A 57,671-nucleotide genomic window follows, 5' to 3' on the forward strand; every position below is an offset into this window, starting at 1 on the left:
GCGTATCGTGCCGCCCATCCCGCCGCGCCTGCCCGGCGGCCGGTGATCAGGCCGGTGCCGGTCGACGACAGCGGCTTCACCGTCGAACAAGATCCCGAACACCCTGGTGCGTTCGTCGTCCGCGGCGCCCGGCCCGAGCGCTGGGTGAACCAGACCGACTTCGACAACGACGAGGCCGTCGGCTACCTCGGTGACCGGCTGGCCCGGCTCGGCGTCGAGGACGAGCTGCTGCGGCTGGGCGCCACCCCGGGTTGCGAGGTGACAATCGGCGACGTGACGTTCGACTGGGAACCGCAGACCCCGGCCGGCGTCGACGTGACGCCCTCCGGACGCGGCACCGACGCCCGACTGGACAGGCCCGAGCGCATCTCGGCCGCCGAACGCAAAGCCGCGCGGCGTGAGCGCCGGCAGGGCGAGCCGTCGTGAGTGCCCGCGAGGCGGTGCGCACGGCACGCCGCGTCGTCGTCAAGGTCGGCACCACGGCACTGACCACGCCCACCGGGATGTTCGACGTGGCGCGGTTGGACCGGCTCGCCGACGCGATCGAAACGCGGATGAAGGCCGGCTCCGACGTCGTCATCGTGTCCTCGGGCGCCATCGCCGCCGGCCTGGAGCCGCTCGGATTGACCAGGCGGCCAACGGATTTGGCGACCAAGCAGGCGGCGGCCAGTGTCGGTCAGGTGGCGCTGGTGAACTCGTGGAGCGCTGCGTTCGCCCGCTACAACCGCACCGTGGGCCAAGTGCTGCTCACCGCGCACGACATCGCACAGCGGGTACAACACACCAACGCCCAGCGCACGCTGGACAGGCTGCGGGCGTTGCACGCGGTGGCGATCGTCAACGAGAACGACACCGTCGCCACGAACGAGATCCGCTTCGGCGACAACGACCGGCTGTCAGCGCTCGTCGCGCACCTGGTGGGGGCCGACGCGCTGGTGCTGCTGTCCGATGTCGACGGCTTGTACGACTCGGACCCCCGCAAAGGCAACGCGCGGTTCATCCCGGAAGTCACCGGGCCGGGCGACCTCCACGGCGTGGTGGCCGGCCGCGGCCACCACTTCGGCACCGGTGGCATGGCGTCCAAACTGTCCTCGGCGCTGTTGGCGTCGGACGCCGGGGTGCCGGTGCTGCTGGCCGCCGCCGAGGACGCCAGCACGGCGCTCACCGACGCGTCGGTGGGCACGGTGTTCGCGCCGCGCGGGTCGCGGATGTCAGCCCGCCGGTTCTGGGTGCGCTACGCCGCCGAGACCACGGGCGCGCTCACCCTGGACCACGGGGCGGTGCGGGCCGTGGTCCAACAGCGCCGCTCATTGCTGCCGGCGGGCATCACCGCGGTGGCGGGCCGGTTCTTCGGTGGCGACGTGGTGGAGCTGCAGGACCCTGACGGAACGGTGGTGGGGCGCGGCGTCGTGGCCTACGACGCCACCGAGCTGGCCACGATGATCGGGCGCTCCACCTCGGAGCTGGCGCCTGAGCTGCGCCGCCCGGTGGTGCACGCCGACGACTTGGTCGCCCTTCAGCCTCGTTAATAAGGGGCTCTTCGTAATTCACAGTGCATTGACCAGTGCGTGGAGGGCGCCGCTGTGCAGGAGTGAGCGCCAGCGGTAGTGGGCGAGGTTGCGGAATCCCAGCGCGTTGCGGCGTAGCGCTTCCAGGCGGCCGTTGATGGCCTCGGTGGGGCCGTTGGAGGTGTGGTGGTCGAAGAAGGCCAGCACGTCGGCGCGGCGCCGTTGCAGGGTGCGACCCAGCTGAGCGAGTTCTTCGAGGACCGCAGTACACCGCGGCGTAGGGAGTCGATGATCGCGGTCATCATGGTCTTGCCGCGGCGCCGGTCGGGGTGGCCGTAGGCGGCGATGATGCGCTGGTAGACGCCCCAGGTCACCTGGACGGCGAGATGGTTGTCGTCGGCGAACACCGCTTCCAGCCGCGCCTGTTGTCGGCTGGTCAGCAGCGGAAAGCGGGTGCGCAGGGTGCGTCGCACGCCGTAGAGCGGATCCCCGGTACGGCCGCGGCGACCACACGTGGCTTGTTGGATGCGTTGGCGGATCAGATCCAGCTTGGCGCCGGCCAACGCGACGACATGGAAGGGGTCCATCACCGCAGTGGCCTCGGGCAGCTCGTCGGCCGCGGCGGTCTTGTAGCCGCCGAAGCCGTCCATGGCGATCACCTCGACCTGCTCGCGCAACGTCGGTGGCTGATCGGCCAGCCAGGTCGACAACGCGGCCGCCGAGCGGCCCGCCACGAGGTCGAGCAGCCGCGCGGGCCCGGTGCCGTCGTGGACGGGTGTGAGGTCGATGATCAGCGTGACGAAGCCTTCGGTGCCGCGGCGGCGTGGTGCCCAGCGGTGTTCGTCGACTCCGATGACCCGCACGCCGTCGAGCCGATCAGGGCCGGTCGCGGTGATCAGACTGGCGACGGTGCGCATGGCGATCGTGCTCACGGTGTGCCAGGACAGGCCGAGTTCGCCCGCGATGGCCGAGATGGTGGTGCGGTCAATCATCAACCGCCGCAACACATACCGGGCGCAGCGCCGGGTGGTCGATGATCTCGGCGCGGCCAGCTTGCCGAGGTCCTGGTTGAACACCGTCCGTCCACACTCGGCTGTAGTGCAGCAGTAGCGGGGCACAGCGACCTGCAGCACCAACGGGTACCCAGCCACCGGAAGATCGGTCAACGGCCGGGTCACGGTGTCGCGATACTTGCCGTCGCGCCCGCAGTCCGGACAACGCGGATTCCGAGCCACCGGTGTGCAGAAGATCGTCGTGTGCTTCTCATCGACCGCGGCGTCGGTGATCGTCACCCCCAACTCGATGGTGCGCATGATCGTGTCGGCAACAACAGCAGGCGGGCAGGCAGTAACCTCAGGCACGGGTCCCCTCGGTGCGGTGGTAGTGCAGGTGTAGGAACCCGCATCGTCACCCACCGAGGGCCCGCCTCAGTTCACCGACACGACAACTTCCCTGTTGTTCGGCTCACCACCGATGCACTCTCGTTCACGAAGAGCCTAATAAGGGTCTTTTTTCCCTACCCGCCGCGACCGCCGGACGGCAGCCTATGAGCAGGTCCAAGGGCGAGAGCAGGGAGTCGATGAGCGCGCAGTTCCCCGACACCGGGGCGATCCGTTCGGTGATGGAGCTTGCCACCCGCGCGCCTTCGGTGCACAACTCGCAGCCGTGGCGCTGGCAGGTGGGGCACCGCAGTCTGCACCTGTACGCCGACCCGAGTCGGCATCTGCCGAAGACGGACCCGGACCGCCGCGATTTGATGCTGTCCTGCGGCGCATCGCTGCATCACTGCGTGGTCGCTCTGGGGGCTCTGGGCTGGCAAGCCAAGGTGCAGCGGCTGCCGAACCCGGCTGACCCGAACCACCTCGCCGCGATCCATGTCTGGCGGCAGCCCGCTAACGAGCTGGACATCATGCTGGCTGCCGCCATCCCGCGGCGCCGGACCGACCGGCGCCACTACAGTTCTTGGCCCGTGCCGATCGCCGACATCGGTCTGATGGGTGCGCGAGCCGCGCGGGTGGGCGTGATGCTGCGTCAGGTGGAATCACTGCCGAAGCTGCAAAGCGTTGTGGCCCAAGCGGTTAGCGAGCACGCCACCGACCGTGAGTACCTGACCGAATTGACGGCCTGGAGCGGGCGTTACGGGTCGGTGGCCGGTGTGCCGGCCCGCAGTACGCCGCCGTCGGATCCGGCTGCCGTGATCCCGGGCCGCTTCTTCGCCGGGCCGGGGCTGGCTCAGCCCGACGGCGTGGCGCCCGCCGAGGACAACGCCGTGGTGCTGGCGCTGGGCACCAGGGACGACAGCCAGCTGTCGCGCCTGCGTGCGGGCGAGGCCACCAGCTTGGTGCTGCTGACGGCCACTGCACAGGGCCTGGCGAGTTGCCCGGTCACCGAACCGCTGGAGATTCCGGAGACCCGGGCTGCGGTGCAGGAGGACGTCTTCGGCGACAGCGGCTATCCCCAGATGTTGCTTCGCGTCGGCTGGGCGGCGGTCAACGCCGAACCGCTGCCCGCGACGCCGCGCCGCCCGCTGTCTGAGGTGGTCGAGTGGCTGGACAGCGAGGCGCCGGCGGTATGACGTGACCGGCGTGAACCTAAACGGGATCGTGGTCGGAGTCGACGGGTCAGACGCCGCAAGAGTCGCCGTGTATTGGGCGGCCCAGTCAGCGGCGATGCGAAAGGTCGCGCTGACGCTGGTGAGCGTCGTGCCCCCGGTGGTGGCCGGCTGGCAGCCGGTTCCGGTGCCGGTCGACATCGGACACTGGCAGGAGGAGGAGGTTCGCGGTTATCTCGACGAGGCCGCCAAGGTCGTCGAGCTGAACACCAACCGGCAGGTACGGGTCAACACCAAGGTGGTGTTCGCTTCCATTGTCCCGGCGCTGGTGAACCTTTCTAAAGAGGCCGACATGATCGTCGTCGGCAGCCGGGGCCGGGGCGCGCTGGCCCGAGTGCTTCTGGGATCGGTGAGCACGGGGGTGGTGCATCATGCGCACTGCCCAGTCGCGGTGATTCGTGACGAGGACCCGTTGATCCCGCATCCCGACCGGGCGCCGGTTCTTGTCGGCATCGACGGCTCGCCTGCCGCGGAGGCGGCGACGGCGATTGCGTTCGATGAAGCGTCGCGCCGCGGGGTGGAGTTGGTAGCGCTGCACGCGTGGAGCGATACCGCAGTGGTCGAACTACCAGGCCTGGATTGGTCGGTGTTAAAGGTCCAGGAGGAGCAGATCCTGGCTGAGCGGCTGGCCGGCTGGCAGGAGCGCTACCCCGATGTCACCGTGAACCGGGTCGTGGTTTGTGATGAGCCGGCGCGCCAACTCATCGAGCGCTCGGAATCGGTACAGCTGGTGGTCGTCGGCAGCCATGGCCGTGGTGGTTTCGCCGGCATGGCGCTGGGGTCGGTCAGTACCGCTGTGGTGCACGGGGTCCGGATGCCCGTGATTGTCGCCCGCCACCGTTAGCACCGCTCACTCGAGCGGCGCCGTCCACCGCACGACCGTGCCGCCGTTTGAATTCGGCGCCAGCGAGAAGCTACCGCCGACATCGGCGGCGCGTCTAGCCATGTTGGTGACACCGCTACCGGTGATATCGTCCGAAATCCCGCAGCCGTCGTCGACGACTTCAATGGCCAAGTCGTCGTCTACGGTGACGCACACCGTCACCGCGGACGCGTCAGCATGCCGCACGGCATTGGAAACAGCTTCGCGAACAACCGCTTCGGTGTGTTCGGCGAGAGTAGGTGTGATGACAGACAGTGGGCCCGCGATCTTTATCGAGGTGCGCACCTGTGTTGTTGAGAACTGTGCGACAGCCTCTTCGAGCCGCTGTCGCAGCCGGGTGATTCCCGCCGACGCACCGTGCAGGTCGAAGATCGCGGTCCTGATCTCTTGGATCACTGCTTGCAGATCGTCGACGCAATTGGTCAGCCGCTGCTGCACCTCGGCTGAGCGTGCCCGCGGAATGGTGCCCTGCAGCGACAGCCCGACGGCAAAGAGCCGCTGGATCACATGGTCGTGCAAATCGCGGGCGATGCGGTCACGGTCAGTCACTATGTCAAGTTCTCGCAGATGGCGTTGGGTGGTGGCGAGCTGCCACGCCAATGCGGCTTGGTCGGCGAACGCGGCGAGCATGTCGAGTTGCCGGCTGTCGAACCGACGCCCGGCCTTGCCCCGCAAGGCCACCAGCACGCCGGCCACGGTGTCCGTGGTGCGCAGCGGCAGCACCAGCGCCGGACCTTCGGTGCCGTTGATCTTCAGGTTGTCCAGCCGGGAGGGGACGCGCTGCGTGAAAACGCTGCCGATCTGAGTGCTGGCGACTGGAATCGTCTGCCACACATTGAATTCCGCTTCTCCGGCCGTCTCCACCACCAACAGCTCGGACACCTCGGTGACCGAAGATTCGGGATCGGCCGGAACCGCGACCAGCGTGGCTGTGGCTTCGGACAGTGTCAGCGCCTCATCGGCGATGAGCCGGAACACCCGCGCAGGGTCGGTTCCGGAAAGCAGCTCAGTGGCGATATCTCGAGTTGCCTCGATCCACGCCTGCCGCGCTCGCGACTGTTCGTAGAGGCGTGCATTGTCGATCGCGATGCCAGCCGCGGCTGCCAGTGCCTGCGCCAGCACCTCGTCGTCTTCGCTGAACGGCTGCCCGTCGGCCTTCTCGGTGAGGTACAAATTCCCGTAGACCTCGTCGCGGATCCGTACTGGCACACCAAGGAAGGTGCGCATCGGCGGATGGTTCGGCGGAAACCCGACTGAGGCCGGATGGTGCGTGATGTCGTCCAGTCGAATGGGTTTGGGGTCGTCGATCAACACGCCGAGTACGCCGCGTCCCTCCGGCAGCGGCCCGATCCGCCTGCGGGTCGCTTCGTCGATGCCTTCGTAGACGAACTCGACGAGTTCGTGGTCGTGGCCTCGCACACCCAGCGCCCCGTAGTGGGCGTCAACCAGGTTGATCGCGGTGTGCACGATCCTGCGGAGCGTGTCGTCGAGCTCGAGGTTGGACGTCACCACAAGCATGGCCTCGAGCAAACCGTCGAGGCGATCCCGGCCGTCCACGATCTGCTCGACGCGGTCTTGAACTTCTTTGAGCAACTCCCGCAGCCGCAGCTGAGAAAGCGTGTCACGCAACGGAGTCATACCGCGCTGTATGCCGTCGGGCACACACTTATGTTGGCATCGATCTTGCTGAGTTCGGGATGGCTTTTGGTTATTCGGTGATCCGCTGGCTAGGGCCGAGCTTGCTGGCGAACACTGCCGCCTGTGTGCGCCGTTCCATTCCCAGCTTGGCCAGTAACCGTGACACATAATTCTTGACGGTCTTTTCGGCCAGAAACATCCGCGCCGCGATCTGCTTGTTGGTCAGGCCCTCGCCCAGTAGTCCGAGCAGCGTGCGCTCTTGTACGGTCAGCCCCGACAACGGGTCAGCGCGTTCGGCCGCACCCCGCAGCTTGGCCATAAGTGCGGCCGCGGCGCGGTTGTCGAGCAGGGACTTACCTGCGCCGACGTCCTTGATCGCCTTAGCGAGTTCCATGCCCTTGATGTCTTTGACCACATATCCGCTGGCGCCGGCCAGGATCGCGTCGAGCATCGCTTCGTCAGAGGTGTACGACGTGAGCATCAGGCAGTGCAGGTCCGGCATGTCCGACAGCAACTCCCGGCACAGCTCGATGCCATTGCCGTCGGGTAGCCGGACGTCGAGCACCGCAACGTCCGGCGCGACGGCCGGGATCTTGGCCAGCGCCTCGCCCACGGACGCGGCTTCACCGACCACTTCCAGTTCAGGGTCGGCGTCGAGCAGGTCGAACAGCCCGCGCCGCACGACTTCATGGTCGTCGACCAGAAAAACCCTCACCACGGCCAATCCCTTCCTGGTGGTCCCACGTCACAAGTGTTGATGATCGACGACGAGCACGGAGCAGTTCGTGTGGCGCAGCGTCGCATTCCCCGACGGGCTGAGGAGTTGCGCGACGTTGTGCCGGTCGCGCGCGCCGACAACCACCAGCTGAACGGATGCGGCGTTGTGGCGCAGATAATCGAGGAGACTGCCGTGCATGGCTACCGATTGCACGTCCAGATCGGGGTGACGGCGGGTCCATCGGGCCAGCTGGCGGTCGAGATCGCCTTGCAGTTGCCGGTTGGCCTCGGCGACGCTGCGGGCGCCATGAGCGCCGGCGGCATTGGACCGCCAGCACGTCACGATTCGCAGCGGCGCGGCGCGCAGCTGCGCTTCCTCGACGGCCGCTTCGAGCAGCACGCCGGTGTGCGGTGCGTTGTCGGCTTGGACCACTATCCACCCCGGCTCATGGCGTGGCTGGGCGCGGTCGACGGAGTGAATGATCGCAACGGGGCAGTGCGCCGCGGTGGCGACCGCCGCGGCAGTGGAGCCGACGCGGCCTGGCTGGAAATGCCTGTAGCCGAAGGCCCCGACGCACAGCATCACCGCGGGGCGCGACGCGCGCACCAGCGCGCTGACGGGGCGGTCCTGGTCGATCTCGACCTCGATCTTGACAGGCTTGCCGGTCGCTTCGATCGCCATGACGGCTTCGCGCGTGGCGATTTCGGCGATGGCGAGATCGTGCGCGGACTGTTCGGGGAATTGGGCGGGTTCCGCAGGGTCGACGGCGTAGACCAGACGAAGCGGGACGCCACGGGCGAGGGCTTCGTCGACAGCCCACAGCGCCGCGTGCACAGCAGACCTTGAGCCGTCGACTCCGACGACTACCGACCGAGGTGCAGACCGCTCCGGCATCGTCTCTACCGTAGTGGAATATAGCTGTTTCGCTCACGGGCATAACCCTTCGGAGGGCCGTCGCCGCGCCGACCGGCTAGGTAACGTCCACCGGTTCGGCGGCCTTCTCGAAAAGCCGCTCGGCGTCGTCGCGGTGGCACGGCGCCGTGCCGGGAGTCATCAGCATTGCGCTCCCGGTCGCGATGCCGAACCGCACGGCCTTGCTCAGTGGCCAACCTCTCGCGACGCCGACCGTGATGGCCGCCACCATCGCATCCCCGGCGCCCACGCCGCTTACCGCCTTGACCGGCACCGGCGAAAACCGTTGGCTGCCTTGCGGTGTGGCCAGCAGTGCGCCGGCGGCGCCTAGAGACACCACCACGGCCTGGGTGACACCAGAGGTGATGAGTTCATGAGCGGCAGCCACCTGGTCGGCCTCGGTGGCCAGCTCGCGGCCGCAGTGCTCCCGAAGTTCGCGGACACTGGGCTTGACCAGAAAAACGCCCGATGTGATGTGTCGTAGTCCACCACCGGACGTATCGAGCACCAGCAGCGCGCCAAGGTCTCGGCACATGTCGGCGACCCGCTGATAGAAGTCGTCCGGCACGCCCGGTGGAAGAGAGCCGCTAGCCACCACGATCTCGGCTGAGCGAGCCCTATCAGCAAGCGCCTCAAGACATTTCGCTTGTTCGACGAACGACAGCCGCGGCCCCGGCAACACGAACCGGTACTGTTGGCCGCTGCTTTGTTCGTCGATCGTGAAGCTCTCCCGCGTCGAGCCCCGGATGTCGACGCGGTGGTACGCGACCTGCTCTTGGCGAAGCAACCTCGTCACCATGTCGCCGGTGTAGCCGCCCGCGGGGAATACCGCCGACACCGATCCGCCGAGCACGTTGGCCACCCTGGCGACATTGATGCCGCCACCGCCGGCGTCGTATCGCATCCCACTGCACCTGATTTTGCTCGTCGGGCGAACGTCGTCGGCGCTCGTCGTGATGTCGAGCGCCGGGTTCATCGTGAGCGTGACGATCGTGGCTCCCACTTCGGCTCCCATCCAGCTACAGCTCCAGCTACAGCTCCGTCTGCTATGTCTTCGGTGTCTCTTCGCGTAGCTGGCGCTTGAGCACCACGACGGCGCCGATTTTCTGCATGCTAACGATGTCGGCGCCAACCACATTCAGCCTTTCAGGAGTCCAGGCAGCCTTACAGCCCAGTTCCGGTATTGAACTGCTGCGCGACGGCGGTCGTCACTGCTGCTGGCTGAACGCCGGCTCCGACACCCAGCTGTTCGGCCGTTCGCCACTTCGAGGGCCTCGGCCTAAACGCTGCTCGAGTTCGAGGATCTGCTTGGTGGTCTTGACGACCGTGTCGGGATTGAGGCTGACCGAGTCGATTCCAATCTGGACGAGGAACTCGGCCATCTCTGGGTAGTCCGACGGCGCCTGTCCGCAAAGCCCGGAGTGCACGCCATTTCGACGGCAACCCTGCACTGCCATCCGGATGATTTCTTTGACACCGTCATCGCGCTCGTCGTAATCGAACGCGACGATCTCGCTGTCACGGTCCACACCCAAGGTGAGTTGAGTCAAGTCATTGGATCCGATCGAAAACCCGTCGAACAGCTTGGCGAATTGGTCGATGAGCACCACATTGTTCGGGATCTCGCACATCGCATAGATCTTCAACCCATTCTCGCCGCGCCGCAGGCCCAGCTCGGCCATGCGGTCGAGGACCTGCTGTGCTTCGGCGACGCGGCGGACAAACGGCAGCATGAGGATGACGTTGGACAGACCAATCTGCTCGCGAACCCGTCGCATCGCCTTGCACTCGAGCGAAAATCCCTCAGCATAGGCTGGGTGGGCGTATCGGGACGCCCCGCGAAAACCGAGCATCGGATTGTTCTCCAGTGGCTCGAAGTCGGCTCCGCCGAGCAGGCTGGCATATTCATTGGTCTTGAAGTCCGACATCCGCACCACCACCGGTTTTGGCCAGAATGCAGCGGCGATCGTGGCGATGCCCTCAGACAGCCGCTCCACGAAAAAGCTCGCTCCGTCGGGGTAGCCCCGGGTCAGGCGCGCCAGCTGCGCACGTACCGAGTGATCGGCCACCTTCTCCGGGTGCAGCAGCGCAAGCGGATGGCCCTTGATGGACTCGCTGATGATGAACTCCATGCGAGCAAGGCCTACGCCGTCGTTGGGCAGGAATGAGGTTTTGAAGGCCAGGTCGGGGTTGCCGAGGTTGATCATCACCTCGGTGCTCGGTCGGGATAATTCGATTGCCGTTTCAAATTCGACATCGAACGCAATCTCGCCTTCGTAGACCCGGCCGGTGTCGCCCTCAGCGCACGACACGGTGACTACTTGACCGCTGGGCACCGAGATGGTCGCCTCACCGGCACCTACCACTGCGGGAATCCCGAGTTCGCGGGCGATGATCGCGGCATGGCAGGTCCGTCCGCCGCGATTGGTCACCAGCGCGGCCGCGGTCTTCATCACCGGTTCCCAGTCCGGTGTAGTGATGTCGGCAACCAGCACCTCACCCGGCTGAAACTCGTGCAGGTGGCTCAAATTCTCGATGAGACGGGCCCTGCCGCAAGCGATTTTCTCGCCTACCGAGCGGCCTTCGACCAGCAGCCGCCCGGAACCGCGGAGATGATAGCTCTGCACCGTGGTCATTTCCCGTTGGGAGGCAACGGTTTCCGGACGGGCCTGGACAATGTAAAGCTGGCCGTCAATGCCGTCCTTCGCCCATTCCATGTCCATGGGCCTGCCGTAATGGTCTTCGATTTTCATCGCGTAATCAGCCAGCTGCAGCACGTCATCATCTGCAATGCAGAAGTGCTCGCGATCGGCCTTCGGCGTCGGGATGTTTCGGGTGGTGTGCCTGGTCGAGCCCTCGACGTACACCATCTTCACGGCCTTGTCTCCGAGCATCCGACGCAGCACCGCGCGGTACCCACGAGCGAAAGTCGGTTTGTGGACATAGAATTCGTCCGGATCGACCGCACCCTGGACGACGTTCTCGCCGAGCCCGTAGGCGCCAGTGATGAATACGACGTCGCGGAAGCCGGATTCGGTATCGAGGGAGAACATCACACCCGACGCCGCCAGATCGGATCGCACCATCTTCATCACGCACACTGACAGCGCCACCTTGAAGTGGTCGAAGCCCTGGTCGATCCGGTAATGAATGGCTCGGTCGGTGAACAGACTGGCGTAGCAGCGGCGGCAAGCGTCGAGCAGACTTTGCGCGCCGTGGATGTTGAGGAAGGTGTCTTGTTGGCCGGCGAAGCTGGCGGTCGGCAGATCCTCGGCCGTAGCGGAGCTGCGTACCGCCAAACTCACGTCTTCGCCGTACTGATGTTGCAGTATGCGGTAGCCGGCCAAGATCTGGGCGGCTACGTCGTCGGGCAATCCAGCGCCGTAGACGATTTCACGGGCTCGCCTGCCACGGTGTTCTAGGTCGGTGACGTTGTCCGGAATGAGGCCAGCAAGGGTCTCGCGAAGTTCCTGCCACGCCCCGGCGACGTCGAGGGTGTGGCGGTAAGCGTCAGCGGTGGTGGCGAAGCCGTTGGGTATCAGCACACCTGCTGAAGACAATTTGCGATGCATCTCGCCCAACGAGGCATTCTTGCCGCCGACGATTGCGACGTCCTCGATGCCGAACTCGTCGAAGAACAGGACATAGGTGCTGTCAGTCATGGTGGTTCCTTCGGGGACCCGAGCCGCAGCCGTGCCTGCGCTGTGGTCACGGCTTCATCCTGCGCTCCCTCTGGGGTAGGGACGTAGCGTCCGAATACCACTTCACTTCTGCTGAAGGTCACTGCTCGGGAGGGTAATAAGTCCCACTTGTGACGTCAGGAATTGGCTGTCGCGCCCGCAGGGTGTGATCTTCCCGCTCGTCTGTCGACGTCGCGTCAGGCATCGAGTCATTTGCTTCGATGGCGGGGCAAGGACTTCGTCCCCTATCGCCCGCCACACGCCAAGCGCTCAGATTGGGTGGCCGACTGATAGAACCAAATCCGAAGCAAGGAACTGCGTGATGACAAATGCGGCGACGATCGACCCGCGCCTGCACGATGCCGTTGTCTTCTGCGTGCAGTCATCAGGTGCCGCAATGCCGCCGCCCGACTCCATGCTCGCGCTGATGCGCAAGCTGGCCGATGCGGGAGTAGCCGCCGCCGCGCCCATAACAAGTGGGAGCGTCGACCGTTCGACCGGCAGCCCTGTGGGCGAAGCGGTTTCAGAAGGTGTCCGCGAAGTAGGGGCTGCCGCCGAGCGGTGCGTTCTGGTAACCGACTCGGAAGAGGGTATCGAGGCCGGCCGCAACAGCGGCTTCTCGCTCGTCATCGGAGTCGATCCGGGCGAATGCACTGACAGACTGCTCAGCAGCGGAGCGGACGTCGTGGTCACCGACATAGCCGACATCACAGTGCGCACCGGTGACCGACTCATTTCGGCGCTTCCCGATGCGCTGGACTCCTACGGTCAGCTGGCAGGAGTTATCGCCGGCCGAAAACCGTTCATGTGCATCGACTTCGACGGGACGCTTGCCGAGATCGTCACCGATCTAAGCGCCGCCACGCTCGTCGAGGGAGCAGCCGACGCGCTACAGCGACTCTCTGAACAATGCCCTGTCGCGATACTGAGCGGGCGCGACCTAGCGGACATCCGGGAACGCGTCGGCATAGCGGGGCTCTGGTACGCCGGCAGCCACGGCTTCGAACTCATCGGTCCAGACGGAAGCAGCCATCACAACGACGCTGCTTTGGCAGCGGTTTCCGCGCTCGAGTCCGCGGCAGAAGGACTCCGCAAGAATCTCGACGACATCCCCGGTGCGTTCGTCGAGCAAAAACGCTTCGCCGTGGCGGTGCACTACCGCAACGCTGCCCCCGATCACGTCGGCGAGATCATTTCAGCCACGCACTGGCACGGGCGCCAATACGGATTGCGCGTGACCAGCGGCCGCAAAGTCGTCGAACTGCGGCCCGACATCGACTGGGACAAGGGCACCGCGCTGGCCTGGATCCAGCACCGCACGCAGCAAAGCGGTCGGGTGCTGCCTATCTACATCGGTGACGACCTCACCGACGAAGACGCGTTCGACGCGGTCCGATCCAGCGGTGTGGGCGTGGTGGTGCGCCACGATGAGGACAGCGGTCGTCGGACGGCCGCGCAGTTCGCCCTGAACGATCCCAGTGCGGTTTGCGAATTTCTGCGGCGTGGCGGCAACTGGCTCGCCTATCGGCAGCAGACGTCTGAACTGGCCTGGAGCCTGACGTTTGACGGCTACGATCCGCCCAACGAGAAGTTGCGCGAGGCCTTGTGCACCGTCGGCAACGGCTATTTCGCCACCAGGGGAGCAGCACCAGAAGCCAAGGCAGGCCAGGTTCATTACCCCGGAACGTACGCGGGCGGCATCTACAACCGGCTCGAGGACGTCATGGGAGGCACCACAATCGACCATGAAAGCTTGGTCAACCTACCGAACTGGCTCCCGTTGACCTTCCGCATCGACGGCGGAGTCTGGTTCGACGTCGACGCCGTCGAACTCTTGTCTTACCGCCAAACGCTGGATCTGCGCAGCGCCGTGTTGAGCCGTGAGCTTCGGTTCTGTGACGACGCGGGCCGAATCACCAGCATTGCCCAGCGTCGATTTGTGGTGATGCATATGGCTCATGTCGCCGCGCTGGAAACCACGATTAATGCCGAAAACTGGTCTGGCACAGTCGAAGTTCGTTCAACTTTGGACGGCAATGTGCGCAACGGAGGTGTAGAGCGCTACCGGCTCTTGGCGAGCAACCACTTGACCGCGCTGAAAACGTTTGAAGTATCCGAGAATTCGGTCCTGCTGACCGTACAGGCGCGGCAGTCTCTGATCCCGATTGCCATGGCAGCGCGAACGACGCTGTGGCGCGGCGACATTCCGATCGCAGGAACACGTCGCCTCATCGCCGACGAGTTCGAAATCGGCCATCTGATCTTCACCCAGCTGTCAGAAGGTCAATCGCTGACTGTGGAAAAGGTGGTCACGGTGGTAACCGGCCGCGATGTCGCTACCTCGGAACCGGCGGCTGGCGCCGAGCGCGGATTGGCCCGCCAGGGCAGATTCGAGGAGATCCGCCGTGCGCACGCGCTCACCTGGTCGCATTTGTGGGAGCGGCTGTCCATTGACTTCGAAGACCACACGGAGGAGTTGCGGATTCTGCGCTTGCACCTCCTGCACCTGCTCCAGACGGTGTATAACAGTGACGATCTCGACGTCGGCGTGCCGGCTCGCGGTCTACACGGTGAGGCTTATCGCGGCCATGTGTTCTGGGATGAGCTGTTCATATTCCCTGTGTTGAATCTGCGGCTGCCCGCCATCACCCGGTCACTGCTGCGGTACCGGTATCGGCGGCTGCTCGAAGCGCGCCGCGCAGCGAGGTTGGCCGGATACGCCGGTGCGATGTTTCCCTGGCAGTCAGGCAGCGACGGCCGCGAGGAAAGCCCACGGCTGCATTTGAATCCCCGTTCGGGCCGGTGGAATCCCGACCCCAGCCATCTGGCCCACCACATCGGTATTGCGGTCGCCTACAACGTGTGGCACTTCTACGAAGCGACCGGTGATCTCGCGTATCTGATCGACTACGGCGCCGAGATGCTGATCGAGATCGCCAGATTCTGGGTCAGCCGAACGACATATGACCAGCAGCGCGATCGCTACCTTATCCACGGCGTGATCGGACCCGACGAGTTCCACTCCGGCTATCCGGATCGCCCCTACGAGGGCGTTGACAACAACGCCTACACCAACGTGATGGCAGTCTGGGTGATCCTGCGCGCGATCGACGCGCTCGGGTTGATGCCGCTGCCGAATCGGCTCGACATCCGCGAGAAGCTGGGACTCACGGACGCTGAACTGGCGCAGTGGGACCACGTCAGCCGACGCATGGTCGTGCCGTTTCACGACGGGGTCATCAGCCAGTTCGACGGGTACGGGGACCTCGCAGAGTTCGACTGGGACGGCTACCGGCGCCGATATGGCAACATCCAGCGGCTCGATCGCATCCTCGAGGCCGAGAATGACGACGTCAACCGGTACAAGGCATCCAAACAAGCCGACGCGCTGATGCTTCTGTATCTGCTCTCCGCAGACGAACTGCGGGAACTGCTCCAACGGCTCGGCTACCGCTTTCCGCCCGACCGGATCCCGAAGATGGTGGACTACTACCTGGCGCGCACTTCGCACGGTTCGACTCTCAGCGCAGTTGTGCACTCATGGGTGCTGGCACGCGCCAATCGCGATCGTGCCTTGGCTTTCTTCCAGCAAGTGCTCAAGTCAGACGTCGCCGACATCCAGGGCGGCACCACGTCAGAAGGCATCCATTTAGCCGCGATGGCAGGCAGCGTCGACCTCGTGCAGCGCTGCTTCGCCGGCATGGAGATTCGTGGCAACCGTATGGTCCTTGCTCCGCACTGGCCGGAACCGCTTGGCGCACTGGGCTTCCCGCTTCACTACCGCGGCCACCACCTCTATGTGCGAATCAGTGGCCGGGGCGCGGAAGTCAGCGTGGACCCGCGCGAGTTGCCGCCGGTCGCCATCGAATGCCACGGCCGTGTCGAGATGCTCGAGCCCGGACGTACCATCCGCTTCTCCGAAACGGCCGATGGGCAATAGCAGGCGGCTACGGCCGAGATGGGCTGCGCAGCTCGGCGAGTACCGCCTCGATGAGTACGGGTACCGCGGCGGCCACTGCGGGAGTCAACCCGATCCCTTGGCCGACGTCAGCGGCGTCCACGGTGAAAACCACCAGCCTCTTCGGTGTGCGCCCCAACACCACGCCGAGCGCGTAAGTTTGGTCCAGCCCCCACGCATGCGAGCTGACCAACGATTGCTGCGGCGCATTCCCGGGCTCCCAGCGGCGGATGCGGCCGGCCACCGCGCCGGCGCCGAACGACGTATCCACGACCACCGCCAGTTCTGCGCCGGTCCACGCCTCCAGAATGGCGCCGGGTTCTCCTGTCGCGGTCAGCACCCGCGCCCACCCCGCGCATCTGCCGGCGATTTCGTCGGCCACCACGATGCCCATGGCGTCGTCGCGACGAAATCTATTGCCGATGCCTACGACCGCGATATCGGTGCTCACTGCCTGTCGACAGTCAGCTGGAGGAAGTGCGCCGAACAGGAAATGCACGGGTCGTGGTTGCGAATCCCCTTCTCACACAAGTGAGTCAACGAGGTATCGTCGAGCGAAAGGTTGGCACCGACAAGTTCTGCCATCTCGTATTCGATGGCCGCTTGGTTTTGCGCAGTAGGCGGCACGATCTCCGCTTCCCGGATCAACCCCTCGGCGTCGATCTGGTAGCGGTGATAGAGCAGTCCACGCGGCGCCTCACTGACACCGTGCCCGACACCGGCCCGCGCCGGCACCTCAACGAACGGCCGCAGCGGCTGCTCATAATCGGCGATGATGGCCAGCGCCTCCTCGATCGCGTACACCACTTCGACGGCTCGCACCACGATGCTGCGGAACGGATTCCGGCATTCTAAACCGAGCCCGGCCTCGGTCGCCGCCTGACGGGCGATCGGCCCGAGCAGACCGGAATTCAGCGAGTACCTTGCCAAGGGGCCGGTCAGGTAACGCGCGCCGTCGAGGGTGGCATGCAGGGCCGTGGAATGACGGACCTGCGACTCAGCGACGTGCTCGCTGAAGTCGCGTATGGCAAAGGCGGCCCCGCCGCTGCGTCGGATTGTGCCGTTTTCGATCGGGTACCGGTCCGGTGTGGTGAGCGCCAAGAACTCGTGATCAAATTCGATTTCCGGGAAGTCGAATTCGGCCACCGATCGGACTGTGAACAGCGCGTCGTCCAGCGCACGGCGGAGGCTTTCGGCAACCGGTTTGAAATCGTTGCCGGACGGCACCGAGTAGAAGCCGCCCAGCCGAACATTGATGGGGTGAACGGAACGGCCGCCGATTAAATCCATCAGCCGGTTGCCGGCCTTCTTGAGGGAGAGTCCGCGCTCGAAGAACTCTGAGTGGTCCCTGGCGAAGGCGATGGCGTCGGGATAGCCCAAAAAGTCCGGTGCGTGCAGGAGGTAGATGTGCAATGCGTGGCTGTGGATCCATTCCCCGCAGTACAGCAACCGTCTCAGCGCTATCAGTGGTGGATCGACCGTCACCCCGCAGGCATCCTCGAGCGCGTTGCATGCGCTCACCTGATACGCCACCGGGCAGATACCGCAGACGCGTGCCGTGATGTCGGGCGGTTCGGTGTACGCACGCCCGCGCAGGAACGCCTCGAAGAACCGGGGCGGTTCATAGATGTTCAGCTGGACGCGGTCGACCGCTCCGTCTGTCGCCGTGACATATAGCGCGCCTTCGCCTTCGACGCGGGTGAGGGCACCAACGGACAGCGTGCGGACCTCGGGGGTCACCGGTCATTCCGTTCGGCTGCGAAGTTTGCGACATTGAACGTCGAAAAGACCCGGTCGACGTCCTCGTCTGACAATCCGTCGCGGCGCAACACGGGTAGCAGCGCAGCGGTATTCGGCGTCGCGGCGGGACCGAAACACCCGTAGCAGCCTCGGTGATACGACGGGCACAGCGCGCCGCATCCGGCGTGGGTCACCGGTCCCAAACATGGAATGCCTTCTGCCACAAGCACACACGTCACCCCGCGCAACTTGCACTCGGTACAAACAGTCTTGGCGGGCAGCCGTGGTTGACGTCCAACCAGCAGTGCGGTCAGGGTGTCGAGCAGCTGACCGCGGTCGATCGGGCATCCTTGCAATTGGTAATCGACCTTCACATGCGCGGCGGCGGGGGTCGAGGTCGCCAGGGTGTCGATGTAGTCAGGTCGCGCGTACACCACCGACGCGAACTCGTCGACGTCGGCGAAGTTGCGCAGCGCCTGCACGCCGCCGGCCGTCGCGCAGGCGCCGATTGTCACCAGTACGTGCGACTGCTCCCGGATCTCTCTGATGCGCCGTTCGTCGGCGGCGGTGGTGATCGAGCCCTCGACCAGCGACACGTCGTAGGGGCCGCCGACCACCGCGCTCGAGGCCTCGAGGAAGGTCGCGATACGTACTTGTTGGGCGAGTGTGAGCAATTCGTCCTCGCAGTCCAGCAAGGTCAACTGGCAGCCGTCGCACGATGCGAATTTCCAGACGCCTAACGTTGGTGCGCTCATCTACAACTCCCTGACTGCCAGCACGGGTTCGGCGACGTCGTAGCCAACAACCGGGCCGTCCCGGCACAACAGCAGCGGGCCGAGCTGACAATGCCCGCACCATCCGATGCCGCACTGCATGTTGCGTTCGAGGGAGACGCGTATGTCGTTGGGGTGCATGCCCTTTTTGAGCAGTTCATTGGCGCCGTTGCGCATCATCGGTTCCGGGCCGCACAAGAACGCGGCCGTTCGGTCCGGCCGCACCCGCATGCGGCGCAGTGGTTCGGTGACAAAGCCGACCTCGCCGGGCCAGCCCTGCACCGGCACATCAACAGTCATGTGCACATCGATGATCCCGCTATGCAGCCAGTCGTCGAGCTCCCCGGCGAACAGGAAGTCGTCGCGCGCGCGGGCTCCGGCAATCAGAGCGACGCTTGCGAACCGATCCCGCTCGGCCATGACGGCGAGCACCACGGGACGAAGCGGAGCCAGTCCCACCCCGCCGGCCACGATCACGATGTCGCGACCGACCGGGTGCGGAAGCGCCCACTCGGTTCCGAACGGGCCACGCATCCCGATCACCGTGCCCGGCTGCGCGTCACTCAGCGCCCGGCTCACCGCCCCGACAGCGCGAATCGTGTGAGTGATGGTGGGGTCGGCGAGCGTCGGCACCCCGCTGACCGAGATCGCGATCTCCCCGATCCCGAACGCGTACATCATCATGAACTGTCCCGGCTTCGCCGCCGGCAGCGCATCCCTTACCGGCGCCAGCTGCAGCGTCACCGAATCACGGTTCTCGGTGACCCGGCGCAGCACGCGGTACGGTACCGGAGCCATCGCCGAGGATGCCGAGGGCCACGTCGCGGTCTCAGTCATCGATGTCGTCTTCGGCAGCGAGCGAGTTCAGCGCCTGCATCTCCTCGGTGATGTCGATGCCAGTGGGACACCACGCAATGCACCTGCCGCATCCCACACACCCCGAGCTGCCGAACTGATCATGCCAAGTCCCGAGCTTGTGGGTGAGCCAGTGCCGATAGCGCGCCTGTCCCGACCGCCGCACGCTTCCTTCGTGGATGAACGTGAAATCGAATTCGAAGCAGGACGCCCAGTGCATCCACCGTTCGGCGTGCTCGCCGGTGAGGTCGCTGACATCCTCGACGCTTGTACAGAAACATGTCGGACATACCATCGTGCAGTTGCCACAGGTCAGGCACCGGCTGGACACCTCGTCCCACCGCGGTGACTCCCGCGAGTGCATCAATAATTCGCGGTGGTCGACCGGGGGCATCTGACGGCCCATGCGATTCGCCGCGTCGGCGACATCTGTTCGTGCCGAACCGACTTCATCTACTTCGGCGTCGCGGTGCGGGAGTGAATTGAGAATGGCTGCCCCGTCGTCGCTGCCGATGTCCACAAGGTAGCGGCGGCCGTGATCGTCGATGCGTTCGGTGAGCGCGAGGTCGTATCCGGGACCCACTTCGGGTCCGGTGCCCATCGAGGCGCAGAAACACAGGCCGCCCGGCTCGGTGCAGTTGACGGCGACCACGAAGACCTGCCGCCGACGAGCTACGAAGCCCTCGTCGGGATGGGGCGCCTCGCCGAGCACACCGTTGAGGACCCTGATCGCCGCCAGGTCGCAAGCTCTGACCCCAATGAAGGCATAGCGCGGAATCCGCTGCGGCTCATCACCGTCGGACACCCAGAGCTTTTGCCGGGGTGGATGCAGGAATTGCTTCCAAGACTGAGGTCCTGCCGAATGGCCGAACAGCGCATCGTCGTCTCGCCGGCGAAGCTGATAGCGGCCTGGAGAAACGTCGACACCCCAACCGCGCGCCAGGTCGTCGGCAGAGCCCAACTCGCCAAGCTCGATCGCATTGTTCGACAGCGTCGGGCCGATCACTCGGTATCCCCGGTCAATCAGCGTCGACACCAGTTGCGCTAAGCCCGCGGCGTCGATCACCGCGCTATCCATGCTCTCATCGTGCCGCCAACCCGGGCGCAATGCAGGCGCTTTCGGCCCGAGTTTGAGATCTGAAGGCCACGAATGTGGCGAGCGACGGATTGCTCTACATGTTGAGGCCTTCCGCCTCTGTCCCGGCCACCGTGGGTGAGCAGGATGGTGCCATGGACCAGGCGCAGGCTGTTCACCAGGATCACGAGCTTGTCTTGCTGGCCGGCTATCACCATCTGGATACCGCGCGCCGCGATTTCAGCAGACTCAGCGAAGATGCGGAACACAAACGGTTCCTGGTCAAAGGGGCGGCGCTTCTAACCCGGGACGATCAGGGACATCCCACCGTCGTCGAACTGACAAACCACCTCGGCTTCAAGGGGGCCGGCTTCGGCGCCAGCGTTGGCATCCTGGTCGGGCTGTTGGCGCCTCCGCTGATCGGCTCGCTGCTTCTCGGGGCGGCCGCGGGCGCTCTCTTGGCGCTATTCGCCAACCACGAAATCAAAATCGGCCTGCGCCATGAAGTCGCTCGAGTGTTGGAGGCTGGAACGGGCGCTGTTGTAGCGCTGGTGCCGCCGAGTAGCTTGGTGTTTGCCGAGCGTGACCTGACCGGTGCCGAAACCAAGTCGATTCTGCGCATGGACAAGTCGACGGTCACGAGCCTGGAGGCGGAGATCGAGCGGGTCTTGAAAGCGCACAGCGCAGGACCCGGCGACGCACCGACGCCCGTCGGCAGTAACGGCTCAAGTATGTAAGCAGATCGCCGGGGAATCAGAGGTCCTGCCTGCCGGTGCACCCGATGATAGTTGGTCGTGAAGAAAGGTGCCGCTGATGCGTGACGGCTGGCTCGTGATGGACGACCCGAACAGCTGCACTCATGAGCCATACCGGGCCCGGCTCGCCGCTGCGGGGCGGCATCTGCCCGCTACCCGCCTCACCACCGATGAGCTGATGCGAACCACTCGCCACCACACACACATTGATCTGGAACGGTTGACCGGAATCCACGAACGCAGAGTGTCGACGGGAGACGAAGATTCCTACAGTCTGGCGACCGCCGCGGCCCAGGACTGTCTGAGTCGGGCGCACGCCGACCCGTCGTCGCTGGACGTCGTGATCAACTGCAGCATCACCAAGTTCAACCATGGCCTGACCCAGTGGCTGGAGCCGACGATGTCCAGCGCTGTGGCCAGAGCGATCGGCGCGCAGCGCGCGATCACTTTCGACGTGTCCAACGCCTGCGCCGGGATGCTGACCGGCCTCACGATTCTCAACAATTGGATCCGGCAGGGCACCGTCGAGCGGGGTCTGGTTGTCAGCGGCGAATACATTTCGCAACTCAGCACCAACGCTGCGCGCCATATCCGGACCATCATGAGCAAGGAACTGGCCTGCTTGACCCTCGGCGATGCCGGTGCGGCATTGCTGCTCGAGCGGGCCGGCGCTGGGCTCGGCGGCATCAGCATCGCCGGATTCACCACGATCGCCGATCACAGCCGGTTGTGCCTGGCCTTTCCGAAGGGCCGTGATCCTGGGGCGCGGATGTTCACCGACTCCAGAGCGATTCAGCGTGCGGCGATTTCGGACACTCCCGTGGTGCTGCAAGAAGCGCTCGACGCCGCCGGTATCGCGGTTCACGACATCGACCACGTGATCACTCACCAGACCTCTGCCCGCGCCATCCGCAAGGGCATGGAGCGGATGACCGAGGTTTTCGGTGATTCGCCTCGGCACGACGCGGTCATCACGGTTGACCGGTACGGCAACACGGCGTCCACGACCCACACCGTCGCGCTCGTGGAGGAACTAGAAGCCGGCCGCATCCAGCCCGGCGAGACGGTTGCGCTGATCGCTCTGGCCTCCGGGCTGGAGATCGGTGTGGTTCTGATGACCGTCGACGAGGATCTGGTGAAGCGCTATGGGCACTGTGATTGACCACGTGGAGATCAGTGCAGCGGGTTGGCGGGGGCGGCACAGCGCCCTTCACCTCGCCGTCACCGCCGCGAAGTCATGTCTGACGGCTGCGCGTCGCGATCCCGACGACGTCGACCTGCTGATCAACGCCGGAATCTACCGTGACCGCAACCTCGGCGAACCGGCCCTGGCCGCGCTGATCCAAGAGGACATCGGCGCCAATCCCGAGGATCCGCACCGCGGTGCGCACGGTACCTTCTCGTTCGACATCACCAACGGCGCATGCGGTGTTCTGACCGCCATGCAGATCGCGGACGGATTCCTCCGATCGCACACGATCGACTGTGCCTTGATCACTGCCAGTGACGCCAATCCCGGCAGAGGAATGAGCGAGCGCTTCCCGTATTCCCCCGTTGGGGCGGCGGTCTTGTGCGGTTGGCTCGACGACGATTACGGTCTCGGTGAGGTTCACTGGGTGAGTGATCCGGATGGCGCCGAATTGTATTCTGCGACAGTCGGTTTGCGCGACTCCCGCAATGTTCTACGGTTTCATGAGTGGCCGGAGCTCGACGACCGGCTCGCGGTGGCTGTCGCACGAGCGGCATGCGGATGCCTCAGTGCGGCCGGATTGAACGCCTCAGATATCGACGTGCTCGTCGTCGCGCCACCACGGGGCGGCTTTCGGACGGCGCTAGCGGCATCGCTGGACATGCCCGTCGAACGAATCATCGTCGGACAGCACGACCGCGCTTACACAGCCGCACTGCCGGACGCGATGCGTCATGCGCTCAATCATGTGCCGATCGACGCGCGGATCCTCATCGTCGCTGCAGGCGCCGGAATCACGGCCGGCGCTGCGCTTTATCGCGAACCGCTCATGCCGATCCACCTCACCCCATAGCTTTAGACAGTGCTGCCATTTCGAATCAACCAAAGTGCTGGGGCGAAGACTAGGTGACGACCGGCTGCCGGCCCGTAACACTGTGCGAAGCATTTCAACGTACGGCGGCGGTTGACCCTTCCGCGGTCGCAATCCGTACACACGCAAGTGCGCGCAGCATGACGTGGGCCGGGTACGCCGCGCAGGTACGCCGCGCTGCGGCAGGTCTCTTCGCGCTCGGCCTGCGTCGCGGCGACGCGGTCGCGTTCATGATGGCGAACCGCTTGGAGTTCTATCCCCTCGAAGTCGGCGCCCAACACCTCGGTGCTACGTCCTTCTCCCTCTACAACAACCTAAGCAGTGAGCAGGTGGTCGACCTGCTGAACACGGCGCAGGCGGTCGTCGTGATCTGCGAACAGGTCCATGTCGACAAGGTGAGGCAAAGTGCGTCCGTGGAGCACATCGTGTGTATCGACGCCGCGCCAGCGGGCTGTCTGACCGTCTCGGAGATGCTGGCACGCGGCGATGCAGACTTCCACTTCGACTCTGCGTGGCGGGCCGTGCGCTCCTCCGACGTCGTCACGCTCATCTACACGTCCGGTACCACCGGTGCGCCCAAGTGTGTCGAAATTACCCACGCGAATTTGTTGTTCGAGGCATTCGCACTCGATTCGGTGCTCGGCTTCGACTTCGGCGACCGCACCGTTTCATTTCTTCCTTCGGCCCACGTTGCCGACCGCATGTCGGCGCTCTACGCCCAAGAGGTGTTCGGTGCGCAGATCACCGTGGTGCCCAATGCCAGCGAAATTGCGGTCGCACTGCAAGAGGTGCGGCCCACAATCTTCGGCGCGGTGTCGGCGGTTTGGGAAAGCCTGAAGGCCAAGATCGAGCACTCGATATCCAGCGAATCGAAGGACCGCACGCACAACGAAGAATCGGCGCTCCATCACCTACGCGCACAGTTCGGCTTAGACGCGCTGCGTTGGGCAGTGTCAGGCGACGCACCGATACCCCCGGACACCCTCGCATTCTTCGTCGGGTTAGGAGTGCCGGTCACCGAGGCGTGGGGCATGTCGGAGCTGACCTGCATCGCTGCGGTAAGCCCTCCCCACGAAGCACGGCTCGGGAGCGTCGGCAAATTGCTACCGGGTATGCAAGGCCGAATCGCCGACGACGGTGAGTTCTTTGTGCGTGGACCACTGGTCATGAAGGGCTACCGCAATGACCCCTCGAGAACCGCAAATACCATCGATCGCAACGGGTGGCTGAACACCGGCGACATTGTGCGGCGCGACCCCGATGGCTATCTATACGTCATCGACCGCAAGAGCGACGTGTTCATCAACACGGCAGGAACCACCATGTTTCCTGCGCAGATCGAGAACACGATCAAAGCGGCCTGTAGGCTCATCGGCACGATCGTGGTCATCGGTGATGGTCGGCCCTACAACACCGCATTGGTCGTTCCCAACCGCGAGGTCGTCAAGGTCGACCGCGGCGAGGCTTCAGCCGCCGACTCGAGATGGATCGCAGACATCAGCGCCGGTATTGCGTCCGGCAACAAGAAGCTCTCGCCGGCCGAGCAAGTGAAACGATTCGCCGTTCTGCCCACCATGTGGGCGCCGGGTGGTGACGAACTGACGTTGACCGGCAAGGTGAAACGCCGCTCTGTAGCGCAGAAGTACGCCACCGAAATTGCTCAGCTGTACAGCCCTGACGGGGCAATCACCGTCACGAGCGAAGCAGCGGTGGTGGATCTGAACTCAAACCGTTGAAACAAACTGCAGCACCTCGCTGACGGGACGCCGCGGCGTCAGTGGAAGCACGTCGGCCATCGCGACGTTGCCCACGCGGACGAGGACCTGGGGGACCAGGTCGTCGTCGCCGTCGATGCAATTGGCGATGATCCGTCGGCCTGCTTCCAGCTCGGTGATGTGCGTTACTGGGCAAGTCGCCAGCCCGGCCATCGTGCACTCGAGAAGAATGGCGGACAAGGCCTCACCGGCTGCCAGGGCGTCGCGCGCAGTGGATCCGAAAGTGGACACGACGAGGATGGTGGAGCGGTCCCGTGACATCTCGGGGCGCCGGTGCTGGTGACCGATCGCGGGAAACCGCCTTTCGACGTCGACGCGGGAACTTTCTTCTTCCGACGTGAGCGCACTTTCCGGGATGCCGTCGCTGACTGTGAAAGGCACTGCCCACCAGTCCAGTTCGGCTTGGTATCCAGTGTTGTACATGCGTAGCGATTCGGCGAAACGCGACGCCTTGACCACCTCATGGCGCATCTCATCGGCAATGACGTCCAGACGAGCGTCGTCGCACTCGACCGCGGTGCGCAACACCGGCTCGAACGAATCCCAGTCCCGCGGCGGGTCGAACGGAAGCCGATCAGTCCGACGCAGCCTGATCGCGTGCGCGCGTCGGCGGTGACGGTTAGTGACGTGATCCATCGGCGTGAGGTCGATCGACCCTAAATGCGTGGTGTCATCTGGGTTCGGAAACCGCTGGATGTGGCATGCCCAGCCCTGCGCGGCCATCGCTACGCGGAGGTGATCGAGCGCGGCTCCGCAACTGATCACCGCCTCTCGCTTCGACGGGTCGGTCGACCACAGCACCCTGGTTTGGTCGAGGAACAGTTGCACACTGGAGTCGTCGGCGATCCAGCGCCATGGCTGACTGTTATGAATCGACGGGGCTCGGCAAGCCAGTTCGACGCTGGCACGGATGATTTCGTGGTCGACATTGGGCATTTGGCCTCCCGCATTCCTCATTCCACTGTGTTCGAAATCGCTGACGAATAACAGGGTCTTTGGACTCGGCCGTGCTGGGCCACTCTCTCTGCGAGAGCGAAAGGCCGTCAGACCGTCTCCTGCGTGACCTATGACCCCTGACCGGCGAGCCGGTCCGGGTCTTAGAGTCGGTGCAGAGCGCCCATCACGGGAGGAGCGGCACATGAGCCCGGCAAACCTGGGAATTCTCGTTGCTGTCGACGGATCAGCGCCCTCCAATGCGGCGGTGCGGTGGGCCACGCAGCGGGCACTCATGCGCAACTCGCCGATGACGCTCGTACATGTCCGAACCGTGCCGCTGGCGGGGCCGGCGGGCCTTGCGTGGCCCGCGGCGCCAGTCCCTGAGGAAGTGGAGCAGTGGCAGGCCGAAGAAGCCCGCCAGGTCATGGCGGACGCGGTCAAGGTCGTAGAAAGCCATCAGAGCGGCGACCGGTTGCAGGTGAATACCAGGATTGTGTTCGCCTCGCCGGTCCCCGTACTTGTCGAGCTGTCTGCGGACGCCGACATGGTGGTCGCCGGTTGTCGTGGTCAGGGTGGTCTGCTCAGAACACTTCTCGGCTCCGTCAGCACTGGCTTGATCCACCATGCCTACTGCCCGGTGGCAGTGATTCACGACGAAACCCGTGCGCGGTCGGAGTGGCCGGTGTTGGTTGGGATTGACGGTTCGCCCGCGTCAGAACGCGCCACAGGCATCGCTTTCGACGAAGCATCATGGCGCGGCGCGGATCTGGTGGCCCTGCATGCATGGAACGACGCCGACGCGTCGAACTTGTCGAGCCTCGAATGGTCGGCTCTCGAGTCACTCGCCGACAAGACCCTCGCTGAGCGCCTGGCCGGCTGGGAGGAACGCTATCCGGACGTCGCGGTCCGGCGTGTGGTGGTCTGGGACCACCCGGCGCGTCACCTCATCGAGCGCTCGGAGACGGCGCAACTTGTGGTGCTCGGCAGCCGCGGCCGCGGCGGCTTCGCCGGGATGCTGCTAGGTTCGGTCAGCACAGCCGTGGTGACTGCCGCTCACACGCCGGTGATCGTCGCGCGTAGAAGCAGCTGAGACACAACGTTATTCGCCTCGCACCACGATCACCGGTGCGGCGGCGGCCTGTGCCACCGTCGAGCTCACAGATCCCAGCAGCAGGCCGCGGAACCCGCCGCGGCCGCGGCTACCGAGTATCACCAACTGAGCGTGCTCGGATTCGTCGATCAGCCACCGCGCGGGCCGGTCGCAGACCAGGCGGCGTTGCACTGCGACGTCAGGATACTGCTCCTGCCAGCCCGCCAGCCGCTCACCGAGCACTTCGCGGCCCTCGCTCTCGTATTCGCGCCAGTCCATGCCCAAGATGGGAAACACCCCCACGTCGCTCCAAGCGTGCAACGCAATCAGGCCGACGCCGCGCCGTGACGCCTCGTCGAATGCCATCGCGGTGGCTGCTTCCGAAGCGGGGGAGCCGTCGATGCCGAGCAGCACCGGCGCGCTCGCGTCAGGTTTCTGGTTGGCGCGGATCACCGCGACCGGACAGCGCGCGTGATGCAACAGGCCAGTGCTGACCGAACCGAGCAACACCCGGCCGAACGCACCCGCGCCGTGGCTGCCGACTACAACCATCTGTTTGCCAACAGACGCTTCGGCAAGCGCGGGCACGATGGCCGAGCGCAGAATCTCCGTGCGGACCTCCGGCGCTTCCGATTGGGCGGCCCACGACTGCACGGTTTGGACAGCGTCGACGAGCACCCTCTGGGCGGTGTCTTCCTGCCATTCGGTAATGCTGGCTTGGACGGGTCCGACCGGCCAGCTGGCCACCGTAGGAGCCAGTACATGCACCAGGGTCAAAGCGGCGCGGCGCATCACCGCCTCCGCGGTCGCCCACCGGATGGCGGCGTCCGAATCCGCCGATCCGTCGACACCGACAAGAATCGTTGCGTCGCCCGTCGATCGTGTCATTTCATTCTCCTGATCGCGCGAGCCATGATGTTGCGCAGCCAGTCGACCCCGGTGTGTACGGCAGCGGCACGCTGACCCCGTCGGCCACCTGATCGGCACCCACCGGTGCGGTGTAACCCTTGCCGGCACGCCGGTCGCTATGCCGAATCACGCTGGCATAGCAGTGATTCCGCCGTGCCACGTGGGGCATCAGCGGGTTCAGCGCTTGCTTGTTGAAGACCGGGATTGCGCCGCGTACCAATGTCATCGGTGCGACCGCGCCCGCTCGTCGGCGGCCTGCTGCTCCTCTGGTGTCAGGATCAGCGCGTCAGAACCCGGAAAGACCGTCGCCACATGGTCATTGCTGACCCAGCGCACCACATAGGGCGGCGAGCCGTCGTCGCTGTGCACTTCTTCGATGCGCCCGCGTTGGTCGGGTTTGTCGACAGTGGTGCCCTTGATCACCAGCCAGTCACCAACTCGCGCCTTCATGAGTACCTCCCGACATCAGCGGCGAATTTGCATGACTTCGCTCAATGGGCGCCTCGGCGTGGGCGCCGGAATCTCTTCGAGCGCCGGCACCATGCCGACGCGGATCAACACCTGTGGAAAGCCGGTACCGCCGATAAGGCCGGTGATGATCTCGCGGCTCTCCGGTACTTCGGTGATGTGGGTCAATGTGCAGGTGGCCAATCCGGCCATGGTGGCCTCCAGCAGCACCGTGGACAGCACCTCGCCGCAGTTGAGCGCGTCGGCGCGGGTGTTCTCGGGGGTGGACAGCACGAGGATCTTGGCCTGGTCCACGGCCAGGTCTGAGCGCCGGTCACCGTGTCCGGTGGCCGGGAAGTGCCGGTTCACCTCCACCCGGGCGTTTTCCTCCTCCGACACCAACGCGCTGTGCGGGATACCCTCGAAAAGCCTGAATGACTCTGTCCACCAGTGTAATTCGTCATGGTAGTACTGGTCGTAGCGGCGCAGCGAATCCGTCAGCCGCGAAGCCTCGGCCAGTGCGGGCCGGGCCTCGTCGGGCAGCACGTCGAGTTTGGCCATCGTGGGATCGACCGTGGGTCGCAACAGTTCCTCGAACGCGTCCCAACTCTCGGGCGCCGCGAACGGCAGCCGGTCCGTGCGGCGACGCAGTATCGCGTCGGCGCGGTCACGTTGGGCCGCGGTGACGAACTGCGCGGGCGAGAAGGTGATTGCCGCCAGGTGATCCAGGTCGTTCGGGTTGGGGAAGCGGTCGACGTGCGTATTCCATCCGGCAGCGGCCATCGCGACTCGGAAGTGTCCGAGTGCGGCACCGCAACTGAGGACCGCCTCCCGTCCGGAGCTGTCAGACGACCGGACGACGCGCGTGGGGTCCTCGAACAGGTCGACCCTGTCGGACCCAACGAGCCAGCGCCAGGGCTGGGTGTTGTGCAGAGACGGAGCCCGGCACGCCAGCAGGATCGCCTTGGTGATCACCTTAGTGTCCACGCTTTCGACCCTAGGGGAAATCGGCTCGCGCGCCAGAGTCCTTGGTCCCTGGGCGGGTCTGGAGCTTGGCCGGACAATGGGCGGCATGGGGCACATCTTCACGCCGTTCGCGCAGCTCCACGAAACGCACACCGGCGTGGTGATCCTGGTCGGCGACAAGGCGTTTAAGGCCAAGAAGCCGGTCACCACTGACTTCCTCGACTTCTCCACGCACGAAGCCCGCGAGCAGGCTTGTGCGCGTGAAGTAGAGCTCAATCGTCGACTCGCGCCGGATAGCTACCTGGGTGTGGCGCACCTGAGCGACCCTTCGGGTGGTCCGGCCGAACCTCTTGTGGTCATGCGCCGCTACCCCGACTCCTGGCGTCTTTCCACGCTGATGCGTGCCGGTGACTCGGTGTCGGCGCCGCTACATCGAGTGGCCTCGGAACTCGTGCGGTTCCATCGGTCGGCCGAGCGGGGCGGCGCGATCAGCGAACAAGGCACAGTGGCTTCGGTCCGCGCTCGGTGGCAGGAGAACATCACCGAGCTCAAGCGATCCACCGGGAAGGTGGTGACCGCCGAAAAGGTGGATGAAGTCGACGCTCTGGCTGGGCGATACGCTGCCGGTCGGTCCGAGTTGTTCACCGCCCGCGTCGACGACGGTTGCATTGTCGACGGCCACGGCGACCTGCTGGCCGACGACATCTTCTGTCTGCCCGCCGGCGACGTGCAAATCCTTGACTGCCTGGAGTTCGACGACCTGCTGCGCTACGTCGACGTCGTGGACGATATCGCTTTTCTGGCAATGGATTTGGAATTCCTCGGTGCGGCAGCGCTTGCGGACTATTTTGTCGACACCTACCGTCGGCTCAGCAATGATTCGGCACCGATGTCGCTGACCCACTTCTATATCGCGTATCGCGCGGTCGTGCGCGCGAAGGTGGACTGCATCCGACTGGCGCAGAACCACCCGGAGGCCGCGCGCGACGCGGTGCGTCATCTCGACATCGCGATCCAGCACTTGCGAACCGGGGCGGTGCGGCTGGTGCTGGTCGGCGGCGGCCCAGGCACCGGCAAGACGGCGGTGGCACGCGGGTTGGCGGAGCGGGTCGGTGCGAAGGTGATCTCCACCGACGAGGTGCGTCGGAGCCTGCAGGCGGCGGGTACGGTCAGCGGAACCGCCGGGGTTCTCGACCAGGGCTTGTACTCCCGCCAGCACGTCGACGAGGTGTATCAGGCGGTGCTGCGACATGCGCAGGCGCTGCTCGCCGGCGGTCAATCGGTGATTCTGGACGGCACGTGGCGTGATTCTCGGCACCGCGCGGCGGCACGGCAGCTGGCGTCAGACACCCATGCCGCACTGTCGGAGATCCTGTGCGTCGCATCGACGGAGACGGCGGCGGCCAGGGTCGCGGCCCGGCCGGCGGGCGGTTTGTCCGACGCCACCCCGGCGATCGCGGAGGCGCTCAACCGCATCGGCGCCGATTGGCGTGGCGCTTATCGGCTCAATACCGACAAGCCGCTGGCAGACTCGATCCGTGACGCTGAGTCGTTCTGGCGAGACGCGGTGTGAGTTGGCAGCCGTCGCCGCTTTGTCGCCGGATGACGTGGCGTCGGCTCAACTCGGCGACGTGCTGGCACGCCTGGGCACTTCCGAAGACGGGTTGTCCACCGAGCAGGCACTGGCCCGCCGTCATCGATTCGGGCCGAATTCCGTACGGACACACCGGGTCAGCGCGGTCGCGGTGCTGGGCCGCCAACTGCGCAACGCGGTCTTGTGGCTGCTCGCCGCAACGGCCGCGGTCTCGTTCTTCCTCGGCGACAGCACCCAAGCAGTCATCATCGGTGTGATTCTCGCGGCGAGCATCGGGCTCGGTTTCGCCAACGAATACCGTGCTGAACGCACCGCGGCGGCCCTTCATTCGGGCGTTCGGCACATTGCCGTGGTGCGCCGTGACGGAAGCTTCGTCAAGCTCGATGTCACCGAGCTGGTGCCCGGCGACGTGATCCAGTTGACGCTGGGTGAGCTGGTCCCAGCGGACGTGCGCCTGATCGAGGCGATCGGGCTCGAGTGTGACGAAAGCATTCTGTCGGGGGAGTCGATCGCCCGCGAGAAGTCGCCCACACCGGTTCCCGCCGGGCAAAGCCTCACCGACATGGCAGATCTGGCATTCATGGGCACAATAGTCAGTGCCGGCGAAGGCAGTGCGGTGGTCTACGCCACCGGTGCCCAGGCCCAATTCGGCCGCCTCGCAGTCGGACTGGGGCAGCGCCAACCCGAAACCGAATTCCAGATCGGCTTGCGTCGGTTCTCCTATCTCTTGCTGAGGGTCGCGCTTGCCTTGACCGTGCTCATTCTGATCACCAATCTGCTGCTGCGGCGGCCGATCATCGACTCGGTGCTGTTCTCGTTGGCCATTGCGGTCGGCATCACGCCGCAACTGCTGCCGGCGGTCGTCAGCACCAGCCTGGCCACCGGCTCTCGCCGGCTCGCGCGGTACAAGGTGCTCGTCAAGCGGCTGGTGTGCATCGAGGACCTCGGCGACATCGACGTATTGATAACGGACAAGACCGGCACGCTCACCGAGGGGCGAATAACGCTGGTCGACGCTGTCGATGCGACCGGCGCCCACGACGACTCGGTGCAACGGTTGGGACTGCTGGCAAGCGACGTCGACCCGGCCGTCGGCGGTGCCACCGCGAACTCGCTTGATGAGGCATTGTGGGAATCGTCTGTCTCGCAACACCTCTCCGTCGCATCGACCCGTCGCGTCGCGCTGCGACCGTTCGACCACGTCCGGCGCTCCACCGCCAGCGTCGTCGACGACGGGGACCGCCGATGGTTGATCGTCAAGGGTGCGCCTGAGCAGGTGCTGGACTTGTGCGTCGCCGCCCCGGCGGCTGCGCAGCGCACTTTGGCGGCGTTGTTCGCCGACGGCCGGCGGGTGGTCGCGGTGGCCAGCAAACCGGCTGCCGGGCTGGCCGCGATCACGCCGGAGGCCGAGACCGGACTGTCGTTGAACGGATTCCTGGTGTTCGCTGACGAACCAAAAGCCGCGGCGCGGGAGTCGCTAACACAATTGGCCTCACTGGGCATCGATGTGAAGATTGCAACCGGCGACAATCCCCAAGTCGCCGAAAAGGTCTGTGCCGAGCTCGGATTGACGTCCAACGGCACGATCACCGGCGTCGAGATGGAACGCTTCGCCGACGACGACTTCGCGCAGGCAGTGGGTGAGAACACGATCTTCGCCCGGATCACCCCCGAGCAGAAGGGCCGGCTGGTGTCGGCAGCGCGGCGTGAAGGCCGATCGGTCGGATTCCTCGGCGACGGGGTGAACGATGCGCTGGCCCTGCATTCCGCCGACGTCGGCATTTCGGTCGACACCGCCACAGACGTCGCCAAGGATGCTGCGGACGTGGTGCTGCTGCAGAAGGACCTGGGCGTGCTGGCCACGGGTGTCGCCGAAGGCCGGCGCATCTTCGCCAACACCATCAAGTACGTGCTGATGGGCACATCCAGCAACTTCGGCAACATGTTCAGCGCGGCGGCCGCTTCCGCGGTGTTGCCGTTTCTGCCGATGTTGCCCAGTCAAATATTGCTGAACAACATGTTGTATGACACGTCGCAGCTGGCCATACCCAGCGACCGCGTCGACGAGGAACAGCTGCACGCGCCCTCGCACTGGAACATCGCATTCATCAGGCGGTTCATGTTGACGTTCGGACCGATCAGCTCGCTGTTCGATTTCATGACGTTCGGACTGTTGCTCGGCGTACTGCACGCCGGCGCCGTCGAATTCCGCACCGGGTGGTTCGTCGAGTCGTTGGCCACGCAAACGTTGATCATTTTCGCCATCCGCACCCGCAGAGTGCCGTTCCTGCGCAGCAGCCCCGGTGCGCTGCTAACCATCAGCACGCTGTCGGTGGTCGCCGCCGGGGTGGGCGTGACGCTGTCCCCATGGGGCGGCCACTTGGGGTTCACGCCGCTGCCGTGGCAGTTCTTCGCGGCGCTGGTGGCGCTGACCGCCGCCTACCTCGTGTTGGTCGAGCTCACCAAATCGGTCTTCTATCTGGAGCCGATGCGGCTACCCGGAACACCGCACCGCACGCGTGGTTACGGACACCGGATCCACCGCCGTGCCGCTCGGTTCAGCCACGCCGGCAGGATCGGATGAACCGCCGAATTGCCGTCGGCATCCTGCTCGCCGTCACCGTCGCGGCGCTGATCGCGGGTGGCGTCGCGTGGCTGCTCGGCACTGCCGACGTCGCCGAGATATCCTGGGCCGCTGGAGCATTGGTGGCCTTGGGGCCTGCCGTGTGGTGGGTGGCCGCCGCACTGCGGCGCGGTCGGCTGGGGGCGGACGTGATCGCGGTGCTGTCGTTGGTGGGCACCCTGCTCGTAGGGGAGTATCTGGCGGGTGCGCTGATCGGTGTCATGCTGGCCACCGGTCAGGCGCTGGAATCTGCCGCCGAGCGGCGGGCTGCCAAAGATCTCCGATCGCTGCTCGAGCGGGCACCCCGGGTGGCGCGTCGCCGCACCGGCGATAGGCTGGAGACCGTACCGCTCGACGACGTGTCGGCAGGCGACATCTTGATCGTCGGGCCCGGCGAAATGGTGCCCGTTGATGCACGCATCGTGTCGGAATGGGTGGTTGTCGACGAATCTGTACTGACCGGCGAATCGGTTCAGGTCGAGTATCGCAAGGGCCAGGCAGTGCGCAGCGGAGCGGTCAACGCCGGCGCGGCCGCGGAGATCTGCGCGACCGCTCGGGCGGCGGAAAGCACCTACGCCGGGATCGTTCGGCTGGCGCAGCAGGCGGCTGCCGAAAGTTCGCCTGTGGTGCGGCTCGCCGACCGCGTCGCCGCCTGGTTCTTGCCGTTGGCGGTCACGGTAGCGGGGTTGGCTTGGCTGATCAGTGGATCAGCGGAGCGGGCGGTAGCGGTGCTTGTGGTCGCTACGCCGTGTCCGCTGCTGCTAGCGGCGCCGGTGGCGATCGTGTCGGGCCTGTCACGGGCATCGCGCATCGGTGTCGTCGTGCGGGACGGAGCGGCTCTGGAAACGCTCGGCAGGGCAACGACATTGGTGCTGGACAAGACCGGCACGGTCACCGCAGGGCGGCCACGCGGCACCGACGTGGTGGCCGCAGCGGGCTGGACTCCGTCTGAGGTGTTGCGGCTGGCCGCCTCGGCGGATCAGGTTTCGCCACACGTGATAGCGAGAGCCATCGTGGACGAGGCGGCTGGACAAGGTCTCTCGCTGAGCATGCCCTCGGACGTCGCCGAGGAGGCGGGAAGGGGAGTTGTCGCTACCGTCGACGGCAGGCGCGTCGCCGTGGGAACACGGCATTTGCCGACGGACTCACCGCAGTGGGCGAGCGCAGCCGAAACCCGTGCCTCGTTCGACGGGGCCGTGATCGCGTGGGTAACAGTCGACGAAACCCTTGTCGGGGCAATAGTTTTCGTGGATCCACTGCGACAGGACGCCCCGCTGACCATCCGTCGGCTGCGGGCTGCGGGGATCACACGTGTGGTCATGCTGACCGGCGACCGTCCGGCGCCAGCGCAGCAGATCGGCGCGGTTCTGGGTCTCGATGAGGTGCGCGCACAGCAGACGCCCGAAGACAAGGTAGCCGGGGTGCGTGCCGAGTGCGAGAAGTCCGTGACTGTCATGGTGGGCGACGGGGTCAACGACGCACCCGCGCTGGCAGCCGCGCACGTCGGGGTCGCAATCGGGGCGCACGGCTCCACGGCCAGTTCCGAAGCCGCGGACATTGTGCTCACCGCCGACCGGATCGACCGGCTCGCCGACGCGATGATGATCGCTCGCCGGTCCCGACGAATCGCCGTGCAGAGTGCCGTTGTGGGGATGGCGTTGTCGCTGGTGGCGATGGGGTTCGCGGCGTTCGGGTACCTGCCGCCGACGGTGGGCGCGCTGTTGCAGGAAGCCATCGACGTGGCCGTGATCCTCAATGCGCTGCGTGCGTTGCGGCGCCGCGACCCCACCGTGCCGAATATCGACGTGACCACCAGGGGCCTGATTCGGCGGTTCTCCTCTGAACACGACACGATGCGACAGGACTTGTCGGTGCTGCGTGACATAGGGCATTTGCTGACCAGTGGCGAGGGGGCGCAGGCGTGGAAGTTGCTGGACCGGGCCGACGACTTCGTGCGCGACACGCTGCTTCCCCACGAGCATGCCGAGGACCGCACGCTATATCCGGCACTGGCCCGGCCGTTGGGCGGGGTAGGGGCCACCGCCACGATGAGCCGGATGCACGGCGAGATCGACCGGTTGGCCGGACGTCTGCATGCGCATCGACAAGCGGCCGACGCGGCCGGTGGAATCCGTGAGGACCAAGTCGACGATCTGCTGGCCTGCCTGTACGGACTGTACGCTTTGCTGTCGCTGCACTTCTCCGTGGAGGAGGAGAGCTACTTCGCGCTGATACCCCCAGCGGGCGCATAGGCTCTCAGGCGCTGTGCCGGCGACGAGTCCGTGTTGATGACGTTCGACCCTATCTCATGCTTGCGTAGCGGCGGAGGATTGGTTTCCGACGGTCCTCAGCGAAGGGGTCATGACTATGAACAGCACTGCGCAGAGCGGCTGGTGGTTTCGGCTGTTTGGTCCGGCCGCGATCAATGACCTCCATCAACAGTCCGACAAACGCCGGAGGTGAGGCTCATGGCAAATTCGCCGCGAAGTGCTGGCGGTTCTGACCCAGATCGCCCCCGAAGTCGACGCCGATGAGATCACCGATGACGAGTTGCTGCGCGACCAGGCGGGCCTTGACCCATGGCCTGGCTCAACTTCTTGATCGGCATCGATAAGACTCTCGGTCGATAGACCCGAATCGGACTCCTCGCCGCTGCGGCCGCTGCGTGACGTCGTAGTCTACGTAACAACCACCGAGACGTGCCGCCGGTTGACCTCGGGTTACGGGACGCGGGCCGGTCCCGGCCGACTTCTGCGTTACCCTGTTTCTAGGTGCGCCATCATCGGTGCAGGCCGAAACACATGAACGTGCAGGTTCAGACCGCAGCCGCGCGAGCGTCCGGGACATCAGGAGAATTCGACTGTGGACGAACAACAGGCAACTAAGACGAGCTGCATTGTCAATGAGGAATGGGTCGGCCGCGTGGCGGTCGTGTCGGCCTCCGGCGTAGTGGACATGCTGACGGCGCCGCAGTTGGAGCGGGCGATTCGCGCGGCTCTCGAGCAGAAGCCGGCCGGGCTGGTGATCGATTTCACTGATATCGATTTCTTGGCCTCCGCCGGCATGGGCGTGCTGGTCGCTGTGCACGACGAAGTCACACCTGACGTCCGGTTTTGCGTGGTCGCAGACGGTCCGGCAACCAGCCGCCCGCTCAAGCTCGTCGGCATCGCCGACCTGATCAAGTTGTACGCCACCCGCGACGAAGCGCTGTCGGCCTTGAGTGCGTAGGAAGCCGGCGTAGAAAGCGACATGATCGGGTAGTCAAGCGTCTGCCATGATCGAATCCGTGTCACGCGCCGACGTCGCTAACGCTGAGTGTTTCGAGCGTGTCGGCGTCACGGCCGATCCCGGAAGCGCTTGTCGCATCCGAGAAGAATTCGCCGGCTGGCTCGAGCGCTATTTCAACCTCGATCCTATTCGCTCCAGCGATTGCGTGCTCGCGATCAACGAAGCGCTGGCCAACGCGGCCGAATTCGCCTACCTCAACAACAATCGGCCCAAGACGATGGACCTACGCGCCCACTACGACGCAGAGGCCGACACGCTGACGGTGACGATCGCTGACCAAGGCGTCTGGCGCCCAGCGGTTTCCAGAGCCCCCAGCAGCTCGCGCGGCCGCGGAATCCCGTTGATGAAAGCGCTGGCGGACGACGTCAGCATCGAGACATCAAGCGCCGGAACGCACGTCCGAATGCAGTGGAACAGCGTCAGCGCCGTCTAAGACGATATTCGCAAGACGGATCACCGCGCGGTCGATACCGCGGGCGAGGTCGTCTACGTCTGAGGCGGTGTCGTAATCGCCGGTGATGCCGAAGGTGAGCTTGTCGGCGTAACTCACGATCGCGATGCCGGTGCGCAGTCCCAGGGCGATCGGCGGAATCGGGAAGAGCCGCACCACCGCGCGTCCCATCACGTGCATCTGATGGCGCGGCCCGGGCACATTCGTTGCCACCGTGACCACACCGCGCTGCGGAAGTCTCGTCATCGCGCGTACGGTCCACGCGGTCAACGGGAACGGAATCAATTTGGCCGCGGACACGAACGCCGCGCCCGCCTGCCGCTGCCCGCTGGACTTGCTGCGTTGCATCCGGCTGTGCACGGTGCGCAGCTGGTCCAGCGGGTCGCACTTCTCGACGGGAAGATAGGGCAGCATCAACGACACCCGGTTGTCGACCTTGCCGATTTCGTCGTTCGACCGCACCGACACCGGCACCAACGTGCGCAGCGACTTCGGTTGCGGTTGCTCGCCCCGATTGAGCAGAACTGCGCGGAACGCGTCTGTGATCGCCGCCAGCGCGACGTCGTTGAGCGTGACCCCGAACGTGTCGGCGATGGTCTTCACCTGGTGAAGCGAGACCTCGACGGCAGCGTAGCGGCGCATCGTAGACACGGGGCCCACAAGTGACGACGTAGGGGCGGGCCGCAGCAATCCGCCCAGGATTTCGATGGTGCCCTCCATCGCCCGGGCGGCACCCGCAATCCATGCCCGGGGATCCAACCTAGGCAGCGCCCGCCGGGGCGCTGACTCCTTAGCTGCGCGGATCTCGGTCGCGTAAGTGTCGTCCTCGCCGCCGTCGTTCATCCCGGCCAGCATGTGCATGGTCGCGATCCCGTCGGCGATGCAGTGGTGCAGCTTCATGATCATCGCCCACCGGTCGTGAGCCAGCCCTTCGACAATCCAGCACTCCCACAGCGGCAGGTCACGGTTGAGTCGGCGCTCCATCACATCGGCGGTGAGCCGAAACAGCGCCGCATCGTCGCCGGGATGCGGCAGCGCGACGCGGTGCAGGTGATGAGCGATGTCAAAGGTTTCCGCCTCGACCCATTCAGGCGCTTCCACGTCGAACGGGTGCGTTCGCAACACCTGACGGAACCGCGGAACCGACTGGACCTTCCCGGTGAGTCCGGAGACCAGGGCTGCGTCGTCCGGGATCGGTCCTTCGAGGACGCTCAGCGACCCGATTGCGAGGCTGACGTGACGGTCGGAGTCTTCGGCTTGTAGAAATCCTGCATCCAGCATCGACAAGTGCTCCATGACATCAACCGTGCCCCGCGCGCGGCCCTTCGCGGAAGGGCCGGAGGTCCCCTGCTCGGAGGTCCTGAGGCATCACCACGTGTCGATCCCGGGCCGCCGATTCGGATTGGCCCAACCATCTGCGGTCGGCGCCGGAGCCGACAGTAGGGTCGCCGCGATGACCGCCCGGGTGTCAGCCGGATCGATCACGTCGTCGATCTCCAAGTGCGCCGCGGTGTTCAACGCACTGCCCTGACGGTACGCAGCGACCAGCAGTTCGTCGTACGTCTTCTGCCGCTGCGCCTCGTCGGCGATCGCGGCCAGCGTGTCGCGCGCTGCGATGCGCACCGCGCCTTCAAGATTCATGCCGCCGAACTCGCCCGTCGGCCACGCGACGGTGGCCGAGGGACTGTGGAAGGCTCCGGCTGTCATCGCCATCGCACCCAGTCCGTACCCCTTGCGCAGCACGATCGTCACCATCGGCACGCTGAGGTGGCCACCGATCACGAACAGCCGAGCAAAGTGGCGCGCCGTGGCCGTCTTCTCCGCCTCCGGCCCGACCATGAATCCCGGTGTGTCGCAAAGAGATACGACGGGAAGGCCGAAGCCGTCGCACAGTGACAGGAACCGGGCCAGCTTGTCGGCGCCGTCGGCGTCGATCGCGCCGCCCAGCACGGCGGGATCGTTGGCAATCACCCCGACGGCGCAGCCCTCGATGCGGGCCAGCGCGGTGACGACGCAGCTTCCGAACCAAGGCCGCAACTCTTGCACCGACCCAACGTCGAACAGCCCGTTCACCACTGCGCGGACGTCATAGGCAGCCTGGCGGTTCTCCGGCACGAGGTGGCGAAGCAGCCGCTGGTCGGCCACCTCGTAATCCTCAACTGCGCCTTGAAAATAAGCGAGGTAGCGTTTCGCGGCGGCCACCGCCTCCGCCTCGTCGGCCACCGCGATGTCCACCACGCCGTTGCGGGTCTGCACGTCGATAGGGCCCACCTCTTCCGGCGTGAAGCTGCCTAGGCCGCCGCCCTCGATCATCACCGGACCGGCCATGCCGATGGTCGCGTCGGCGGTGGCGATGATGACATCGCAGGTGCCCAGCAGTGCCGCGTTGCCGGCGAAACAGCGGCCGGCCACCACCCCGACCAGCGGCACCACCCCGGACAGCGCACCCATCTCGGCGAACGTGGTGTAGTGCAGCCCTGCGACGTTCGGAGCGTCGGTGTCGCCCGGTCGCCCACCGGCACCTTCGGCGAACAGCACCACGGGATAGCGATGCCGGCGGGCCAGCTGCAAAATCCGATCCGTCTTGCGGTGGCCGAAGTGACCCTGCGTGCCCGACAGCACGGTGTAGTCGTAGGCGACGATCGCACACGTGGACCGTTCGGGCGGAAACATCGCGCCGTTCACGCGACCGAGCCCGGTGATCACGCCGTCGGCCGGCGTCGCGTCCTCGAGCTCGGCGACGGGGCGCCGTCCCCGCTGCGCCGCGACGGCCAAGCCGCCGTATTCCACCAGCAGCCCGCCGTCGGTCAGATCGGCGATGTTCTCGCGCGCAGTACGCATGCCGCGGGAGTGGCGGCGCGCCACGGCCTCAGGCCGGTTCTCGTCGAGCAGCTTGCCGCGGCGCCGATACACCTCCGCCAGATCGGGGCGGATTTCGTCGGGATCGGCCTGGCGCGTCGATGCTCCGGCGGCCGCAGGGGAGTCGGCCGGCTCCAGCACCACCACCACGTCGTCCGCGGCGACGATGTCGCCTTGCTTGACGCGGATGTCCTCGACTCGTCCGCTGTGCTGGGCACGCAGCGAGTGATGCATCTTCATCGCCTCGACCACCACCAGTACTGCTCCGGCGGCCACGGTCTGGCCGATCTCGGCGTCGACGGCAATCACCGTGCCGGCCATCGGCGAGCGGATCTGCTCCGTCACGCGACTGCGCCCACGGCCAGCTCGTCGGCAAGCAACGTCAACAGCGGCGAGCATCCGGCGTCCACCTTCACCGTCGCCAGGTCGTCGCCGCGGGTGCAGCCGCGGTTGACGATCGCGATCGGAATGCCTCGCGCGGCGGCATGCCGGACGAACCGGTATCCGGAGAACACGGTCAGCGACGATCCGGCGACCAGCAGCGCATCGGCTTCGTCGACATACAAATATGCTTGCGCCACACGGTCTTTCGGCACGCTCTCGCCGAAGTAGACGATGTCGGGTTTGAGCATGCCGCCACATGCTGGACAGTCGGCGATCACGAACGACGACGTGTCGGCCACGACTGCATCGGCGTCGGGTGCCACCGCCAGCCCGTCGGCGGACGAGTCGAACGCCGGGTTCAGCGCCTCCAGCACCTCGGCGAGATGCGCGCGCGTCATCGTGTGCCCGCAGTCCAGACACACCACTTGCGCGTAGGTGCCGTGGAGGTTGACCACTGTGCGGCTGCCTGCCTTCGTGTGCAGAAGATCCACGTTTTGAGTGATCACTGCGGTGACGACGCCGGCGCGCTCCAGTGTGGCCAGCGCGCGATGACCGGCATTGGGAGCTGTCCGGTCCATGTGCCGCCAGCCGACGTGATTGCGGGCCCAATACCGTTGTCGGAACTCTGGATCCGACCTGAACTGCTGAATTGTCATGGGATTTCTGGGCGGCGAGTCCGGCCCTCGGTAATCGGGGATGCCCGAATCGGTGGAGAGCCCCGCACCCGTCAGCACCGCGATCCGGCGTCCCCGCAACGCCGCCAAGAGCTCCGGTGCGTTCACGGCACCGGCCGGGCCGGGCGGCAGAGCGCCGCCCACGTCATCTCAGCGGCATGGCGCGTGCGCCGGTCGGGGACGATCGGCGCACTGAACCCGGGCTGCTCGGCGGGTGCGCCGCTGATGTGCTCGACGAGCGCGACCGCCAGCCCGCGGACCTTCACGTTGAAGTCCTGGCTCGCGCGGCGCAGAACGTTCCAGGCCTGGTCGGCGTCACACCCCATGCAGCCCATGATCGCGCCCTTGGCCTGTTCGATCACCCCGCGGGACTGCAGGATGGCCAGCATGTCCTCGATGCCGGCGGCGTTCTCGGCGGCGTTGGTCACAAACGCAGCGTTGACCAGGCGTTCGTAGCTGATCAGCGTCGCTACCGTCGCCGCCGTCGCCGGCTGGTCGAGAAGACACGAGATCACGATGTTGCCGCCGTCTTCCCACAACCCCGGAACCACCGCGGCGCCGCGAACCCGCTCCCAGGTCTCGCGGTCCTGCGGCGCCCGCATCGTCATCGCCTCCAGTGTCAGCTCCGGCCAGCGGTCGTCCGTCCACAGATCGAGGCTGAGCACCGGTACCTCGTACCGAAGCGCATCGGCCAGCGGGCCGCCGAGGCCGGAAAGCTGCGCGCTGACGACGTCGGACCCCCCGCCGGAGGCCGCCGCCACCACCGGCCCGTCGCTGTAGCGCCTGCCGTGCACGGTGATGGCCAGCCCGATCGCGTCGGGGATGTCGCGGTGCACCCGGTCCAGAATGCGATGCAGCAACGCGAACAGCTGGGGGTACTTGCGCGGGTGGAATTCGGCGCCGGACATCGGCTACTCGGCAGCCGTGGTGACGGTGGCGACGCGATCGAGGCCCGATACCGACAGCAGGGTCTTGATCGGACCGGTCGCACGGACGATAAGCCCGAGCTCGGTGTTGGCCGCGACGGTGAACAGCGCGCGCACCGCGGCGCTGTCGCAGTAGGACACCTGGGACAGGTCCACGGTGATCGCAGAGGAGTCGGCGGCGGCCTTGGCCAGCACGTCCTCGAACTGGTTGACGTTGGCGAGGTCGATGTCACCGGTCGCGACGACGACGGGCGGCTGTCCGTTGGCGCTGACCGCCAGCCGAAATTGCCCCTTGGTCATGAGTGCAGCTCCTTGAGCATCCTCACGGTTGTGCCGTGTCCCGTCTGCGTGATCTCGACGGTGTCGACGAAAGCGTTCATCAGCGCGATGCCGTGTCCGCGGTGACCCTGCGATGCGGGCGGCGGCTCGTGCCAGTACCCGTCGTCGGCGACGGTCAGCGCCAGATGGGCGTCTGACAGCTGTGCGGTGACGGTCAGCTGAACCTGATGATCCGCCGCCCGGCCCGCATGTTCGGTGGCGTTCGCCGCGGCTTCTCCCACAGCCAGCAGAACCTCCTCAGCGGTGTCGGCGTTGACAGCCGCGGCGGGCAGCCAGCGGCGCAGGTGGTCGCGGATAGTGGCCAGGCTCGCCGGTTGCGCCGGAGACCGTAGACGCAGCGATGCCGGCGGGTGCCGGTACAGCAGCACGGCCACGTCGTCGTCGAACCCGCCTGGCGGCGCGAGGTCGGTAACCACATGATCGGCGACGAAGTCGGGGTGGCTGTGCCGGTAGCGATTCAGCGCAGTAGCCGCCCGATCGATACCCACCTGCAGTGACTCGTGCCTGCGCTCGATAAGTCCGTCGGTGTAGAGGAGAAGCGTCGCACCCGGCAGCAGCGAAAGCTCGGCCTCCGGGCGTGACCACACCGTCTCGGTGGCGGCCAGCGGCACCGATTGCGCGTGGTCGAGCAGCTGGGAGCCGGTGCGGTCCACAAGCACCGGCGGCGGATGGCCGGCACTGCTGTAGCACACGGTCGCATTCGTCGGGTCGATCACCGCGCAGAACACCGTGGTGCAGCGGGCCGCCGGAAGCCGGCGGGCGAAGCTGTCCAGGTCGCTGAGCGCCTGCGCGGGTCGAGGCGTGCGCAGCAGCAGCGCCTGCGCCGCCGACCGCAGCTGACCCATCACGGCAGCGGCGGGCAACCCGCGGCCGACTGAATCGCCGACGACCAGCCCGATGCGGTTCTCGTCGAGCGTGATCACGTCGTACCAGTCGCCGCCGACCTCCAACGGCTCGACCGCCGGGGTGTAGCGCACGGCAAACCCGTGCGGCAGCTGCGTCGGCCCGAGGATCGCGTGCTGCAACGTGAGGGCCACGGCGCGGGTCTGCTCGTATTCGCGCGCGGTGATCAAAGCTTGAGCCAGGTGAGCTGTCAGCAGGTCGAACAAGGCGCGATGCTCGGGGCGGATGTCACGCGCCGCGCCGAACTCCACGGCAATTGCCGCCGAGCTGCTGCTGCCGAGTGGGGCGGCGAGGAGCACGGTGTCGTGGTCACCGGAAACGATGGTCGCGGCCGAAGGTTGCCGGCGCCGTGCGCTCTCCAGCACGCCTAGCGTTGCCCGCTCGGCCTGCGCGTCCGGCCAGCCGAGCACCGCCGGCCGGTCGATGCCGCGGCTCCACTGCGCCGCCAGTACCCGGCGCGCGGCCAACTCGGTGCCCAGCTGCTTGGCCGCCACCCTGAGCAGTTCGGTGGACGACTCCACTCCGGCGATCGCGGCGGCGAAGCGCGAAAGCGCCGCGTCTCGCCGGCTTTTCAGCCATTCGTCGGTGACGTCGCGTGCGGTGCCGACGAACAGCCGCTCGGTGGTGTGCGGGTCGCCGACGCTGCCCGCGGAGCAGGCGACCCACACCGTGTGGCCGTCTTTGTGCCGGAACGGCAGCATGAAGTGGCCGCGGCCGTCGCGCTGGCATTGTTCGAACGCCGTCGCGTTGGCGGTCCAGCCGGCCGGGTCAGCGTCCTGCGGTGGCACCCACGGCTGCGGCCACGGGTACGGCAGGTCTGCGGCGTCATAGCCGGTGAGCGCGAAGAACGCGTGGTTGGCCTCGACGATGGTTCCGTTGTCGTCGCACAGGAAGAAGCCCTCCTGCATGGAATCGATCAGTGTGCGCAGAAACGCCGACTCGCGGTTGCGCAGCCGGGCCATCTCGAGGTTGGACCGGACGCGGGCCAGCAGCTCGGCCGTCGAGAACGGCTTCGGCAAATAGTCGTCGGCGCCTGCGGCCAGACCCCCGACGGCGGCCTCCTCGCCAGCACGGGCCGACAGGAACACCACCGGCAGCGACGCCGTTCGCGGATCGGCGCGCAGGGCCGACAGCAGCCCGAACCCGTCCATCCGCGGCATCATCACGTCGGTCAACACCAGGTCGGGGCGATGAGCGCGGGCAACCTCGAGGCCCTCGGCGCCGTCGACGGCCTGCAGCACGCGCCAGTGCGGCGAGAGCACCTTGGTGATGAACGTGCGCATGTCGGCGTTGTCCTCGACCACCAGCACCGTGGCGTCTGCATCGGCCTTGTCAGCGTCGGCGGGTTGTGGGCTGTCACCGGACCATTGCAGCGCCTCGTCGACGTAGGCGCGCGCCAGCCGCGGTGACGAGTCGGTGACGGCGGCGTCGGACGCCACCGGATAGGGCAGTGTGACCGTGAACGTGCTGCCCTGGTCTTCGCGGGAGTCGACGTCGACCGTGCCGGCATGCAGCCGCACGAGTTCAGCCACCAGCGCCAACCCGATGCCTGCGCCTTCGTGGCTGCGTCCGGTGCGCCCACGGATCCGGTGGAACCGTTCGAACAGCCGCGGCAGCTCGTCGGCCGGGATACCGATCCCGGTGTCGTGGACCGACAGCACCACGCGGCCGTCGTCGTGGCGCAGCCGCACCTCGATGTGACCGGCCAGCGTGTACTTGACTGCGTTCGAGAGGAGGTTCAGGACGATCTTCTCCCACATGGCGACGTCCACCGGGAACGGTCGCGGCAGCGGCTCGATCTCCGCCCGCAAGTCCAGACCGGCCCGGGCCACCGCCGGCGCGAACGACGCGACAAGTTCGCGGGTGGCGGCCGCGAGGTCCACAGGCTCCAACTCGGGCTGGCGCTGATCGGCCTCGATCCGCGACAGGTCCAGCAGGTCGTCGACCAGGTGGCGCAACCGGCCGGCGTTGCGTCGGATCACTTCCAGGCGCTCGCGCTGTGTGCCGGTGAGCGGCTGGTCGACGTCGGCGAGACCATCCTCGGCGGGACCGGCGATCAGCGTGAGCGGGGTGCGCAGCTCATGGCTGACGTTGGCGAAGAACTCGCTTCTGGCGCGGTCGAGTTCGGTCAGCGCCTCGGCGCGGCGGCGTGCTGTTTCGTATGCCTGCGCGTCGACGATCGCCCGGCTGATCTGTGCGGTGGCCAGATCGAAGAAGCCGCGGAAGTCGTCGTCGAGGCGGCGGTACGGCGTCACGCCCGCCACCATGACGATCGCCGGCATGTCGTCGCCGCCGGCCTGCACCGGCAGGATCAGCGCGATCTCCGGCGGCGCGTCACCCACCGGGCTGGCACCGGGTGTCATCGCCGTCGCCCACGATTCGGGCACGGTGTCCAAAACCGTAGAGGCTCCGGTGTTGACGATGTCGCGCAACACCAGCCCGGCGGTCGATTCGTGCACCGCGGCCGACAGCACCGATTCGTCGGCGATGCCCATGGAACTGACCAAGTGTGCCACCGGGTCGCCGGGATGCAGCATGTATATCGCGGCGAACGGGATGTCCGCGCGGTCGCCGGCCAGCGCCTCCATGGCCGCCGCGCAGACGTTTTCCACGGACGCCGCGCCTTTGGTCGACGCCATGGCGGTCTTCTCACCGAGCGTCCGCAGCGTGCGCAGCCGCCGGTCCGACAGCACCCGCTGCGTCGTCTCGGTGACCGCGGTGAATACTCCGGCGACCGTGCCGAGCTCGTTGCGGATCGCGCTGTAGGAGTAGGTGAAATACGACTCTTCGAGATGGCCGAAGCGCATCGGGGCCAGCAGTTGGTCGTCGGAGAAGATGGCCTGTCCCGTGGCAAGAACGCTGTGCAGTTGGGCGCCGATGATGTGCCACAGTTCAGGCCACACCCGCATCCCTGGCAGACCCAGCGCCGGATGCTTCTCGGGCCCGAGGATCGGCACCCACGCGTCGTTGTACAGCAGTACAAGGTCGGGGCCCCACCAGATCACCATCGGATACCGCGAGCTCAGACAGATCCCGACCGCGGTCTTGAGGCTCTGCGGCCACTTCGCTGCGGGCCCGAGAGGACTTGCCGCCCAGTCGAACGCACGCATGCGCGCCGCCATCTCGCCGTCGCCGACGAATGGCAGCACCTGTGTGGTGCGATGACCGCCCGGATCGGTGCCGGGACCGTGCGTCACTACCTCCTCATACCACGTCGGAGGCGCCGACGCCGGAGAACTATTCGAGGCAGTCGGCTACGGTGACGATTTCCGCGCTCATGTTTTGCGCCATCATCCGCAGGGCGGCCTCGCCGAGTTCGCTGTCGATGTGCGCGACGGCGTCTTCAGGTACGACCACGGAGAAATGGCGCAAGTAGGCGTCGAGCGCGCTGTAGAGAATGCACTGCTCGGTCACCTGACCGGTGAGGATCACCCGATCGATGTCGAGGCCGCCGAGAAGATATTCCAGCGGAGTGGAGTAGAACGCGCTGTGGCGCACCTTGGTCAAAAACCGGCACCCCGGGTCAGGTGCGATTGGCTTGACCAGGTCGGGCTGCTTTCCCTCCAGCGCGGACTGGACGATGTCGCGCTGGGTGGCGGTGAAGTCACCGTAGTTGTCGTTGACGTAGATCAGGTCGATGTCCTCGCGCTCACGGACTCGCGAGATCAGCTCGGCGAGCGGATCGATCACCTTTTCCACGTTCGGCGTCAGCTTCTCCGCATCCGCATGCTCGTAGGTGTTCATCATGTCGATCACGAGCAGGGCGGTGTTGGTCATGCCATCTGCTTACCCAGTCGTGGGTTATCCGCGCACGGTTGGGGGCAACAATGGGTCATGGACTTCTACTCGGCGTACCGGCACGGGTTCGTCCGCGTGGCCGCCTGCACCATCAGCACTGCGATCGCGGACCCGGCCGCCAACGCGGAGTCGGTGCTACAGATGGCTCGGGAATGTCACGACGAGGCCGTCGCGCTGGCGGTCTTCCCGGAACTGACCCTGTGCGGGTACTCGATCGAGGACATCCTGCTGCAGGACGCGCTGCTGGACGCGGTCGAGGACGCGCTGGCCGCGGTGGTGGACGCGTCGTCGGAGTTGCTGCCAATGCTCGTGGTGGGCGCACCGCTGCGCTACCGCAACCGGGTCTACAACACCGCGGTCGTGGTTCACCGCGGCCGGGTGCTGGGTGTGGTGCCCAAGTCGTATCTGCCGACGTACCGGGAGTTCTACGAGCGTCGCCAATTGGCGCCGGGTGACGACGTGCGCGGCGTCATCCGGGTGGGCGGCGCTGAGGTGCCGTTCGGCCCCGACCTGTTGTTCGCGGCGTCCGACGTGCCCGGCTTCGTGGTCCACGTCGAGGTGTGCGAGGACATGTTCGTGCCGGTGCCGCCGAGCGCTCAGGCCGCGCTGGCCGGTGCGACCGTGCTGACCAACCTGTCCGGCAGCCCGATCACGATCGCACGCGCCGAAGACCGCTGCCTGCTTGCGCGTTCGGCGTCGGCGCGCTGCTTGGCCGCGTACGTCTACGCCGCGGCGGGGCAAGGGGAATCCAGCACTGACCTGGCGTGGGACGGGCAGACCATGATCTGGGAGAACGGTCGGCTGCTGGCCGACACCGAGCGCTTCCCCAAGGGGCCGCAGCACTCGGTCGCCGACGTCGACCTGGAGCTGTTGCGCAACGAGCGCCTGCGCATGGGCACGTTCGACGACAACCGGCGGCACCATGCGACGGTGTCAGATGCGTTCCGCCGCTTGGAATTTCGGCTCGACCCGCCGGGCGGTGACATCGGCCTGCGCAGGCGCGTCGAGCGGTTCCCGTTCGTGCCGTCGAATGCCGAACGGCTGGAACAGGATTGCTACGAGGGCTACAACATCCAGGTGGCGGGCTTGGAGCAGCGGCTGCGTGCGCTCGACTACCCCAAGGTAGTGATCGGCGTGTCGGGCGGCCTGGACTCGACGCACGCGCTGATCGTCGCCGCCCGGGCGATGGACCGCGAAAACCGGCCGCGCAGTGACATTCTCGCGTTCACGCTGCCGGGCTTCGCCACCGGTGACCGCACGAAGAACAATGCGATTCGGCTGTGTCGTGCACTGGGGGTGACGTTCGAGGAAATCGACATCCGGGGGACGGCCGAGCAGATGCTCAAGGAGATGGACCATCCGTTCGCACGCGGCGAAAAAATCTACGACGTCACATTCGAGAACGTGCAGGCCGGTCTGCGCACCGACTACCTGTTCCGGCTCGCCAACCAGCGCGGCGGCATCGTGCTGGGCACCGGCGACCTGTCGGAGCTGGCACTAGGGTGGTGCACGTACGGTGTGGGCGACCAGATGTCGCACTACAACGTCAACGGCGGTGTGCCGAAGACGTTGATACAGCACCTGATTCGCTGGGTGATCTCGTCGGGACAGTTCGACACCGAGGTGTGCGACGTGTTGCAGTCGGTGCTCGACACTGAGATCAGTCCGGAGCTGGTGCCCAGCGGCGAGGAAGAGGAACTGCAAAGCACCGAGGACAAGGTGGGACCGTACTCGCTGCAGGACTTTTCATTGTTTCAGGTGCTGCGGTACGGCTTTCGGCCGTCGAAGATCGCCTTCCTCGCGTACCACGCGTGGAGCGATCCCGAGCGGGGCGACTGGCCACCCGGCTTCCCGCCGGACAAGCGGCCGTCGTACTCGCTCAAGGAGATTCGGCACTGGCTGCAGGTGTTCTGTGAACGGTTCTATTCGTTCAGCCAATTCAAGCGTTCGGCGCTGCCGAACGGCCCGAAGGTGTCTCATGGCGGGTCGTTGTCGCCGCGCGGTGACTGGCGCGCGCCGTCGGACATGTCAGCGCGCACCTGGCTCGACGAGATCGAACGCGAAGTCCCAGAGGACTAGCTTCTTCGCGACGAGCTCAGTTCACCGCGTCGTCGATGGCCTCAGCGGACGGCGCGCAGTCGCCCGCACCGGGCACCAACGTCGCGAGCGCACCCGCCGCGCAGGCCCGTTGCAGAGCACGGTCACGGCCCGCCGCCCAGTCCGCGGCCAGCACACCCGCGAACACATCGCCCGCCCCGGTGGTGTCGACCGGCTCGACGGATGGCGCGGAGACGTCGACCTGCGTCCCGGCGGCGACGTGGCGTGCGCCGCGTGCGCCACGGGTGATCACCAGATGAGGCACCGGCCATAGCCATGCGCGGGCTTCGGACTCGTTGACGACGACCACGTCGGCGAGCGTGGCCAGCTCCGCCATCGCCGGCGACGTGCTGGGCGGCGACGCGTTGACGATCACCGTGGCCCCTGCCGAGCGAGCGATGCGGGCCGCCGCCAGAGCCGTCGCGCTCGGAATCTCCAGCTGCACCAGGACCACGTCGGCGTTGGCGACGACGTCGCGCATCTCTGCAGAGTCCAGCACCAGGTGGGCGTTGGCGCCGGGGGCGACGACGATCATGTTCTCCGCGTCGGCGCCGACGGTGATCGCGGCCGTGCCGCTGGGCCCGGGCACCGTGATCAGCCCGTCGGTGCGCACGCCGTTGTCGCGCAGGTGGTCCAGCAGCACCGCGCCCGCAGCGTCGGTGCCCACCGCGCCGACGAATTGCACGTCGGCACCCGCGCGGGCCGCGGCCACGGCCACGGCCTGATTGGCGCCCTTGCCGCCCGGGGCGGACGCCAACGCCGACGCCAGCACGGTTTCGCCTGGCCGAGGTAGCTGATCGACAGTGAACGTCAGATCGGTGTTGATGCTGCCGACCACGCACAGGCGGGTCACGGCAGCCAGGTTAACCTGGATCAATGACTGTGCAGGCAGAAACACTGCGCGACCTGCGCCAGCATGTTCACGACGCGGCCCGGCGCGCGCGGGTCGCCTCTCGCGTGCTGGCCACCCTGTCCACCGCTGACAAGGACCGGGCGCTGCACGCCGCGGCCGACGCGCTGCTGTCGCACATGCATCAGATCCTGGCGGCCAACGCCGAGGACCTCGAAACGGCGCGGGCCGCGGGCACTTCGGAGGCGCTGCTGGACCGGCTGGCGCTGAACCCGCAGCGCGTCGACGGCATCGCGGCCGGCCTGCGACAGGTCGCTGGTCTGCCCGACCCGATCGGTGAGGTGCTGCGCGGGCGCACCCTGCCCAACGGGCTGCAACTGCGCCAGCAGCGCGTGCCGTTCGGGGTGGTCGGCATCGTCTACGAGAGCCGGCCCAATGTGACCGTCGACGCGTTTGGCCTGACGCTGAAGTCCGGTAACGCGGTGCTGCTGCGTGGTAGCTCGTCGGCGTCGCACTCCAACACCGCGCTGGTGAACATCCTGCGCGCTGCGCTGGCCACGGAAAATCTGCCCGCTGATGCCGTGCAATTGTTGTCCGCCGAGGACAGGTCCACCGTGACGCATCTGATTCAGGCCCGCGGGCTGGTCGACGTCGTGATTCCGCGTGGCGGCGCCGGATTGATCGACGCGGTGGTGCGTGATGCGCAAGTGCCCACCATCGAGACAGGCGTCGGCAACTGCCACGTGTACGTCCACGAGGCCGCCGATCTCGACGTCGCGGAACGAATCCTGTTGAACGCCAAGACCCGTCGGCCCAGCGTCTGCAATGCTGCGGAGACGCTCCTGGTGGATGCGGCGATCGCGGACACTGCGCTGCCCCGGCTCACCGGCGCATTGCAAGCGGCCGGCGTGTCCGTCCACTCCGGTGAGGACGACTTGCGGCGGGAATACTTGTCGATGGACATCGCGGTGGCGGTGGTCGACGGCTTGGAGGCTGCGATCGGGCACGTCAACGAGTACGGCACCGGCCACACCGAGGCCATCGTCACGCGGGATCTGGCTGCGGCCCAACGGTTCACCGAGGAAGTCGACGCCGCCGCGGTGATGGTGAACGCCTCGACCGCGTTCACCGACGGCGAGCAGTTCGGCTTCGGTGCCGAGATCGGCATCTCGACGCAGAAGCTGCACGCGCGCGGTCCGATGGGCTTGCCCGAACTGACCTCGACCAAATGGATCGTGTGGGGCGACGGTCAAACCCGCCCCGCCTGACAGGAGAAGAATGAGCGTCCCAGCGCGGCCCGCGCCGCTGTTCGCCGACATCGACGACGTGGCACGTCGGCTCGCCGAGACCGGGTATCTGCCCGATACCGCAACCGCCACAGCGGTTTTCCTCGCCGACCGGCTGGGCAAGCCATTGCTGGTGGAGGGACCGGCAGGGGTCGGCAAGACCGAACTGGCCCGCGCCGTCGCGCAAGCCACCGGCTCCGGGCTGGTTCGGCTGCAGTGCTACGAGGGCGTCGACGAATCTCGGGCGCTGTACGAGTGGAACCACGCCAAGCAGATCTTGCGCATCCAGGCGGGCCGTGATGGGATTGCCGGCTCAGCCGGCGGTGGCGATTGGGAGCACACCAAGACCGACGTGTTCTCCGAGGAGTTCCTGCTGTCGCGTCCGCTGCTGACCGCGATCCGGCGCACCGAGCCGACGGTGCTGCTGGTCGACGAGACCGATAAGGCCGACATCGAAATCGAAGGTCTGCTGCTGGAGGTGTTGTCCGACTTCGCGGTCACCGTCCCGGAACTGGGCACCATCGTCGCCGAGCGGCCGCCGTTCGTCGTGCTGACCTCCAACGCCACCCGCGAGCTGTCCGAAGCGCTCAAGCGTCGATGCCTGTTCTTGCACATCGACTTCCCCGACCCCGATCTCGAGCGGAGGATCCTGTTGTCGCGGGTTCCCGAGCTTCCGGAACATCTCGCCGAGGAGCTGGTGCGCATCATCGGGGTGATGCGCGGCATGCAGCTGAAGAAGTTGCCGTCGGTGGCCGAGACCATCGACTGGGGCCGCACGCTGCTGGCACTGGGACTGGACACCATCGACGACGCGACCATCGCGTCGACGCTGGGCGTGGTGCTCAAGCACCAGTCCGATCTGAACCGCGCGGCGGGGGAGTTGAGGCTGAACTGATGGCCGCTCGCCGGACTCGCCCGCCGCAGCCGCTCGCGCCGCACGGCATCCCCGGCCATCTCGTCGGGTTCGTCGAAGCTCTTCGGGCCCAAGGCATTTCGGTCGGCCCGTCGGAGACGGTGGATGCCGGCCGGGTGATGAGCGTGCTGGGGCTGGGTGACCGCGAGGCGCTTCGTGAGGGCATCGCGTGCGCGGTGCTGCGCCGGCCGGATCACCGCGACACCTATGACGCGATGTTCGACCTGTGGTTCCCGGCGGCGCTGGGCACCCGTGCGGCGGTCGTTGTCGAAGACGACGACGCGGCGTCACCTGACGACATCGACGAGTTGCGGGCGCAGCTCGTCGAACTGCTCAAGGGCACCGAAGATCCGGAAGACCGCGACGAGCGGATGGCGGCGCTCGTCGCGCACATCGTCGAGGCGTACGGCCGGTACACGTCCAGCCGCGGGCCGTCGTACTCGTCGTATCAGGCGTTCAAGGCGATGGCGCTGGACCAATTGGAGGGCCGGCTGCTGGCCGGGCTGCTCGCGCCGTACGGCGAAGAACCGAGTCCCTCACAGGAGCAGATCGCCAAAGCCATAGCGTCACAGCGGATCTCGCGATTACGCAAGATGGTGGAAGCCGAGACCAAGCGGCGCACCGCCGAGCAGCTGGGTCGCGACCACGTGGCGATGTACGGCATTCCGCAGTTGTCGGAGAACGTCGAGTTCCTGCGTGCGTCCGGCGAGCAGCTGCGCCAGATGCGACGTGTGGTTGCGCCGCTGGCGCGGACTCTGGCCACCCGGCTGGCGGCGCGGCGTCGTCGCGCCCGAGCCGGTGAGATCTATCTGCGCAAGACGCTGCGCAAGTCGATGAACACCGGTGGTGTGCCGATCGACGTGGTGTTGCGCAAGCCGCGTCCGGCGCGTCCGGAACTCGTGGTGCTGTGTGACGTGTCGGGCTCGGTGGCGGGCTTCAGCCACTTCACGCTGCTGCTCGTTCACGCTCTGCGGCAACAGTTTTCGCGGGTGCGGGTGTTCGCATTCATCGATACCACCGACGAGGTGACTCACCTGTTCGGTCCCGACGCGGATCTCGCGATGGCGGTGCAGCAGATCACCCGGGAGTCGGGCGTCTACACGCGCGACGGGCACAGCGACTACGGCCACGCGTTCACATCGTTCACCGAGAAGTACCCGACGGTGCTGTCGCCGCGCAGCTCGTTGCTGGTGCTGGGCGATGGACGCAACAACTACCGGAATCCCGAGGTCGACGTGCTGCACCGGATGGTGACCGAGAGCCGGCACGCGCACTGGCTGAACCCAGAGCCGCGGCACCTGTGGGGCAGCGGCGATTCCGCGGTGCCGCGCTATCAGGACGTGATCCCGATGCACGAGTGCCGCAACGCCAAGCAGCTTGCCGAGGTCATCGACGGGCTGCTGCCGGTGTGAGGCTGCTACGCGACGTCTTGCACGTCTTGCTGCGCTGACGACGCTGCCGGGACACCCATGGTGTAGCCGAGGTCTTCGAGGATCCCGATCTCGACGGCGCTAAGGGTGCGCACACCCAGTCCTTTGGGCGTCGCGGAGTTCATCAGCTTCATGGCGTTGGCGGCGTTGGAGTCTTTGTTGGTGAATGTGTCGTCGTCCAGGTGCGATATGGAGCTGCCCGCCGAGAACGGTTTCGGTGTGTAGAGCCGGACTGGTCCGCCATACGCGGCTTCGGCGTTTTGTCCGGCGAAGTAGAGCCCGCCGTTGGCGCCCTCCAAGTTCGGATCGAAAGTGGAGTTCCACTTGTAATCAGTGTTGTCGATCGCCCGATTACCGGTCTGGTTCGAAATGTACTGGTCGAAGATATTCCACGTCTGGCCGGTGTTCTCTCCGGGCTCCGATACCTTCGATGCGAATCCGAAGGTGTGCAACATTTCGTGCATCGCCGTGGACACGAAATCGTACTGAGTCCGTTTGACTGTGTCACCCATGCCCCAGCGGTACGCGAAGTTGAAATCGATTTCGCCGTCGGGAGCGGAGCCATTGGCGTCCACGCCGGTGGTGATCTTGTTCTGGACGACGGTGTCGTAGAAGCCGGGGGCTTCGCGGACCGGCGGGCTCAAGGCGGAGGCAAGCTCCGAGCAGTCCGCGAAGTCGCACTTGGTCCTGCGAATGTATTTCAGCCAGTAGCTGCCTGTGACGTCGTAGTTGAGCGTCACCGGCGACGTCACCGTGAAGTAGGTCGAAAGCACTTTGGCCGCGTATTCCAATTCCGTTCTCGCCTGCGGAGTCCAGTACTTCGCGCCTTTTCCGTAGGTGAACGAGTAATCGAGCTGGTGCAGGTCCGGCCCTTGCTGGATGCCGACGTTCGCCTCGACGGTGTGGGATTGCTTCAGGTTGGCCAGGTTCACGTGAGACCGCGTGTCGGTGGCCGAAACGGTGAACACATCGGTGCCGTCGAAGCCGGAGCCCGGGGTGTAGGTGAAGGTCCCGTCAGGGTTGATCGCCACGGTGCCGTGCAGTGGTTTGTGGACGATGCGGTACTTGAGCGGGTCGTTTTCGGCGTCGGCCGCACCGAGAGTGCCCGTGATCGGACCGCTGACCTGGCCGGTGGTCTGCACCGGCTTGAGGGCGGGTGCCTGGTTGTAGAAGCTACGCCGGATCCACAGGTAGGCACCTTGCAAGACATCGGAGATCGGGTTGGACGGCGCCCCGGTCACAGCGGTGGTGATCGAAGCCACGAGGTCACGGATCGACGTTGCCAGGCCGGGTTTCGCCGGCGCCAGCGCGGTCGCAACTGATACCGGCGTGGTCGCGGGCTGGCCCACTTCGGTTGCCGCAGTTGCCGTGTCGGACGCAATTGCGGCCTTCGTGTCGGTTCCCGCGCTGGCCAGGGCGGTGCCAACGTCGACACTGCGCAGGGCACTCGTCGTGGACTTGCCGGTCGCCGGTGCGGTCTTCGTCGCGGGCGAGGACGGCAGGGTCAGCCGCCGGAAGTGCGGAACGGCAGCTGTTTTCGCCGCGCTTCGGCGCAGCGTGTCCGTGTTCAGGGCGCCGCTCTGTGCGTTCTGCACAGTCGTTGCATCACCGGGCTGGGTCGTGACCTCTGGCGCGGTGCCGGTTTCCGGGGTACCGGAGGCGGCCGAGGCTGCGGGCTCAGCGCCCGCCGCGCCGGTGGATGACGTGGCCGGCGTCGAAGCCGTCGCGTCGCGCTGCGGCGTCGCCTGATTGTCGGCGATACCGGTCTGCGCTGGCTGGTCGCCGGTCTTGGGCGGCTTGCTCTTCTTGGTGGTCGACGACGGGAGCGTGCCGATGCCGGGCAACTTGTCGCTGCGGGCCCACGACGACGAAGGCTTGGTCTTCGTGGCCGGATCCACCTTGGCGGGGGCGGTCGGCGCCTTGGCGCCTGCCGACGGTGACGACTTGGTGTTCGTGTCGCTGCCGGAAGGCTTGGCCGCGCCGCCGGTGGACGAGGAGGTCGAGTCCGCTGAGGCGGTGCCGTCCGCGGAGGCTATCGCTGTCGCGTTGACGAAGGCGGCGCAGACGCCGAGCACCACGGCCATGGCGCCGAGCCACCTTCGAGCCTGGACACAACGTGAATTCGCTCCCCCGTGCTCGGCTTTCACCGCAGCCTCCTCATCCCGAACCGCAAGACGGGCACATTCTTAACAGAACGCCGAACGCAATCGGGTGACTTTTCGATTGAATTCGTTTCTGATTGTTGTCGACAGCAAAGAGTATTTCGGGTTTTTCGGCAGCTTGCGGTCTCGAAGGGGAGAGGCGGCCGGCATTGAATTGGTTCGGCCCGAAACTCGGCGTGTGCTCGGCACGCTATTCCGTTACGCAATTTGTTGAGAATGCAATTGGTTTGCTACGGCAATGGCGTCCGGGCTGACGGCGCACTGCGCTCACGTCCGCCGGCCCGGCAAGTAAGCTGCCGAAACGTGGCGTCGACAGGCCCGAAGCGGCTCGGGGTGATGGGTGGGACGTTCGATCCCATCCACAACGGCCACCTCGTTGCCGCCAGTGAGGTCGCAGACCGATTCGGTCTCGACGAGGTGGTGTTCGTACCCACCGGCGAGCCGTGGCAGAAGCATGGCCGTGACGTGACGCCGGCCGAGGACCGGTACTTGATGACAGTGATCGCCACCGCCAGCAATCCGAGGTTCTGGGTCAGCCGCGTCGACATCGACCGTGGCGGGCGCACCTACACCAAAGACACGCTTCGAGACCTGCACGCCCGGTTTCCCGACACCGACCTGTACTTCATCACCGGCGCCGACGCACTGGCATCGATCTTGACCTGGCAGGACGCCGAAGAGCTGTTCTCGCTGGCACGGTTCATCGGGGTCAGCCGGCCCGGCTACGACCTCGACGGCGGTCATGTGATCGCAGCGTTCGACTCTCTGCCGTCCGAGGCGCTCACGCTTCTCGAGGTGCCGGCGCTGGCCATTTCCTCCACAGACTGCCGCGCCCGGGCGGCGGAGCACCGTCCGATCTGGTACCTCGTGCCCGACGGGGTGGTGCAGTACGTCGCCAAGCGAGGCCTGTACTCCCGCAGTGAGGGTGACTCATGACCGCAGCCCCCGAGGCCGTCGAAATGGCCACGATCGCCGCTCGCGCCGCAGCCGCCAAGCTGGCCAACAACGTGGTCGTGATCGACGTCTCCGAACAACTGGTGATCACCGACGCTTTCGTGATCGCCTCGGCGTCCAACGAACGGCAGGTCAACGCAATCGTCGACGAGGTCGAGGAGAAGATGCGCCGCGCCGGCTACAAGCCCGCCCGCCGCGAAGGTGCCCGGGAAGGTCGCTGGACACTGCTCGATTACCTCGAGGTCGTTGTGCACATCCAGCACGAGGACGAACGCGACTTCTACGCCCTCGACCGGTTGTGGGGCGACTGCCCACAGATCGGTATCGATCTGGACGGTGCGCCGTGAGGGTGCGGCGGCTGGTGATGCTGCGGCACGGACAAACCGAGTACAACGCCGGCAGCCGCATGCAAGGTCAGCTCGACACCGAACTGTCCGAGCTGGGCCGGGCGCAGGCAGCGGCGGTGGCAGAGGTGCTGGCGAAGCCTCAGCCGCTGCTCATCGTGTCCTCGGACCTTCGCCGCGCTTACGACACCGCCACCGTGCTGGCCGAGCGCACGAGCTCACCGCTGCTGGTCGACGAACGGCTGCGCGAAACGCACCTGGGCGACTGGCAGGGGATGACGCACAGCGAGGTCGACGCTGTGGCGCCGGGCGCCCGGATGCATTGGCGCGACGACGCGACGTGGGCACCGCGCGGTGGTGAGAGTCGCGTCGACGTGGCACGGCGCGGCACCCCTCTGGTCGCTGAACTTGTTGCGAAGCAACGTGATTGGGGTGTCGACGAGCCGGACCGCGCCGTGGTGCTGGTGGCTCACGGCGGGCTGATAGCCGCGTTGACGGCCCAGCTGC

45 protein-coding genes and 1 pseudogene (2 of these 46 only partly in view) are annotated in these 57,671 nt (G+C 66.1%); 22 read left to right on the forward strand and 24 right to left on the reverse strand.

Annotated features, from left to right (window positions below; translation table 11 throughout):
* Window positions 1–426: the end of a GTPase ObgE gene (gene obgE, locus AC5Y39_RS03955; RefSeq protein WP_500014959.1), read on the forward strand. It extends 1,023 nt beyond the left edge of the window; the window shows 426 of its 1,449 coding nt (coding positions 1,024–1,449); its start codon lies off the left edge, out of view; its stop codon occupies window positions 424–426.
* Complete coding sequence (gene proB / locus AC5Y39_RS03960; RefSeq protein ID WP_500014957.1) at window positions 423–1,529, forward strand: glutamate 5-kinase; 1,107 nt, start codon at window positions 423–425, stop codon at window positions 1,527–1,529. The genes obgE and proB overlap by 4 nt, the downstream gene beginning before the upstream one ends.
* Window positions 1,530–1,547: 18 nt before the next feature.
* Here proB and AC5Y39_RS03965 read toward each other — a convergent pair.
* Window positions 1,548–2,821 (reverse strand): annotated as a pseudogene (locus AC5Y39_RS03965) (ISL3 family transposase).
* A 266-nt stretch (window positions 2,822–3,087) separates the two neighbouring features.
* Between AC5Y39_RS03965 and AC5Y39_RS03970 the strand changes: the two are divergent.
* On the forward strand, window positions 3,088–4,083 hold the full coding sequence (locus AC5Y39_RS03970; RefSeq protein ID WP_500014955.1) for an Acg family FMN-binding oxidoreductase: 996 nt from the start codon (window positions 3,088–3,090) through the stop codon (window positions 4,081–4,083).
* 10 nt (window positions 4,084–4,093) lie between these two features.
* Window positions 4,094–4,963: a universal stress protein gene (locus AC5Y39_RS03975; RefSeq protein ID WP_500014953.1), complete on the forward strand. Its 870-nt coding sequence runs from the start codon at window positions 4,094–4,096 to the stop codon at window positions 4,961–4,963.
* A gap of 6 nt (window positions 4,964–4,969) precedes the next feature.
* On the opposite strand, the gene AC5Y39_RS03980 is transcribed toward AC5Y39_RS03975, so the two are convergent.
* From AC5Y39_RS03980 to ppsA, 5 genes are all read right to left on the reverse strand, one after another.
* The gene (locus AC5Y39_RS03980) at window positions 4,970–6,640 is read right to left on the reverse strand and encodes a GAF domain-containing sensor histidine kinase (RefSeq protein ID WP_500015579.1); all 1,671 of its coding nucleotides are present in this window, start codon (window positions 6,638–6,640) and stop codon (window positions 4,970–4,972) included.
* 70 nt (window positions 6,641–6,710) lie between these two features.
* Window positions 6,711–7,358, reverse strand: a complete 648-nt coding sequence (gene dosR, locus AC5Y39_RS03985; RefSeq protein WP_500014951.1) for a hypoxia response regulator transcription factor DosR/DevR — start codon at window positions 7,356–7,358, stop codon at window positions 6,711–6,713.
* Between the two features lie 27 nt (window positions 7,359–7,385).
* Window positions 7,386–8,252: a universal stress protein gene (locus AC5Y39_RS03990; RefSeq protein ID WP_500014949.1), complete on the reverse strand. Its 867-nt coding sequence runs from the start codon at window positions 8,250–8,252 to the stop codon at window positions 7,386–7,388.
* A 76-nt stretch (window positions 8,253–8,328) separates the two neighbouring features.
* Entirely contained in the window at window positions 8,329–9,285 is a 957-nt protein-coding gene (locus tag AC5Y39_RS03995; protein WP_500014947.1) for a 1-phosphofructokinase family hexose kinase, read from the reverse strand.
* A 193-nt stretch (window positions 9,286–9,478) separates the two neighbouring features.
* Window positions 9,479–11,932, reverse strand: a complete 2,454-nt coding sequence (gene ppsA / locus AC5Y39_RS04000; RefSeq protein WP_500014945.1) for a phosphoenolpyruvate synthase — start codon at window positions 11,930–11,932, stop codon at window positions 9,479–9,481.
* 340 nt (window positions 11,933–12,272) lie between these two features.
* Between ppsA and otsB the strand changes: the two genes are divergently transcribed.
* A complete protein-coding gene (otsB, locus tag AC5Y39_RS04005; protein ID WP_500014943.1) occupies window positions 12,273–15,890 on the forward strand; it encodes a trehalose-phosphatase in 3,618 nt (1,205 codons plus the stop codon).
* A gap of 7 nt (window positions 15,891–15,897) precedes the next feature.
* Here the strand turns inward: otsB and AC5Y39_RS04010 are convergent, their stop codons facing one another.
* Genes AC5Y39_RS04010 through AC5Y39_RS04030 form a run of 5 tightly spaced genes read right to left on the reverse strand, consistent with a single transcriptional unit; the run spans window position 15,898 to window position 20,354 of the window.
* A complete protein-coding gene (locus tag AC5Y39_RS04010; RefSeq protein ID WP_500014941.1) occupies window positions 15,898–16,359 on the reverse strand; it encodes a hydrogenase maturation protease in 462 nt (153 codons plus the stop codon).
* Window positions 16,356–17,648, reverse strand: a complete 1,293-nt coding sequence (locus AC5Y39_RS04015) for a Ni/Fe hydrogenase subunit alpha (RefSeq protein ID WP_500014939.1) — start codon at window positions 17,646–17,648, stop codon at window positions 16,356–16,358. The genes AC5Y39_RS04010 and AC5Y39_RS04015 overlap by 4 nt, the downstream gene beginning before the upstream one ends.
* A complete protein-coding gene (locus AC5Y39_RS04020) occupies window positions 17,645–18,403 on the reverse strand; it encodes an NADH-quinone oxidoreductase subunit B family protein (RefSeq protein ID WP_500014937.1) in 759 nt (252 codons plus the stop codon). Before AC5Y39_RS04020 ends, AC5Y39_RS04015 begins: the two co-directional genes overlap by 4 nt.
* The gene (locus AC5Y39_RS04025; protein WP_500014935.1) at window positions 18,404–19,258 is read right to left on the reverse strand and encodes an FAD/NAD(P)-binding protein; all 855 of its coding nucleotides are present in this window, start codon (window positions 19,256–19,258) and stop codon (window positions 18,404–18,406) included.
* Entirely contained in the window at window positions 19,251–20,354 is a 1,104-nt protein-coding gene (locus AC5Y39_RS04030) for a 4Fe-4S dicluster domain-containing protein (RefSeq protein WP_500014933.1), read from the reverse strand. Before AC5Y39_RS04030 ends, AC5Y39_RS04025 begins: the two co-directional genes overlap by 8 nt.
* Window positions 20,355–20,506: 152 nt before the next feature.
* Here AC5Y39_RS04030 and AC5Y39_RS04035 point away from each other — a divergent pair, with 152 nt between their 5' ends.
* The 4 genes from AC5Y39_RS04035 to AC5Y39_RS04050 all read left to right on the forward strand — a co-directional run bounded on the left by AC5Y39_RS04035 (window position 20,507) and on the right by AC5Y39_RS04050 (window position 24,902).
* Window positions 20,507–21,088, forward strand: a complete 582-nt coding sequence (locus AC5Y39_RS04035) for a DUF1269 domain-containing protein (protein WP_500014931.1) — start codon at window positions 20,507–20,509, stop codon at window positions 21,086–21,088.
* 76 nt (window positions 21,089–21,164) lie between these two features.
* Complete coding sequence (locus AC5Y39_RS04040; RefSeq protein WP_500014929.1) at window positions 21,165–22,268, forward strand: 3-oxoacyl-ACP synthase III family protein; 1,104 nt, start codon at window positions 21,165–21,167, stop codon at window positions 22,266–22,268.
* Window positions 22,252–23,148 carry a 3-oxoacyl-[acyl-carrier-protein] synthase III C-terminal domain-containing protein gene (locus tag AC5Y39_RS04045; RefSeq protein ID WP_500014928.1) on the forward strand — a complete coding sequence of 299 codons (897 nt, stop codon included), beginning with the start codon at window positions 22,252–22,254 and terminating at the stop codon, window positions 23,146–23,148. The genes AC5Y39_RS04040 and AC5Y39_RS04045 overlap by 17 nt, the downstream gene beginning before the upstream one ends.
* 53 nt (window positions 23,149–23,201) lie before the next feature.
* Window positions 23,202–24,902 (forward strand): AMP-binding protein, encoded by a 1,701-nt coding sequence (locus AC5Y39_RS04050; protein WP_500014926.1) that lies wholly within the window; start codon window positions 23,202–23,204, stop codon window positions 24,900–24,902.
* Here AC5Y39_RS04050 and AC5Y39_RS04055 read toward each other — a convergent pair.
* Window positions 24,891–25,877 carry an Acg family FMN-binding oxidoreductase gene (locus tag AC5Y39_RS04055; RefSeq protein WP_500014924.1) on the reverse strand — a complete coding sequence of 329 codons (987 nt, stop codon included), beginning with the start codon at window positions 25,875–25,877 and terminating at the stop codon, window positions 24,891–24,893. The two genes, AC5Y39_RS04050 and AC5Y39_RS04055, sit on opposite strands and share 12 nt — an antisense overlap.
* Window positions 25,878–26,079: 202 nt before the next feature.
* Between AC5Y39_RS04055 and AC5Y39_RS04060 the strand changes: the two genes are divergently transcribed.
* Complete coding sequence (locus AC5Y39_RS04060) at window positions 26,080–26,967, forward strand: universal stress protein (protein ID WP_500014922.1); 888 nt, start codon at window positions 26,080–26,082, stop codon at window positions 26,965–26,967.
* A 9-nt stretch (window positions 26,968–26,976) separates the two neighbouring features.
* Here the strand turns inward: AC5Y39_RS04060 and AC5Y39_RS04065 are convergent, their stop codons facing one another.
* The 3 genes from AC5Y39_RS04065 to AC5Y39_RS04075 form a co-directional block, all read right to left on the reverse strand.
* Window positions 26,977–27,855, reverse strand: a complete 879-nt coding sequence (locus tag AC5Y39_RS04065) for a universal stress protein (protein ID WP_500014920.1) — start codon at window positions 27,853–27,855, stop codon at window positions 26,977–26,979.
* A 243-nt stretch (window positions 27,856–28,098) separates the two neighbouring features.
* Window positions 28,099–28,326 (reverse strand): DUF1918 domain-containing protein, encoded by a 228-nt coding sequence (locus tag AC5Y39_RS04070; protein ID WP_500014919.1) that lies wholly within the window; start codon window positions 28,324–28,326, stop codon window positions 28,099–28,101.
* Between the two features lie 15 nt (window positions 28,327–28,341).
* Entirely contained in the window at window positions 28,342–29,310 is a 969-nt protein-coding gene (locus tag AC5Y39_RS04075; RefSeq protein ID WP_500014917.1) for an Acg family FMN-binding oxidoreductase, read from the reverse strand.
* A gap of 85 nt (window positions 29,311–29,395) precedes the next feature.
* Here AC5Y39_RS04075 and AC5Y39_RS04080 point away from each other — a divergent pair, with 85 nt between their 5' ends.
* The 5 genes from AC5Y39_RS04080 (at window position 29,396) to AC5Y39_RS04100 (ending at window position 37,227) form a co-directional block, all read left to right on the forward strand.
* Window positions 29,396–30,862 (forward strand): bifunctional aminoglycoside phosphotransferase/ATP-binding protein, encoded by a 1,467-nt coding sequence (locus AC5Y39_RS04080; RefSeq protein ID WP_500014915.1) that lies wholly within the window; start codon window positions 29,396–29,398, stop codon window positions 30,860–30,862.
* Window position 30,863: 1 nt separating this feature from the next.
* Window positions 30,864–33,467: a magnesium-translocating P-type ATPase gene (gene mgtA, locus AC5Y39_RS04085; protein ID WP_500015577.1), complete on the forward strand. Its 2,604-nt coding sequence runs from the start codon at window positions 30,864–30,866 to the stop codon at window positions 33,465–33,467.
* Window positions 33,464–35,758 carry a heavy metal translocating P-type ATPase gene (locus AC5Y39_RS04090; protein ID WP_500014913.1) on the forward strand — a complete coding sequence of 765 codons (2,295 nt, stop codon included), beginning with the start codon at window positions 33,464–33,466 and terminating at the stop codon, window positions 35,756–35,758. Before mgtA ends, AC5Y39_RS04090 begins: the two co-directional genes overlap by 4 nt.
* 610 nt (window positions 35,759–36,368) lie before the next feature.
* Window positions 36,369–36,734 (forward strand): STAS domain-containing protein, encoded by a 366-nt coding sequence (locus tag AC5Y39_RS04095; protein ID WP_500014912.1) that lies wholly within the window; start codon window positions 36,369–36,371, stop codon window positions 36,732–36,734.
* A gap of 46 nt (window positions 36,735–36,780) precedes the next feature.
* Window positions 36,781–37,227: an ATP-binding protein gene (locus AC5Y39_RS04100; RefSeq protein ID WP_500014910.1), complete on the forward strand. Its 447-nt coding sequence runs from the start codon at window positions 36,781–36,783 to the stop codon at window positions 37,225–37,227.
* Here AC5Y39_RS04100 and AC5Y39_RS04105 read toward each other — a convergent pair.
* From AC5Y39_RS04105 to AC5Y39_RS04135, 7 genes are all read right to left on the reverse strand, one after another.
* Complete coding sequence (locus AC5Y39_RS04105; RefSeq protein ID WP_500014908.1) at window positions 37,174–38,541, reverse strand: WS/DGAT/MGAT family O-acyltransferase; 1,368 nt, start codon at window positions 38,539–38,541, stop codon at window positions 37,174–37,176. The two genes, AC5Y39_RS04100 and AC5Y39_RS04105, sit on opposite strands and share 54 nt — an antisense overlap.
* A 72-nt stretch (window positions 38,542–38,613) precedes the next feature.
* Window positions 38,614–40,449 (reverse strand): carboxyl transferase domain-containing protein, encoded by a 1,836-nt coding sequence (locus tag AC5Y39_RS04110; RefSeq protein ID WP_500014906.1) that lies wholly within the window; start codon window positions 40,447–40,449, stop codon window positions 38,614–38,616.
* Complete coding sequence (locus tag AC5Y39_RS04115) at window positions 40,446–41,270, reverse strand: NAD-dependent protein deacetylase (RefSeq protein WP_500015575.1); 825 nt, start codon at window positions 41,268–41,270, stop codon at window positions 40,446–40,448. Before AC5Y39_RS04115 ends, AC5Y39_RS04110 begins: the two co-directional genes overlap by 4 nt.
* Window positions 41,267–42,070 (reverse strand): ANTAR domain-containing protein, encoded by an 804-nt coding sequence (locus AC5Y39_RS04120; RefSeq protein WP_500014904.1) that lies wholly within the window; start codon window positions 42,068–42,070, stop codon window positions 41,267–41,269. The genes AC5Y39_RS04115 and AC5Y39_RS04120 overlap by 4 nt, the downstream gene beginning before the upstream one ends.
* A 3-nt stretch (window positions 42,071–42,073) precedes the next feature.
* Window positions 42,074–42,388, reverse strand: coding sequence for an STAS domain-containing protein (locus AC5Y39_RS04125; protein ID WP_500014902.1), 315 nt, complete (start codon window positions 42,386–42,388; stop codon window positions 42,074–42,076).
* Complete coding sequence (locus AC5Y39_RS04130; protein ID WP_500014900.1) at window positions 42,385–46,527, reverse strand: SpoIIE family protein phosphatase; 4,143 nt, start codon at window positions 46,525–46,527, stop codon at window positions 42,385–42,387. The genes AC5Y39_RS04125 and AC5Y39_RS04130 overlap by 4 nt, the downstream gene beginning before the upstream one ends.
* Window positions 46,528–46,567: 40 nt before the next feature.
* Entirely contained in the window at window positions 46,568–47,107 is a 540-nt protein-coding gene (locus tag AC5Y39_RS04135; RefSeq protein WP_500014899.1) for a cysteine hydrolase family protein, read from the reverse strand.
* A 57-nt stretch (window positions 47,108–47,164) separates the two neighbouring features.
* On the opposite strand from AC5Y39_RS04135, the gene AC5Y39_RS04140 reads away from it, so the two are divergent.
* Window positions 47,165–49,207: an NAD(+) synthase gene (locus tag AC5Y39_RS04140; RefSeq protein ID WP_500014897.1), complete on the forward strand. Its 2,043-nt coding sequence runs from the start codon at window positions 47,165–47,167 to the stop codon at window positions 49,205–49,207.
* 16 nt (window positions 49,208–49,223) lie between these two features.
* Here the strand turns inward: AC5Y39_RS04140 and AC5Y39_RS04145 are convergent, their stop codons facing one another.
* Complete coding sequence (locus AC5Y39_RS04145; protein WP_500014895.1) at window positions 49,224–50,078, reverse strand: PfkB family carbohydrate kinase; 855 nt, start codon at window positions 50,076–50,078, stop codon at window positions 49,224–49,226.
* A gap of 23 nt (window positions 50,079–50,101) precedes the next feature.
* Here AC5Y39_RS04145 and AC5Y39_RS04150 point away from each other — a divergent pair, with 23 nt between their 5' ends.
* Genes AC5Y39_RS04150 through AC5Y39_RS04160 form a run of 3 tightly spaced genes read left to right on the forward strand, consistent with a single transcriptional unit; the run spans window position 50,102 to window position 53,686 of the window.
* Entirely contained in the window at window positions 50,102–51,343 is a 1,242-nt protein-coding gene (locus tag AC5Y39_RS04150) for a glutamate-5-semialdehyde dehydrogenase (RefSeq protein ID WP_500014893.1), read from the forward strand.
* Window positions 51,344–51,353: 10 nt separating this feature from the next.
* Window positions 51,354–52,256 carry an AAA family ATPase gene (locus AC5Y39_RS04155; RefSeq protein ID WP_499911198.1) on the forward strand — a complete coding sequence of 301 codons (903 nt, stop codon included), beginning with the start codon at window positions 51,354–51,356 and terminating at the stop codon, window positions 52,254–52,256.
* Window positions 52,256–53,686, forward strand: a complete 1,431-nt coding sequence (locus tag AC5Y39_RS04160; RefSeq protein ID WP_500014891.1) for a vWA domain-containing protein — start codon at window positions 52,256–52,258, stop codon at window positions 53,684–53,686. Before AC5Y39_RS04155 ends, AC5Y39_RS04160 begins: the two co-directional genes overlap by 1 nt.
* Window positions 53,687–53,691: 5 nt before the next feature.
* Here the strand turns inward: AC5Y39_RS04160 and AC5Y39_RS04165 are convergent, their stop codons facing one another.
* Window positions 53,692–55,788: an Ig-like domain-containing protein gene (locus tag AC5Y39_RS04165; RefSeq protein WP_500014889.1), complete on the reverse strand. Its 2,097-nt coding sequence runs from the start codon at window positions 55,786–55,788 to the stop codon at window positions 53,692–53,694.
* Window positions 55,789–56,169: 381 nt separating this feature from the next.
* Between AC5Y39_RS04165 and nadD the strand changes: the two genes are divergently transcribed.
* The 3 genes in view from nadD to gpgP are tightly spaced (each overlapping or abutting the next) and all read left to right on the forward strand, a layout consistent with a single transcriptional unit that may run on beyond the window.
* Window positions 56,170–56,802, forward strand: coding sequence for a nicotinate-nucleotide adenylyltransferase (nadD, locus tag AC5Y39_RS04170; RefSeq protein ID WP_500014888.1), 633 nt, complete (start codon window positions 56,170–56,172; stop codon window positions 56,800–56,802).
* A complete protein-coding gene (rsfS, locus tag AC5Y39_RS04175) occupies window positions 56,799–57,167 on the forward strand; it encodes a ribosome silencing factor (RefSeq protein WP_500014886.1) in 369 nt (122 codons plus the stop codon). The genes nadD and rsfS overlap by 4 nt, the downstream gene beginning before the upstream one ends.
* Window positions 57,164–57,671: the 5' portion of a glucosyl-3-phosphoglycerate phosphatase gene (gene gpgP, locus AC5Y39_RS04180; protein ID WP_500014884.1), read on the forward strand. 161 nt of this gene lie beyond the right edge of the window; only the first 508 of its 669 coding nucleotides appear in the window; its start codon is at window positions 57,164–57,166; its stop codon lies off the right edge, out of view. Before rsfS ends, gpgP begins: the two co-directional genes overlap by 4 nt.

It is taken from the genome of Mycobacterium sp. NGS39 (assembly GCF_059812765.1).

Coding starts and splice junctions, on each gene's coding strand:
- AC5Y39_RS03970 (WP_500014955.1), top strand. CDS start 3,088: ATGAGCGCGCAGTTCCCCGACACCGGGGCGATCCGTTCGGTGATGGAG.
- AC5Y39_RS03980 (WP_500015579.1), bottom strand. CDS start 6,640: ATGACTCCGTTGCGTGACACGCTTTCTCAGCTGCGGCTGCGGGAGTTG.
- AC5Y39_RS03990 (WP_500014949.1), bottom strand. CDS start 8,252: ATGCCGGAGCGGTCTGCACCTCGGTCGGTAGTCGTCGGAGTCGACGGC.
- AC5Y39_RS03995 (WP_500014947.1), bottom strand. CDS start 9,285: ATGGGAGCCGAAGTGGGAGCCACGATCGTCACGCTCACGATGAACCCG.
- ppsA (WP_500014945.1), bottom strand. CDS start 11,932: ATGACTGACAGCACCTATGTCCTGTTCTTCGACGAGTTCGGCATCGAG.
- otsB (WP_500014943.1), top strand. CDS start 12,273: ATGACAAATGCGGCGACGATCGACCCGCGCCTGCACGATGCCGTTGTC.
- AC5Y39_RS04020 (WP_500014937.1), bottom strand. CDS start 18,403: ATGAGCGCACCAACGTTAGGCGTCTGGAAATTCGCATCGTGCGACGGC.
- AC5Y39_RS04025 (WP_500014935.1), bottom strand. CDS start 19,258: ATGACTGAGACCGCGACGTGGCCCTCGGCATCCTCGGCGATGGCTCCG.
- AC5Y39_RS04030 (WP_500014933.1), bottom strand. CDS start 20,354: ATGGATAGCGCGGTGATCGACGCCGCGGGCTTAGCGCAACTGGTGTCG.
- AC5Y39_RS04035 (WP_500014931.1), top strand. CDS start 20,507: ATGGACCAGGCGCAGGCTGTTCACCAGGATCACGAGCTTGTCTTGCTG.
- AC5Y39_RS04040 (WP_500014929.1), top strand. CDS start 21,165: ATGCGTGACGGCTGGCTCGTGATGGACGACCCGAACAGCTGCACTCAT.
- AC5Y39_RS04045 (WP_500014928.1), top strand. CDS start 22,252: ATGGGCACTGTGATTGACCACGTGGAGATCAGTGCAGCGGGTTGGCGG.
- AC5Y39_RS04055 (WP_500014924.1), bottom strand. CDS start 25,877: ATGCCCAATGTCGACCACGAAATCATCCGTGCCAGCGTCGAACTGGCT.
- AC5Y39_RS04060 (WP_500014922.1), top strand. CDS start 26,080: ATGAGCCCGGCAAACCTGGGAATTCTCGTTGCTGTCGACGGATCAGCG.
- AC5Y39_RS04065 (WP_500014920.1), bottom strand. CDS start 27,855: ATGACACGATCGACGGGCGACGCAACGATTCTTGTCGGTGTCGACGGA.
- AC5Y39_RS04070 (WP_500014919.1), bottom strand. CDS start 28,326: ATGAAGGCGCGAGTTGGTGACTGGCTGGTGATCAAGGGCACCACTGTC.
- AC5Y39_RS04080 (WP_500014915.1), top strand. CDS start 29,396: ATGGGGCACATCTTCACGCCGTTCGCGCAGCTCCACGAAACGCACACC.
- AC5Y39_RS04090 (WP_500014913.1), top strand. CDS start 33,464: ATGAACCGCCGAATTGCCGTCGGCATCCTGCTCGCCGTCACCGTCGCG.
- AC5Y39_RS04100 (WP_500014910.1), top strand. CDS start 36,781: ATGATCGAATCCGTGTCACGCGCCGACGTCGCTAACGCTGAGTGTTTC.
- AC5Y39_RS04105 (WP_500014908.1), bottom strand. CDS start 38,541: ATGGAGCACTTGTCGATGCTGGATGCAGGATTTCTACAAGCCGAAGAC.
- AC5Y39_RS04120 (WP_500014904.1), bottom strand. CDS start 42,070: ATGTCCGGCGCCGAATTCCACCCGCGCAAGTACCCCCAGCTGTTCGCG.
- AC5Y39_RS04125 (WP_500014902.1), bottom strand. CDS start 42,388: ATGACCAAGGGGCAATTTCGGCTGGCGGTCAGCGCCAACGGACAGCCG.
- AC5Y39_RS04135 (WP_500014899.1), bottom strand. CDS start 47,107: ATGACCAACACCGCCCTGCTCGTGATCGACATGATGAACACCTACGAG.
- AC5Y39_RS04140 (WP_500014897.1), top strand. CDS start 47,165: ATGGACTTCTACTCGGCGTACCGGCACGGGTTCGTCCGCGTGGCCGCC.
- AC5Y39_RS04150 (WP_500014893.1), top strand. CDS start 50,102: ATGACTGTGCAGGCAGAAACACTGCGCGACCTGCGCCAGCATGTTCAC.
- AC5Y39_RS04155 (WP_499911198.1), top strand. CDS start 51,354: ATGAGCGTCCCAGCGCGGCCCGCGCCGCTGTTCGCCGACATCGACGAC.
- AC5Y39_RS04160 (WP_500014891.1), top strand. CDS start 52,256: ATGGCCGCTCGCCGGACTCGCCCGCCGCAGCCGCTCGCGCCGCACGGC.
- AC5Y39_RS04165 (WP_500014889.1), bottom strand. CDS start 55,788: ATGGCCGTGGTGCTCGGCGTCTGCGCCGCCTTCGTCAACGCGACAGCG.
- rsfS (WP_500014886.1), top strand. CDS start 56,799: ATGACCGCAGCCCCCGAGGCCGTCGAAATGGCCACGATCGCCGCTCGC.